This is a genomic window from Streptomyces sp. YJ-C3 (assembly GCF_053891275.1).
The window spans coordinates 6,470,286-6,527,099 of record NZ_CM132685.1; the positions used below are offsets into that span (position 1 = coordinate 6,470,286).

Annotated in this window: 51 protein-coding genes, 3 rRNA genes and 1 pseudogene (2 of these 55 running past the window's edge); 20 read left to right on the forward strand and 35 right to left on the reverse strand. The window is 69.9% G+C overall.

Translation table 11 applies throughout. From position 1 onward, the window contains the following. The 3 genes from ACVHNB_RS28995 to ACVHNB_RS29005 all read right to left on the reverse strand — a co-directional run. Positions 1-90, reverse strand: partial view of a FecCD family ABC transporter permease gene (locus ACVHNB_RS28995; RefSeq protein ID WP_428955587.1) — the 5' portion only. It extends 939 nt beyond the left edge of the window; 90 of the gene's 1,029 nt are visible here — the first part of the coding sequence; its start codon is at positions 88-90; its stop codon lies beyond the left edge, outside the window. Beyond that, positions 87-1,133, reverse strand: a complete 1,047-nt coding sequence (locus tag ACVHNB_RS29000; RefSeq protein ID WP_456226245.1) for a FecCD family ABC transporter permease — start codon at positions 1,131-1,133, stop codon at positions 87-89. The genes ACVHNB_RS28995 and ACVHNB_RS29000 overlap by 4 nt, the downstream gene beginning before the upstream one ends. 272 nt (positions 1,134-1,405) lie before the next feature. Then, positions 1,406-2,458 carry an HAD hydrolase-like protein gene (locus tag ACVHNB_RS29005; protein ID WP_428955585.1) on the reverse strand — a complete coding sequence of 351 codons (1,053 nt, stop codon included), beginning with the start codon at positions 2,456-2,458 and terminating at the stop codon, positions 1,406-1,408. A 71-nt stretch (positions 2,459-2,529) separates the two neighbouring features. Here ACVHNB_RS29005 and ACVHNB_RS29010 point away from each other — a divergent pair, with 71 nt between their 5' ends. Continuing rightward, the gene (locus ACVHNB_RS29010) at positions 2,530-3,804 is read left to right on the forward strand and encodes a DUF1015 family protein (protein ID WP_456226246.1); all 1,275 of its coding nucleotides are present in this window, start codon (positions 2,530-2,532) and stop codon (positions 3,802-3,804) included. A 48-nt stretch (positions 3,805-3,852) separates the two neighbouring features. Here ACVHNB_RS29010 and ACVHNB_RS29015 read toward each other — a convergent pair whose 3' ends face one another. The 6 genes from ACVHNB_RS29015 to ACVHNB_RS29040 form a co-directional block, all read right to left on the reverse strand. Next, complete coding sequence (locus ACVHNB_RS29015) at positions 3,853-4,620, reverse strand: tetratricopeptide repeat protein (RefSeq protein ID WP_428957709.1); 768 nt, start codon at positions 4,618-4,620, stop codon at positions 3,853-3,855. Beyond that, the gene (locus ACVHNB_RS29020) at positions 4,512-5,753 is read right to left on the reverse strand and encodes a hypothetical protein (RefSeq protein WP_456228960.1); all 1,242 of its coding nucleotides are present in this window, start codon (positions 5,751-5,753) and stop codon (positions 4,512-4,514) included. The genes ACVHNB_RS29015 and ACVHNB_RS29020 overlap by 109 nt, the downstream gene beginning before the upstream one ends. A 195-nt stretch (positions 5,754-5,948) precedes the next feature. Next, positions 5,949-6,065: ribosomal RNA gene (gene rrf / locus ACVHNB_RS29025) — 5S ribosomal RNA — on the reverse strand. Positions 6,066-6,201: 136 nt separating this feature from the next. Beyond that, a 23S ribosomal RNA gene (locus ACVHNB_RS29030) occupies positions 6,202-9,322 on the reverse strand. A 308-nt stretch (positions 9,323-9,630) separates the two neighbouring features. Then, positions 9,631-11,156: ribosomal RNA gene (locus tag ACVHNB_RS29035) — 16S ribosomal RNA — on the reverse strand. Together the 16S, 23S and 5S rRNA genes form the textbook arrangement of a ribosomal RNA operon. Positions 11,157-11,700: 544 nt before the next feature. Further along, a complete protein-coding gene (locus tag ACVHNB_RS29040) occupies positions 11,701-12,342 on the reverse strand; it encodes a DNA-3-methyladenine glycosylase (protein ID WP_456226247.1) in 642 nt (213 codons plus the stop codon). Positions 12,343-12,476: 134 nt separating this feature from the next. Here ACVHNB_RS29040 and ACVHNB_RS29045 point away from each other — a divergent pair, with 134 nt between their 5' ends. The 3 genes from ACVHNB_RS29045 (at position 12,477) to ACVHNB_RS29055 (ending at position 14,505) form a co-directional block, all read left to right on the forward strand. Next, the gene (locus tag ACVHNB_RS29045) at positions 12,477-13,259 is read left to right on the forward strand and encodes a sporulation protein (protein ID WP_428955582.1); all 783 of its coding nucleotides are present in this window, start codon (positions 12,477-12,479) and stop codon (positions 13,257-13,259) included. Between the two features lie 47 nt (positions 13,260-13,306). After that, a complete protein-coding gene (locus ACVHNB_RS29050; RefSeq protein WP_428955581.1) occupies positions 13,307-13,849 on the forward strand; it encodes a YbhB/YbcL family Raf kinase inhibitor-like protein in 543 nt (180 codons plus the stop codon). 143 nt (positions 13,850-13,992) lie between these two features. Continuing rightward, complete coding sequence (locus ACVHNB_RS29055; RefSeq protein ID WP_428955580.1) at positions 13,993-14,505, forward strand: HNH endonuclease; 513 nt, start codon at positions 13,993-13,995, stop codon at positions 14,503-14,505. A 75-nt stretch (positions 14,506-14,580) separates the two neighbouring features. On the opposite strand, the gene ACVHNB_RS29060 is transcribed toward ACVHNB_RS29055, so the two are convergent. From ACVHNB_RS29060 to ACVHNB_RS29070, 3 genes and pseudogenes are all read right to left on the reverse strand, one after another. Then, on the reverse strand, positions 14,581-15,519 hold the full coding sequence (locus ACVHNB_RS29060; protein ID WP_428955579.1) for an SPFH domain-containing protein: 939 nt from the start codon (positions 15,517-15,519) through the stop codon (positions 14,581-14,583). Between the two features lie 126 nt (positions 15,520-15,645). Beyond that, a complete protein-coding gene (locus ACVHNB_RS29065; protein WP_428955578.1) occupies positions 15,646-16,077 on the reverse strand; it encodes an NfeD family protein in 432 nt (143 codons plus the stop codon). A gap of 337 nt (positions 16,078-16,414) precedes the next feature. Further along, a pseudogene (locus ACVHNB_RS29070) lies at positions 16,415-16,963 on the reverse strand (ABC transporter ATP-binding protein); the annotation flags it as partial. Positions 16,964-17,112: 149 nt separating this feature from the next. Between ACVHNB_RS29070 and ACVHNB_RS29075 the strand changes: the two are divergent. Beyond that, complete coding sequence (locus ACVHNB_RS29075) at positions 17,113-17,895, forward strand: hypothetical protein (protein WP_428955576.1); 783 nt, start codon at positions 17,113-17,115, stop codon at positions 17,893-17,895. A 105-nt stretch (positions 17,896-18,000) separates the two neighbouring features. On the opposite strand, the gene ACVHNB_RS29080 is transcribed toward ACVHNB_RS29075, so the two are convergent. From ACVHNB_RS29080 to ACVHNB_RS29095, 4 genes are all read right to left on the reverse strand, one after another. Beyond that, on the reverse strand, positions 18,001-18,240 hold the full coding sequence (locus tag ACVHNB_RS29080; RefSeq protein ID WP_428955575.1) for a chaplin: 240 nt from the start codon (positions 18,238-18,240) through the stop codon (positions 18,001-18,003). Positions 18,241-18,438: 198 nt separating this feature from the next. Continuing rightward, positions 18,439-18,684, reverse strand: a complete 246-nt coding sequence (gene chpE, locus ACVHNB_RS29085; protein ID WP_428955574.1) for a chaplin ChpE — start codon at positions 18,682-18,684, stop codon at positions 18,439-18,441. A gap of 170 nt (positions 18,685-18,854) precedes the next feature. Then, on the reverse strand, positions 18,855-19,496 hold the full coding sequence (locus ACVHNB_RS29090; protein ID WP_428955573.1) for a response regulator: 642 nt from the start codon (positions 19,494-19,496) through the stop codon (positions 18,855-18,857). Next, positions 19,489-20,634, reverse strand: coding sequence for a GAF domain-containing sensor histidine kinase (locus ACVHNB_RS29095; RefSeq protein WP_428955572.1), 1,146 nt, complete (start codon positions 20,632-20,634; stop codon positions 19,489-19,491). The genes ACVHNB_RS29090 and ACVHNB_RS29095 overlap by 8 nt, the downstream gene beginning before the upstream one ends. Positions 20,635-20,845: 211 nt before the next feature. Here ACVHNB_RS29095 and ACVHNB_RS29100 point away from each other — a divergent pair, with 211 nt between their 5' ends. The 3 genes from ACVHNB_RS29100 (at position 20,846) to ACVHNB_RS29110 (ending at position 23,679) form a co-directional block, all read left to right on the forward strand. Next, on the forward strand, positions 20,846-21,544 hold the full coding sequence (locus ACVHNB_RS29100; RefSeq protein WP_428955571.1) for an SDR family NAD(P)-dependent oxidoreductase: 699 nt from the start codon (positions 20,846-20,848) through the stop codon (positions 21,542-21,544). Then, positions 21,541-22,623: an S-adenosylmethionine:tRNA ribosyltransferase-isomerase gene (locus ACVHNB_RS29105; protein WP_456226248.1), complete on the forward strand. Its 1,083-nt coding sequence runs from the start codon at positions 21,541-21,543 to the stop codon at positions 22,621-22,623. The genes ACVHNB_RS29100 and ACVHNB_RS29105 overlap by 4 nt, the downstream gene beginning before the upstream one ends. 318 nt (positions 22,624-22,941) lie before the next feature. Beyond that, positions 22,942-23,679, forward strand: coding sequence for a transglycosylase SLT domain-containing protein (locus ACVHNB_RS29110; protein WP_456226249.1), 738 nt, complete (start codon positions 22,942-22,944; stop codon positions 23,677-23,679). A gap of 115 nt (positions 23,680-23,794) precedes the next feature. Here ACVHNB_RS29110 and ACVHNB_RS29115 read toward each other — a convergent pair whose 3' ends face one another. Next, on the reverse strand, positions 23,795-26,350 hold the full coding sequence (locus ACVHNB_RS29115) for an FHA domain-containing protein (protein WP_456226250.1): 2,556 nt from the start codon (positions 26,348-26,350) through the stop codon (positions 23,795-23,797). Between the two features lie 269 nt (positions 26,351-26,619). Here ACVHNB_RS29115 and ACVHNB_RS29120 point away from each other — a divergent pair, with 269 nt between their 5' ends. After that, positions 26,620-28,371, forward strand: coding sequence for a streptophobe family protein (locus ACVHNB_RS29120; protein ID WP_456226251.1), 1,752 nt, complete (start codon positions 26,620-26,622; stop codon positions 28,369-28,371). Between the two features lie 86 nt (positions 28,372-28,457). Next, entirely contained in the window at positions 28,458-29,711 is a 1,254-nt protein-coding gene (gene serB, locus ACVHNB_RS29125) for a phosphoserine phosphatase SerB (RefSeq protein WP_428955566.1), read from the forward strand. A gap of 68 nt (positions 29,712-29,779) precedes the next feature. On the opposite strand, the gene ACVHNB_RS29130 is transcribed toward serB, so the two are convergent. The 4 genes from ACVHNB_RS29130 to ACVHNB_RS29145 form a co-directional block, all read right to left on the reverse strand. After that, positions 29,780-30,298, reverse strand: a complete 519-nt coding sequence (locus tag ACVHNB_RS29130; protein ID WP_428955565.1) for a SixA phosphatase family protein — start codon at positions 30,296-30,298, stop codon at positions 29,780-29,782. Between the two features lie 97 nt (positions 30,299-30,395). Continuing rightward, positions 30,396-30,602, reverse strand: a complete 207-nt coding sequence (locus tag ACVHNB_RS29135; RefSeq protein ID WP_428955564.1) for a hypothetical protein — start codon at positions 30,600-30,602, stop codon at positions 30,396-30,398. Positions 30,603-30,774: 172 nt separating this feature from the next. Next, a complete protein-coding gene (locus ACVHNB_RS29140) occupies positions 30,775-30,894 on the reverse strand; it encodes an SGM_5486 family transporter-associated protein (protein WP_428955563.1) in 120 nt (39 codons plus the stop codon). A 29-nt stretch (positions 30,895-30,923) separates the two neighbouring features. Then, complete coding sequence (locus tag ACVHNB_RS29145; RefSeq protein WP_456226252.1) at positions 30,924-32,222, reverse strand: CynX/NimT family MFS transporter; 1,299 nt, start codon at positions 32,220-32,222, stop codon at positions 30,924-30,926. A gap of 118 nt (positions 32,223-32,340) precedes the next feature. On the opposite strand from ACVHNB_RS29145, the gene ACVHNB_RS29150 reads away from it, so the two are divergent. Continuing rightward, entirely contained in the window at positions 32,341-33,033 is a 693-nt protein-coding gene (locus ACVHNB_RS29150; RefSeq protein ID WP_428955561.1) for a FadR/GntR family transcriptional regulator, read from the forward strand. Here ACVHNB_RS29150 and ACVHNB_RS29155 read toward each other — a convergent pair. From ACVHNB_RS29155 to fabG, 3 genes are all read right to left on the reverse strand, one after another. Further along, positions 33,011-33,373, reverse strand: a complete 363-nt coding sequence (locus ACVHNB_RS29155) for a hypothetical protein (protein ID WP_428955560.1) — start codon at positions 33,371-33,373, stop codon at positions 33,011-33,013. The two genes, ACVHNB_RS29150 and ACVHNB_RS29155, sit on opposite strands and share 23 nt — an antisense overlap. Positions 33,374-33,450: 77 nt before the next feature. Continuing rightward, positions 33,451-34,227, reverse strand: a complete 777-nt coding sequence (fabI, locus tag ACVHNB_RS29160; protein WP_428955559.1) for an enoyl-ACP reductase FabI — start codon at positions 34,225-34,227, stop codon at positions 33,451-33,453. A 5-nt stretch (positions 34,228-34,232) separates the two neighbouring features. Then, positions 34,233-34,949 carry a 3-oxoacyl-[acyl-carrier-protein] reductase gene (gene fabG, locus ACVHNB_RS29165; protein ID WP_428955558.1) on the reverse strand — a complete coding sequence of 239 codons (717 nt, stop codon included), beginning with the start codon at positions 34,947-34,949 and terminating at the stop codon, positions 34,233-34,235. Positions 34,950-35,137: 188 nt separating this feature from the next. Between fabG and ACVHNB_RS29170 the strand changes: the two genes are divergently transcribed. From ACVHNB_RS29170 to tyrS, 3 genes are read left to right on the forward strand one after another with little or no spacing between them, the layout of a single operon-like run. After that, positions 35,138-36,661 carry a TldD/PmbA family protein gene (locus tag ACVHNB_RS29170; RefSeq protein WP_428955557.1) on the forward strand — a complete coding sequence of 508 codons (1,524 nt, stop codon included), beginning with the start codon at positions 35,138-35,140 and terminating at the stop codon, positions 36,659-36,661. Beyond that, complete coding sequence (locus ACVHNB_RS29175; RefSeq protein WP_428955556.1) at positions 36,658-38,052, forward strand: metallopeptidase TldD-related protein; 1,395 nt, start codon at positions 36,658-36,660, stop codon at positions 38,050-38,052. The genes ACVHNB_RS29170 and ACVHNB_RS29175 overlap by 4 nt, the downstream gene beginning before the upstream one ends. 52 nt (positions 38,053-38,104) lie before the next feature. Further along, a complete protein-coding gene (gene tyrS / locus ACVHNB_RS29180) occupies positions 38,105-39,376 on the forward strand; it encodes a tyrosine--tRNA ligase (protein ID WP_428955555.1) in 1,272 nt (423 codons plus the stop codon). Positions 39,377-39,434: 58 nt separating this feature from the next. Here the strand turns inward: tyrS and ACVHNB_RS29185 are convergent, their stop codons facing one another. Next, positions 39,435-39,710, reverse strand: coding sequence for a GlsB/YeaQ/YmgE family stress response membrane protein (locus ACVHNB_RS29185; RefSeq protein ID WP_428955554.1), 276 nt, complete (start codon positions 39,708-39,710; stop codon positions 39,435-39,437). 225 nt (positions 39,711-39,935) lie between these two features. Between ACVHNB_RS29185 and ACVHNB_RS29190 the strand changes: the two genes are divergently transcribed. Beyond that, positions 39,936-40,286, forward strand: coding sequence for a DUF3099 domain-containing protein (locus tag ACVHNB_RS29190; protein ID WP_428955553.1), 351 nt, complete (start codon positions 39,936-39,938; stop codon positions 40,284-40,286). Positions 40,287-40,516: 230 nt separating this feature from the next. Next, entirely contained in the window at positions 40,517-40,765 is a 249-nt protein-coding gene (locus ACVHNB_RS29195) for a hypothetical protein (RefSeq protein WP_428955552.1), read from the forward strand. Positions 40,766-40,789: 24 nt separating this feature from the next. On the opposite strand, the gene moaA is transcribed toward ACVHNB_RS29195, so the two are convergent. From moaA to ACVHNB_RS29210, 3 genes are all read right to left on the reverse strand, one after another. Next, the gene (gene moaA / locus ACVHNB_RS29200) at positions 40,790-41,788 is read right to left on the reverse strand and encodes a GTP 3',8-cyclase MoaA (protein ID WP_428955551.1); all 999 of its coding nucleotides are present in this window, start codon (positions 41,786-41,788) and stop codon (positions 40,790-40,792) included. A gap of 157 nt (positions 41,789-41,945) precedes the next feature. After that, positions 41,946-43,571 carry a solute symporter family protein gene (locus tag ACVHNB_RS29205; RefSeq protein ID WP_456226253.1) on the reverse strand — a complete coding sequence of 542 codons (1,626 nt, stop codon included), beginning with the start codon at positions 43,569-43,571 and terminating at the stop codon, positions 41,946-41,948. Further along, a complete protein-coding gene (locus ACVHNB_RS29210) occupies positions 43,568-43,936 on the reverse strand; it encodes a DUF485 domain-containing protein (protein WP_428955549.1) in 369 nt (122 codons plus the stop codon). Before ACVHNB_RS29210 ends, ACVHNB_RS29205 begins: the two co-directional genes overlap by 4 nt. Before the next feature lie 365 nt (positions 43,937-44,301). Here ACVHNB_RS29210 and ACVHNB_RS29215 point away from each other — a divergent pair, with 365 nt between their 5' ends. The 4 genes from ACVHNB_RS29215 to ACVHNB_RS29230 all read left to right on the forward strand — a co-directional run bounded on the left by ACVHNB_RS29215 (position 44,302) and on the right by ACVHNB_RS29230 (position 50,075). Beyond that, positions 44,302-45,831 (forward strand): S8 family peptidase, encoded by a 1,530-nt coding sequence (locus ACVHNB_RS29215; RefSeq protein WP_428955548.1) that lies wholly within the window; start codon positions 44,302-44,304, stop codon positions 45,829-45,831. A 91-nt stretch (positions 45,832-45,922) separates the two neighbouring features. Further along, the gene (locus ACVHNB_RS29220) at positions 45,923-47,476 is read left to right on the forward strand and encodes a S8 family serine peptidase (RefSeq protein WP_456226254.1); all 1,554 of its coding nucleotides are present in this window, start codon (positions 45,923-45,925) and stop codon (positions 47,474-47,476) included. 89 nt (positions 47,477-47,565) lie between these two features. Then, positions 47,566-48,975, forward strand: coding sequence for a CoA transferase (locus tag ACVHNB_RS29225; RefSeq protein ID WP_456226255.1), 1,410 nt, complete (start codon positions 47,566-47,568; stop codon positions 48,973-48,975). A 107-nt stretch (positions 48,976-49,082) separates the two neighbouring features. After that, on the forward strand, positions 49,083-50,075 hold the full coding sequence (locus ACVHNB_RS29230; protein ID WP_456226256.1) for a CopD family protein: 993 nt from the start codon (positions 49,083-49,085) through the stop codon (positions 50,073-50,075). A 15-nt stretch (positions 50,076-50,090) separates the two neighbouring features. Here ACVHNB_RS29230 and ACVHNB_RS29235 read toward each other — a convergent pair whose 3' ends face one another. The 7 genes from ACVHNB_RS29235 to ACVHNB_RS29265 form a co-directional block, all read right to left on the reverse strand. Next, positions 50,091-51,134 (reverse strand): zinc-dependent alcohol dehydrogenase family protein, encoded by a 1,044-nt coding sequence (locus tag ACVHNB_RS29235; protein ID WP_456226257.1) that lies wholly within the window; start codon positions 51,132-51,134, stop codon positions 50,091-50,093. A 40-nt stretch (positions 51,135-51,174) separates the two neighbouring features. Further along, complete coding sequence (locus ACVHNB_RS29240; RefSeq protein ID WP_428955543.1) at positions 51,175-51,849, reverse strand: lysoplasmalogenase; 675 nt, start codon at positions 51,847-51,849, stop codon at positions 51,175-51,177. Next, complete coding sequence (locus ACVHNB_RS29245; protein WP_428955542.1) at positions 51,846-52,730, reverse strand: sterol desaturase family protein; 885 nt, start codon at positions 52,728-52,730, stop codon at positions 51,846-51,848. Before ACVHNB_RS29245 ends, ACVHNB_RS29240 begins: the two co-directional genes overlap by 4 nt. A gap of 82 nt (positions 52,731-52,812) precedes the next feature. Then, on the reverse strand, positions 52,813-53,538 hold the full coding sequence (locus ACVHNB_RS29250) for a VIT1/CCC1 transporter family protein (RefSeq protein ID WP_428955541.1): 726 nt from the start codon (positions 53,536-53,538) through the stop codon (positions 52,813-52,815). A gap of 24 nt (positions 53,539-53,562) precedes the next feature. Then, complete coding sequence (locus ACVHNB_RS29255) at positions 53,563-54,798, reverse strand: amidohydrolase family protein (protein WP_428955540.1); 1,236 nt, start codon at positions 54,796-54,798, stop codon at positions 53,563-53,565. Next, entirely contained in the window at positions 54,795-56,084 is a 1,290-nt protein-coding gene (locus ACVHNB_RS29260) for an amidohydrolase family protein (RefSeq protein ID WP_428955539.1), read from the reverse strand. The genes ACVHNB_RS29255 and ACVHNB_RS29260 overlap by 4 nt, the downstream gene beginning before the upstream one ends. Positions 56,085-56,105: 21 nt before the next feature. Next, positions 56,106-56,814: the 3' portion of an SDR family NAD(P)-dependent oxidoreductase gene (locus ACVHNB_RS29265; RefSeq protein WP_428955538.1), read on the reverse strand. The gene runs 176 nt beyond the window's last position; the window shows 709 of its 885 coding nt (coding positions 177-885); the start codon falls outside the window, past its right edge; its stop codon occupies positions 56,106-56,108.

Consider the following 56,814-nt stretch of genomic DNA (forward strand, 5'->3'; position numbering starts at 1 on the left):
GAGCGCGGCCACGACCAGGATCCCGACGACGACGGTCGCGCGGACGTCGAGCCGGACGGAGAGCCCGCCCGGGGTGCGTATCGCCTTCACAGCTGGGCCAACTTTCGGCGTCGTACGAGAACGATGAAGACCGGGGCGCCGATGATGGCGGTGACGATGCCGACCTGGAGTTCGGCCGGGCGGGCCACGATCCGGCCGACGACATCGGCGCCGAGGAGCAGGACGGGCGACAGGACCGCCGCGTACGGCAGGATCCAGCGCATGTCGGGGCCGGTGAACGAGCGCACGATGTGCGGCACCATCAGGCCGACGAAGACGATGGGGCCGCAGGCCGCGGTGGCGGCGCCGCACAGCAGGGTCGCGGCGGCCATGCTCAGGGCGCGGGTGCGGCCGAGGTGGGCGCCGAGGGCGCGGGCCGTGTCGTCGCCCATGCCCATCGCGTTGAGCGGCCGGGCCAGGCCGAGGGCGAGCACGGCGCCGACGGCGATGAACGGCAGCACCTGCTGGATCGTGTCCATCTTGGCGCTGGCCAGCGAGCCGACCTGCCAGAACCGCATGCGGTTGAGCGCGACGTCGTCGGTGATCATCACCGCGTAGACGTAGCCGGACAGGGCCGCGGTGATCGCGGTACCGGCGAGGGCGAGCCGCACGGGGGTCGCGCTGCGCGTGCCGCCGAGCACGTACACGAGCGCACCGACCGCGGCCGCGCCGAAGAAGGCGAACCACACATAGTCGCTGAGCGAGGTCACCCCGAAGACACTGATGGCGGTGACGACGGCGGCGGAGGCGCCCATGTTGATGCCGAGGATGCCGGGGTCGGCCAGCGGGTTGCGGGTCAGCGCCTGGAGGACGGCGCCGGCGAGGCCGAGCGCGAGTCCGGCGAGCAGACCGAGCAGCGTCCGTGAGACGCGCTCGCCCACGACGATGTCCGCGTACGCACCGGTGTCATGGAACAGCCCGTGCCAGACCTGGTCCAGGGAGAGCGGCTTGGCTCCGACCGCGATGCTCGCCACGAGGACGACGAGCAGCACGAGAGCCGCGGCGAGGAGTCCGGCCGTGCGTATCGCCGCACGGCGGCCGGGGGGCGCGGGAGCGGTGTCCGCGCTCGTTTCTGGGGGACTGTCGACCAACACTCGGTTAGGTTAGCCTACCCTCCGATTCGGTCACATCCGCGCTGCGCTGAGAGAAGCGTCTCCCCCGTCTCCCGTGCCGCCCGCCGCTCCGCCCGCGGACTTCTGGCGACCGGCGGAGCGATCGGTCCCGGTGCACTGCTCACCGCGTGTGGCGACGGCAAACCTCCGGCACGGTCAAGTCGATCCACCGCCACTTGGTGGCGGCCCCCGGGATCGACCGCAATCGCGTCAAGTTCCCGGGGACACCGGCGCGGGCCCCCGCCGCGCCGTCGCTACAGCTCCAGCCGCGCCAGCGCCTTCGCCGCGTCCAGCGCACACGTCCCGTCGCCGGCCGCCGTCCACGCGGCAGCGCACAGCGCGCGCAGCCCGTCGAGCGCGTCCCCGTCCCCCTCCAGTTCCAGGCGCTCGTCACCGGCCACGGCGGTCCACCCGCCGCACCGGAACCCGTCCCGCTCCTCGGTCACCTCCGGCTGCCCGGTCAGCACCCCGCGCAGATCCCGGTCCACATACGTGGGCCGGTGCTGCGGCGGCGCGGCGAGCAGCTGCGCCCCGTCCGTGACGCCGGTCAGCACGAGCAGCGAGTCCACTCCCCCGTTGAACGCGCCCTCGATGTCGGTGTCCAGCCGGTCCCCCACGACCAGCGGCGTCTTCGCCCCGGTGCGCAGAATGGTCTCCCGGTGCATGGGCGGCAACGGCTTCCCCGCGATCTGCGGCTCCGCCCCCGTCGCGATGCGCACGACCTCCACCGCCGCCCCGTTCCCGGGAGCGATGCCCCGGGCACTCGGAATGGTCAGGTCAGTGTTGGAGGCGAACCACGGCACACCCCGGGCGATCGCGTAACAGGCCTCGGCGAACCGCCCCCATGCCATGTCGGGCCCGCCGTACCCCTGAGCGACCGCGACGGGATCGTCGTCCGCGGAATCGACGGGCACCAGCCCCCGCTCCCGCAGCGCGACCCGCAGCCCTTCCCCGCCGATCACCAACACCCGTGCCCCTTCGGGCACTTGGTCGCTGATGAGCCGAGCGACGGCCTGCGCCGACGTGATGACGTCGCCCGCCTCGGTCGGGATCCCGAGCTCGGTCAGATGCCCGGCGACGGCGTCCGGGGTCCGCAGCGCGTTGTTGGTGACGTACGCCAGCCCCATCCCCCCGTCCCGCGCGACGGCCAGCGACTCGACGGCGTGCGCGATGGCCCGCCCACCCGCGTAGACGACGCCGTCCAGGTCCAGCAGCGCGGTGTCGTACGCCTCGCTCAACGCCCGCGCACTGCCGTCGGGCCGCACCCGCGGCCCGTCGCCGACCGCACCACTCGCACTCTGGCTCATTCCGTATCGCCCTTCCTCGATCGCACTCCCCCGATCATCCCCCACGCCACCGACACTCGTACGATGCACGGATGAACCCTGCAGGTGACGGCTTGGATCTGCGCCCCTTCCACGGGGTGCGCTACGTCCCCGGGCGCATCGGCAGCCTCGCCGCCGTCACGTCGCCCCCGTACGACGTCGTCGTCCGCCCGGACGGCCTGCTGCACCTGGAGAGCGCGGATCCGCACAACATCGTCCGGCTGATCCTCCCGCAGGCCACGTCCCCGCAGTCGCGCAACGACCAGGCGGCCGACACGCTGCACCGCTGGCTCACCGAGGGCATCCTCGCCCACGACCCCGAACCGGCTCTCTACGTGTACGAACAGCGCAGCGGCGACCTGCTGCAGCGCGGCCTCATCGGCGCCCTGCGCCTCTCGGAGGCCTCCGCAGGCGTGGTGCTGCCCCACGAGGACGTCATGCCGCACGTGGTCGAGGACCGCGCCGGCCTGATGCGCACCACGGCGGCGAACTTCGAACCGCTCCTGCTCACCTACCGCGGCAACGGCGACGCGACGGGCGCCAACGCCGTCATCGAGGAGACGGTCCGCCGCGCTCCGCTCCTGTCGACGACCACGGAGGACGGCTACAGCCACCGTCTGTGGTCCCTCACGGATCCGGCGGAGGTGCGCAAGGTCCACGACGACCTGGCCCACCACCAGGCGCTGATCGCCGACGGCCATCACCGCTGGGCGACCTATCTGCGGCTGCGCGCCGAGCATCCGTCGCCCACCCCGTGGGACCACGGCCTGGTCCTCCTCGTCGACACGGCCCGCTACCCGTTGCGCGTCCGCGCCATCCACCGCCTCCTCAACCGTCTCCCGATCGACCAGGCGTTGGCGGCCGCCGCCCCCTTCTTCCGTGTACGGGAAGTCGCGGGTCCCGTGACGCGGGCGCTGGAGTCCCTCGCGGACGCCGCGAACGACGGCAACGCCTTCCTCCTGACCGGCGCCGCCGACACGTACCACCTGGTCGACCGTCCGGACCCGGCCCTGCTGGAACGTACGATCCCGACGGGCCGCCCGGAGGCCTGGCGCACCCTGGACGCGACGGTCCTGCACTCCACGCTCCTCGGCCATGTCTGGGGCATCCCCGAGGACTCGCCCGCCGACATCGCGTACATCCATGACACGGAGGCGACGGTCGAGAAGGCACGGCGTGACGGCGGCACGGCGGTCCTCATGCACCCGGTCCGCGAGGAAGTGGTGCGTGAGCTGGCCCAGCAGGGTGTGACGATGCCCCGCAAGTCGACGTCGTTCGGCCCGAAGCCCGCCACGGGCCTGGTCCTGCGGACGCTGACGAACGACTGACGGGCGGGTCCCGAAGGAACCCGCCCGTCACCTCACGCGAGGTCCGGCCTACTTCTCGCCCGCCTCTTCGCCTTCTTCGTCGTCATCGGCTGCGTCGACGGCCGGCGCCGCGACCTCGTCGGCGGCGTCGTCATCGTCGTCGAAGGCATCGACGAACTCGACGCCGTCCAGCTCGGCCAGCCGGTCCGACGCGTCGGTGCTGCCGTCCTTGTCGGACTCCACGGCCTTGGCGAACCACTCGCGGGCCTCGTCCTCGCGCCCGGCGGCCAGCAGCGCGTCGGCGTACGCGTACCGCAGGCGCGCGGTCCACGGCTGTACGGAGCTGGAGGCCAGCTCGGGGCTCTGCAGCGTCACGATGGCGGCGTCCAGCTGCCCCATGTCGCGCCGGGCGCCGGCGGCGACGAGCCGCATCTCGACCTGTCCGGCCTTGTCGAGCTTCTGCACCTCGGGCGCCCCGGCCATGTCGAGGGCCTTCTCGGGCCGCTCGAGCCCGCGCTCGCAGTCGGCCATCACGGGCCACAGCTCGACGTTGCCGGTCATGCGCCGCGCGGCCCGGAACTCGGCCAGGGCCTCGCTGTACTTCTGGTTCGCGTACGCGGCGAATCCGGCGGCCTCCCGCACGGCGGCGACGCGGGACGCGAGCCGCAGCGCGACCTTCGAGTACCCGTAGGCACCCTCGGGGTCCTCATCGATCAGCCGGGCCACCATCACCAGGTTCTTGGCGACGTCCTCCGCAAGCCCCTTCGGCAGGGACTGGAGCTCCTGCTGCACGTCCTTGTCGAGCTCGAAGCCGGAGACGTCCTCGGGGATCGGCAGCCGCTTGATCGGCTCGCGATCCCGCTCGTCCCGGAACCGGCCGCCACCACGGCGGTCGTCCCGCCGGTCATCACGCCGATCGTCCCGCCCGCGGTATCCGCCACCCGGTCGCCCGCCCCGGTCGTCGCGCCCACGGAAGCCGCCGCCACGGTTGTCATCGCGCCGGTCGTCGCGGCCACGGAAACCGCCGCCACCACGGTTGTCGTCACGCCGGAAGCCGCCACCGCGGTTGTCATCACGGCGGTCGTCACGGCCACGGAAGCCACCGCCACGGTTGTCATCGCGCCGGTCGTCACGACGGAACGGGGGACGGTCACCATCACGACGCGGCCCACGATCCCGGTCACGGTCGCCGCCACCGTACGGACGGTCATCGCGCCGGTCGTCACGGCGGAAGCCGCCACCGCGGTTGTCGTCCCGACGGTCATCGCGACGGAAGCCGCCGCCACGGTTGTCATCGCGCCGGTCGTCGCGGCCACGGAAACCGCCGCCACCACGGTTGTCGTCACGCCGGAAGCCGCCACCGCGGTTGTCATCACGGCGGTCGTCACGACGGAACGGGGGACGGTCACCATCACGACGCGGCCCACGATCCCGGTCACGGTCGCCGCCACCGTACGGACGGTCATCGCGCCGGTCGTCACGACGGAAGCCGCCACCGCGGTTGTCGTCCCGACGGTCATCGCGCCCGCGGAAACCGCCGCCACCACGGTTGTCGTCACGCCGGTCGTCACGGCCACGGAAGCCGCCACCGCGGTTGTCATCGCGCCGGTCGTCACGACGGAACGGGGGACGGTCACCATCACGACGCGGCCCACGATCCCGATCGCGGTCGCCGCCACCGTACGGACGATCGTCCCGGCGGAAGCCACCGCCGCGGTTGTCGTCACGGCGGTCATCGCGCCCGCGGAAACCGCCGCCGCCACGATTGTCATCACGGCGGTCGTCACGGCCACGGAAGCCGCCACCGCGGTTGTCGTCCCGACGGTCGTCCCGACGGAAGCCGCCGCCACGGTTGTCATCACGGCGGTCGTCACGACGGAACGGGGGACGGTCACCATCACGACGCGGCCCACGATCCCGATCGCGGTCACCCCGCGGAGCGCCACCGCTGCGGTAGCCGCCCCGGTCACCACTGTCCCGGCGGCGCTGCTCGCGCTCCGGTCGCTCGTCGGGAGAGTTGGGGGACATCGGTGACTCCTGTCTTCGGTACCGCAGTCATTCTCGCGCAGCCGGGGTGCCGGCGCGCTCCGAGAAGAGCTCTGGAAATACAAAAAGGACCTTTGGTCCCAGCATGTGTGCCGGGACCAAAGGTCCTCTCAATAATAGTTCGGCGGCGTCCTACTCTCCCACAGGGTCCCCCCTGCAGTACCATCGGCGCTGTAAGGCTTAGCTTCCGGGTTCGGAATGTAACCGAGCGTTTCCCTCACGCTATGACCACCGAAACCCTTTCAGACATCCCTCATGAAGGGACGTAAGAACAGGGCGGCGAACTAGCACACTCTTCAATTGATTAGTGAAACTGTTCAGCCAGCACAAACTGTTCGTTGTCTGGGAACAACACAGTGGACGCGAGCAACTGAGGACAAGCCCTCGGCCTATTAGTACCAGTCACCTCCACACCTTACGGTGCTTCCAGATCTGGCCTATCAACCCAGTCGTCTACTGGGAGCCTTAACCCCTCAAAGGGGGTGGGAGTCCTCATCTTGAAGCAGGCTTCCCGCTTAGATGCTTTCAGCGGTTATCCTTTCCGAACGTAGCCAACCAGCCATGCCCTTGGCAGGACAACTGGCACACCAGAGGTTCGTCCGTCCCGGTCCTCTCGTACTAGGGACAGCCCTTCTCAAGACTCCTACGCGCACAGCGGATAGGGACCGAACTGTCTCACGACGTTCTAAACCCAGCTCGCGTACCGCTTTAATGGGCGAACAGCCCAACCCTTGGGACCGACTCCAGCCCCAGGATGCGACGAGCCGACATCGAGGTGCCAAACCATCCCGTCGATATGGACTCTTGGGGAAGATCAGCCTGTTATCCCCGGGGTACCTTTTATCCGTTGAGCGACGGCGCTTCCACAAGCCACCGCCGGATCACTAGTCCCGACTTTCGTCCCTGCTCGACCCGTCGGTCTCACAGTCAAGCTCCCTTGTGCACTTACACTCAACACCTGATTACCAACCAGGCTGAGGGAACCTTTGGGCGCCTCCGTTACCCTTTGGGAGGCAACCGCCCCAGTTAAACTACCCATCAGACACTGTCCCTGATCCGGATCACGGACCCAGGTTAGACATCCAGCACGACCAGAGTGGTATTTCAACGACGACTCCCCCTGAACTGGCGTCCAGAGTTCACAGTCTCCCACCTATCCTACACAAGCCGAACCGAACACCAATATCAAACTGTAGTAAAGGTCCCGGGGTCTTTCCGTCCTGCTGCGCGAAACGAGCATCTTTACTCGTAGTGCAATTTCACCGGGCCTATGGTTGAGACAGTCGAGAAGTCGTTACGCCATTCGTGCAGGTCGGAACTTACCCGACAAGGAATTTCGCTACCTTAGGATGGTTATAGTTACCACCGCCGTTTACTGGCGCTTAAGTTCTCAGCTTCGCCAAGACGAATCTTGACTAACCGGTCCCCTTAACGTTCCAGCACCGGGCAGGCGTCAGTCCGTATACATCGCCTTACGGCTTCGCACGGACCTGTGTTTTTAGTAAACAGTCGCTTCTCGCTGGTCTCTGCGGCCACCCCCAGCTCAGAGTGCAAGACTCATCACCAGGAATGGCCCCCCTTCTCCCGAAGTTACGGGGGCATTTTGCCGAGTTCCTTAACCATAGTTCACCCGAACGCCTCGGTATTCTCTACCTGACCACCTGAGTCGGTTTAGGGTACGGGCCGCCATGAAACTCGCTAGAGGCTTTTCTCGACAGCATAGGATCATCCACTTCACCACAATCGGCTCGGCATCAGGTCTCAGCCACAAGTACGACGGATTTACCTATCGCACGGCCTACACCCTTACCCCGGGACAACCACCGCCCGGGCTGGACTACCTTCCTGCGTCACCCCATCACTCACCTACTACCAACTTGGGCCGGCGGCTCCACCACTTTCCATTCCCCGAAGGGTCCGGAACGGCTTCACGGCCTTAGCATCACTGGATTCGATGTTTGACGCTTCACAGCGGGTACCGGAATATCAACCGGTTATCCATCGACTACGCCTGTCGGCCTCGCCTTAGGTCCCGACTTACCCTGGGCAGATCAGCTTGACCCAGGAACCCTTAGTCAATCGGCGCACACGTTTCTCACGTGTGTATCGCTACTCATGCCTGCATTCTCACTCGTGAACCGTCCACCACTAGCTTCCGCTGCAGCTTCACCCGGCACACGACGCTCCCCTACCCATCACAGCAGGCGTTGGCCCTCTTGCTGCAATGACACGACTTCGGCGGTACGCTTGAGCCCCGCTACATTGTCGGCGCGGAATCACTAGACCAGTGAGCTATTACGCACTCTTTCAAGGGTGGCTGCTTCTAAGCCAACCTCCTGGTTGTCTCTGCGACTCCACATCCTTTCCCACTTAGCGTACGCTTAGGGGCCTTAGTCGATGCTCTGGGCTGTTTCCCTCTCGACCATGGAGCTTATCCCCCACAGTCTCACTGCCGCGCTCTCACTTACCGGCATTCGGAGTTTGGCTAAGGTCAGTAACCCGGTAGGGCCCATCGCCTATCCAGTGCTCTACCTCCGGCAAGAAACACACGACGCTGCACCTAAATGCATTTCGGGGAGAACCAGCTATCACGGAGTTTGATTGGCCTTTCACCCCTAACCACAGGTCATCCCCCAGGTTTTCAACCCTGGTGGGTTCGGTCCTCCACGAAGTCTTACCTCCGCTTCAACCTGCCCATGGCTAGATCACTCCGCTTCGGGTCTTGAGCGCGCTACTGAATCGCCCTATTCGGACTCGCTTTCGCTACGGCTTCCCCACACGGGTTAACCTCGCAACACACCGCAAACTCGCAGGCTCATTCTTCAAAAGGCACGCAGTCACGAGATATGTGCAAGCACATATCCGACGCTCCCACGGCTTGTAGGCACACGGTTTCAGGTACTATTTCACTCCGCTCCCGCGGTACTTTTCACCATTCCCTCACGGTACTATCCGCTATCGGTCACCAGGGAATATTTAGGCTTAACGGGTGGTCCCGCCAGATTCACACGGGATTTCTCGGGCCCCGTGCTACTTGGGTGTCTCTTAAACGAGCCGCTGACGTTTCGACTACGGGGGTCTTACCCTCTACGCCGGACCTTTCGCATGTCCTTCGCCTACATCAACGGTTTCTGACTCGTCCCACGGCCGGCAGACCGTAGAAAAGAGATCCCACAACCCCCACGACGCAACCCCTGCCGGGTCTCACACGTCGTAGGTTTGGCCTCATCCAGTTTCGCTCGCCACTACTCCCGGAATCACGGTTGTTTTCTCTTCCTGCGGGTACTGAGATGTTTCACTTCCCCGCGTTCCCTCCACACTGCCTATGTGTTCAGCAGCGGGTGACAGCCCATGACGACTGCCGGGTTTCCCCATTCGGAAACCCCCGGATCAAAGCCTGGTTGACGACTCCCCGGGGACTATCGTGGCCTCCCACGTCCTTCATCGGTTCCTGGTGCCAAGGCATCCACCGTGCGCCCTTAAAAACTTGGCCACAGATGCTCGCGTCCACTGTGCAGTTCTCAAACAACGACCAACCACCCGTCACAACCCACCGAAGCAGATTTTTACCGGGGCCGGCATTGAGGTCGGGAACAAGTCCGTACCCTCAGATACCCAACAGCGTGCCCGACACCCTCGCCCCTCCATCTCGCTTTCCACGCCGAAGCAGTACTCGCGACCAGAGCAGGTCAAGTGTGCCGAATAATCAACGTTCCACCCATGAGCAACCACCGTCGAACGTTTGCCGACGTAGTGGCCTCTGACCTCGTCCCGAAGGACTCGGTAAGAAGTGCTCCTTAGAAAGGAGGTGATCCAGCCGCACCTTCCGGTACGGCTACCTTGTTACGACTTCGTCCCAATCGCCAGTCCCACCTTCGACAGCTCCCTCCCACAAGGGGTTGGGCCACCGGCTTCGGGTGTTACCGACTTTCGTGACGTGACGGGCGGTGTGTACAAGGCCCGGGAACGTATTCACCGCAGCAATGCTGATCTGCGATTACTAGCAACTCCAACTTCATGGGGTCGAGTTGCAGACCCCAATCCGAACTGAGACAGGCTTTTTGAGATTCGCTCCACCTCGCGGTATCGCAGCTCATTGTACCTGCCATTGTAGCACGTGTGCAGCCCAAGACATAAGGGGCATGATGACTTGACGTCGTCCCCACCTTCCTCCGAGTTGACCCCGGCGGTCTCCTGTGAGTCCCCATCACCCCGAAGGGCATGCTGGCAACACAGAACAAGGGTTGCGCTCGTTGCGGGACTTAACCCAACATCTCACGACACGAGCTGACGACAGCCATGCACCACCTGTACACCGACCACAAGGGGGGCACTATCTCTAATGCTTTCCGGTGTATGTCAAGCCTTGGTAAGGTTCTTCGCGTTGCGTCGAATTAAGCCACATGCTCCGCTGCTTGTGCGGGCCCCCGTCAATTCCTTTGAGTTTTAGCCTTGCGGCCGTACTCCCCAGGCGGGGCACTTAATGCGTTAGCTGCGGCACGGACAACGTGGAATGTTGCCCACACCTAGTGCCCACCGTTTACGGCGTGGACTACCAGGGTATCTAATCCTGTTCGCTCCCCACGCTTTCGCTCCTCAGCGTCAGTATCGGCCCAGAGATCCGCCTTCGCCACCGGTGTTCCTCCTGATATCTGCGCATTTCACCGCTACACCAGGAATTCCGATCTCCCCTACCGAACTCTAGCCTGCCCGTATCGACTGCAGACCCGGGGTTAAGCCCCGGGCTTTCACAACCGACGCGACAAGCCGCCTACGAGCTCTTTACGCCCAATAATTCCGGACAACGCTTGCGCCCTACGTATTACCGCGGCTGCTGGCACGTAGTTAGCCGGCGCTTCTTCTGCAGGTACCGTCACTTTCGCTTCTTCCCTGCTGAAAGAGGTTTACAACCCGAAGGCCGTCATCCCTCACGCGGCGTCGCTGCATCAGGCTTTCGCCCATTGTGCAATATTCCCCACTGCTGCCTCCCGTAGGAGTCTGGGCCGTGTCTCAGTCCCAGTGTGGCCGGTCGCCCTCTCAGGCCGGCTACCCGTCGTCGCCTTGGTGAGCCACTACCTCACCAACAAGCTGATAGGCCGCGGGCTCATCCTGCACCGCCGGAGCTTTCAACCCCCTCAGATGCCTGAAGGAGTGTCATCCGGTATTAGACCCCGTTTCCAGGGCTTGTCCCAGAGTGCAGGGCAGATTGCCCACGTGTTACTCACCCGTTCGCCACTAATCCACCCCGAAGGGCTTCATCGTTCGACTTGCATGTGTTAAGCACGCCGCCAGCGTTCGTCCTGAGCCAGGATCAAACTCTCCGTGAATGTTTCCCCGTAATCGGGGTGACACCACGAGAGCGGAACAAGGAGAGGAATAATCCCCTTGTTCACAGCGTCCTCGCTGTGCGCCTACCGGTCAGTGACCGGCAGGACTTTTTCAAAGGAACCTCAACTCACCGAAGTGAGTCGGGGTATCAACATATCTGGCGTTGATTTTTGGCACGCTGTTGAGTTCTCAAGGAACGGACGCTTCCTTTGTACTCACCCTCTCGGGCTTTCCTCCGGGCGCTTCCCTTCGGTATTTCGTGTTTCCAACCTTACCAGATCCGTTTTCCGTTCCGTTTCCGGTTCGGAATTCATTTCCGGTGGCCGTTGGAGGGCCTTTGCCTTTCGGCGTGTCCACTACGTTAGCCGATTCCCTTGGCAACTCATAATCGAGTTCCGCGAGTTCGAATTTCGACATGCGGGCACGTCGAAAAGATCCCGCTCAGGGAGGTTGTAGACAGTGGTTTGGCCGCTTCCGGTTGTTGGCTGAAGGCCGGACCCGGTTCAACGGCTCGGGCTACATTACGGATCCCGCAGCACCGCGTCAAGTTCGGCGCCGGCGCGGGGTGTGGGCCCGATAGGGGCTCACCGTCGGGTCGTTGGCGATCCAGAAGCGCCACGGGTGGACCGCGCCGTCGCCGGAGACTCCGGTTCGTGGGCCGTTGAGCACCTCGTCGGCGGAGGCCGGGGTGCCGTACAGGATCGTCAGTGGGGAGTCCGCGGGGGCGCAGGCGTCCGTGCCGTCGAGGGCGCGGTCCACTCCCAGGGCTGTGGCCAGGCGCGCAGGGCCCTTGGCCAGTTCCCAGTCGGTGCGGGCCGAGAGTCGACGCTTGCGGGCGAGTTCGGCGCCTTCGATGATCTCGCCGGCCCGCAGGAGGACTCCGCTTGCCGTGCCCGAGGGACCGCACACCAGGTTCATGCAGTGCCACATGCCGTACGTGAAGTAGACGTACACGTGTCCTGGCGGACCGAACATCACGCTGTTGCGAGCCGTGCGTCCTCTATAGGCGTGGGAGCCGGGGTCGTTCGCCCCGTCGTACGCCTCGACCTCCGTGAGGCGGAGCTCGATCGGGCCGTCGGCGGTCCGGCGCACCACGGTGCGCCCCAGAAGGTCGGGGGCGACCTCCAGAACGGGTCGGTCGAAGAACTCCCGCGTGAGGGGCGTACGGTCAGGGGCCGCGATCATGCCGTCCGAGGGTAGTGGAGCGGGGCGGCGGGGCAGGCGCGGAACCGGGCGCGGCTGTCCCGCGTTTGTAGTCAGCAGGACCAGCGGGTCCGGTCATCGCGAGATCACGGTTCACCGACGGAGGAGATCGAGTCATGGGCTTCAAGCGACTGTTGGCAAGTCTTGGTGCGGGCGGGGCGTCCGTCGAGACGGTGCTCACCGAGGCCAATGTCGTGCCCGGTGGTGTCGTCCAGGGTGAGGTGCGGATCCAGGGCGGGTCCGTCGACCAGGAGATCGAGGGCCTGTCCGTCGGGCTCCAGGCGCGGGTCGAGGTCGAGGGCGCCGACCAGGAGACCAAGCAGGACATCGAGTTCACCAAGGTGCGGCTCGGTGGTGCCTTCGAGCTGAAGGCGAACGCGGTGCACGCGGTGCCGTTCGGGCTCGAGATCCCGTGGGAGACGCCGGTCACGACGATCGACGGTCAGCAGCTGCGGGGCATGAACATCGGCGTCACGACCGAGTTGGAAATCGCCCGGGCCGTCGACTCCGGGGACCTGGACCCCATCAACGTGCACCCGCTGCCGTCGCAGCAGGCGATCCTCGACGCGTTCATCGGGCTCGGGTTCCGCTTCAAGAGTGCGGACATGGAGCGCGGGCACATCCGGGGTACGCGGCAGAAGCTGCCGTTCTACCAGGAGATCGAGTTCTTCCCGCCGCAGCAGTACCGGGGGCTCAACCAGGTCGAGTTGAGCTTTGTGGCCGACGACCGGGAGATGGACGTCGTCCTGGAGATGGACAAGAAGCCGGGGCTCTTCAGCGAGGGCAGCGACACGTTCCGCTCGTTCGTCGTCGGGCACCACGACTTCCAGGGGACCGATTGGTCGGCGTATCTGCACCAGTGGCTGTCGGAGGTCGGCAGCCGCAAGAACTGGTTCTAGGGTTTCAGGGTCAGACTCTGTAGCCCCGTGATCCAGGAGGTGTCGTCGTGACCGAGCAGCCCAAGAGGGCGCCGCTACCGCATGACTTTCATCCGCAGGTGCCGTCGTTCACCGTCGTGAGCGAGGACTTCGAGCCGGGTGGGGTGCTCGACGACGCTCAGGTCCTCGCGGCCGGGAACACTTCGCCGCATCTGCGGTGGGAGGGTTTCCCGGCGGGGACCAAGAGCTTCGCCGTGTCGTGCTTCGACCCGGACGCGCCGACGGGCAGTGGGTTCTGGCACTGGTCCGTGTTCGACATCCCGGTCTCGGTGACCGAGCTGGCGACGGGTGCGGGCAGCGGCACGTTCGAGGGGCTCCCCGAGGGTGCCGTGCAGGTGCGCAACGACTACGGGTCCAAGGAGTTCGGTGGCGCCGCGCCGCCGCCCGGGGACCCCGCGCACCGTTATGTCTTCACCGTGTACGCGGTCGATCAGGAGAAGCTCGGCCCCGATTCCGACGCGTCGCCGGCCGTCGTCGGGTTCAACCTGCGGTTCCACACGCTCGCGCGGGCGCAGGTCCTCGCCGAGTACGCGGCTCCCGCGGAGAGTTAGCGTTCACAGAAAGTTTGCCCGCCTCTGGTCTTGGAAGTGATCAGGGGCGGGCATTTTTATTGCGTTGTCCATCTCGGCGTGCACGGCCAGAGTTGACGCACGGACGCCGAGGGGTGATCCGCTGCGTACGGGAGGTGGGCAGGGTGCGGGACACATTGGTGCTGAACGCGAGCTTCGAGCCGCTCTCGACGGTGACGCTGAACCGAGCCGTCGTGCTGGTGCTTACGGACAAGGCCGTCGTCGAGCAGGCCCACCCCGATCTGCGCATGCGCGGTGTCGCGGTCGACATACCGGTGCCACGGGTGATCAGGCTCTGCAGGTACGTCCGGGTGCCGTTCCGAAGACGTGCGCCGTGGTCGAGGCGGGGTGTGCTCGTGAGGGACCAGCACCGGTGCGCGTACTGCGGGCGGCGGGCGACGACCGTGGACCACGTGGTGCCGCGGTCGCAGGGTGGCGCGGACTCCTGGCTGAACACGGTGGCGTCCTGCGCCGAGGACAATCACCGCAAGGCGAACCGGACACCGGAGCAGGCGGCGATGCCGCTGCTCAGGCAGCCGTTCGAGCCGACGCCCGCCGACGCGATGCTGCTGTCGCTGGGGGCGGACGGTCGTGAGGCGCTGCCGGTGTGGCTGGGACAGCAGAAGGCGGCGGCGTAGGCCGACCGACACGGATGTGACAGAGCGGGCCCGCCGACCTCGAGGTCGGCGGGCCCGCTCCGCTGTCTGCCGGGCTCACTCGATGGGAGGCTGCTCCCTGCGCTCCTTCGGCGTCGCCGACGGGGTCGGGGCACCCGCCATCGGGCCGAAGTTCCCGATGGCACCGGAGAGGCCCTTGAGCGCGTCGCCGATCTCGCTGGGGACGATCCAGAGCTTGTTGGCGTCGCCCTCGGCGATCTTCGGGAGCATCTGGAGGTACTGGTACGACAGCAGCTTCTGGTCCGGGTCGCCGGCGTGGATGGACTCGAAGACCGTACGGATCGCCTGGGCCTCGCCCTCCGCGCGGAGGGCTGCCGCCTTGGCCTCACCCTCGGCCCGTAGGATCGCGGACTGCTTCTCGCCCTCGGCCGTGAGGATCTGGGACTGGCGGATGCCTTCGGCGGTGAGGATCGCGGCGCGCTTGTCACGGTCGGCGCGCATCTGCTTCTCCATCGAGTCCTGGATGGAGGTGGGCGGCTCGATCGCCTTGAGCTCGACCCGGTTGACGCGGATGCCCCACTTGCCGGTGGCCTCGTCGAGGACTCCGCGCAGGGCCGCGTTGATCTCCTCGCGGGAGGTCAGGGTCCGCTCGAGGTCCATGCCACCGATGATGTTGCGCAGGGTGGTCACCGTGAGCTGCTCGATGGCCTGGATGTAGCTGGCCACTTCGTAGGTGGCCGCCCTGGCGTCGGTGACCTGGTAGTAGATGACGGTGTCGATGTTGACGACCAGGTTGTCCTGGGTGATCACCGGCTGCGGCGGGAACGGCACGACCTGCTCGCGCAGGTCGATGCGGTTGCGGATCGAGTCGATGAAGGGGACGACGATGTTCAGGCCCGCGTTCAGCGTGCGCGTGTAGCGGCCGAAGCGCTCCACGATGGCGGCGCTGGCCTGTGGGATGACCTGGATGGTCTTGATCAGGGCGATGAAGACCAACACCACCAGAATGATCAGGACGATGATGATCGCTGACATCGCGTCTCCTGTGCCCTTCGTGCCGTTGTCCTTCCGGCGCCGTCCCGCCGGAAGATCATGGGATCTTGCTCGTCGAGTCTGTCAGAACAGCCCATGTGGTGTGGGGGGTTCGGATCACCTGCGGGCTCATATGACGATCGCGGTGGCTCCCTCGATGTCGACGACGTCGACCTGGCGGCCCGGTTCGTACTCCGCGTCGCCGTCGAGCGTGCGGGCGGACCAGATCTCGCCGCCTAGCTTGATCCGGCCGCCGCTGCCGTCGACGCGCTCGACCACGACGGCCTGTTTGCCCTTCAGGGCGTCGATGCCCGTGGCCAGTGCCGGTTTCTGCGCGCGTTGTCGTGCGGCGATGGGGCGTACGACGGCGATCAGCGCGCACGAGACGACGGCGAAGACCAGGACCTGAAGGATCACTCCGCCACCGAGTCCGGCCGTCACGGCGCCGGCGACGGCGCCCACGGACAGCATGCCCAACTCGGGCATGGCGGTGATGACAAGAGGAATTCCGAGCGCGGCCGCCCCGATCAGCCACCACACCCATGCGTCGATGTCTGCCACACGGTCATGGTAGATCCGCGGGCGGTCGTGCGGACAGGGGACGATCGGCCCGCACGACCGGACGAACGCGTCAGCTCAGCGGGAGGCCCGTGGCCGTCCAGCGGTCGTTCTTCTGCTCGACGACCAGCGGGAGGCCGAAGCAGCGGGAGAGGTTGCGGGAGGTGAGCTCCAGCTCCAGGGGGCCCGCGGCGAGGACCTTGCCCTGGCGGATCATCAGGACGTGCGTGAAGCCCGGGGCGATCTCCTCGACGTGGTGCGTCACCATGATCATCGAGGGGGCGATCGGGTCGCGGGCGAGACGGCCGAGGCGGCGGACGAGGTCCTCGCGGCCGCCGAGGTCGAGGCCCGCGGCGGGCTCGTCCAGGAGCAGCAGCTCGGGGTCGGTCATCAGGGCGCGGGCGATCAGGGTGCGCTTGCGCTCGCCCTCGGAGAGCGTGCCGAACTTACGGTCCAGGTACTCGCTCATGCCGAGGCGGTCGAGGAAGGCCCGGGCGCGCTGCTCGTCGATGTCCTCGTACTCCTCCTGCCAGCCGGCCGTCATGCCGTACGCGGCGGTGAGCACGGTCTGCAGGACGGTCTGGCGCTTGGGCAGCTTCTCGGCGAGGCCGTTGCCGGCGACGCCGATGCGCGGGCGCAGCTCGAAGACGTCCGTGCCCGGCCTGCCGAGGGTCTCGCCGAGGATCGTGGCGGTGCCGCTGCTCGGGAAGAGATAGCTCGAGGCAATGTTCAGGAGGGTGGTCTTGCCCGCGCCGTTGGGTCCGAGGATGACCCAGCGCTCCCCCTCCTTCACCGACCAGGAGACCTGGTCCACCAGAGCCCGGCCCTCGCGGACCACGGATACGTCCTCCAGCTCCAGCACATCGCTCATGAGCGCGTTGTCTCCCATTGCAGTCTCGGCCGTCTCGCGTGCGTCCGTAGAGGTTCGGCTTGTTTGTCGCTGAACGCAGCCCCCAGGGAAAACCTACGCCACTGGTCCGGTGGTCCATTCCATCGGTCGGGGTTTTGGCACCGTCGGGTGCTTCTAAGGTGGGGCCCATGCTCTCGGAACCACGCTCTGGACGGCTCGCGGCCTGGGGAAATGCCCTTCTTGCCGGTTTTGTTGCACCTGATGACGCGGTGCTGGCGATTGTCGGGGACGACGCGCTGCACCGGGTCGAGGGGATCCCCGGGGAGACGGGCCCGGTCGGGCTGACGCTGGCGCTCGGGCGGCTGCGGGCGCTCGGGGTGGGCGGGCTGCGGGTCGCGCTGCCCGCGCCGGGGCATCCGCTGGGGTTGAGCGGACCGCCGGAGTTCAACGCGCGGGCCGTGGAGGCCGAGGAGGCGGTCGTGTGTTCCGGGGCGGCGCTCGGGCTGGTTCCCGAGGTGTACGAGGCCGGGCCCGACGGTGACGTCCACGTCGAGGTGCTGTGGCACTGCCTGCCGGTGCGGGAGGCGCCGCCCGCGGACGTGCCGTCGCTGGGTGAGGCGGAGCGGGAGCTGGCGGAGGCGCTGCGGGAGGCGACGGAGGTGCTGACGCGGCTGGACGTGGCCGGGTCGGGGCCGGTGGCCGAGGCCGCCGTCGACGCGTACCGGGCCCGCGCCGAGCGGGGGCGGGAGGCGCTGGCGCCCGGGTATCCGCCGCGGGCCGTGCGCGTGCTGGAGCTGGCGCAGCGGGTGGGGCTGCTGGTGGACGTGGCGTACGAGAGCGGGCACGGCGGGGCCGTGAGCGCGTCGGAGATGGGAGCCCGGGCGGTGGCGCTCAGACCGGTGGAGCGGACGGCCCGGCGGGCCCAGGTCGCCGCCTACAACGCGTTCGTGGAGGAACGGGAGCGGGGGTGACCCCGGTCCGCTCCGGCATATGAGGAGCGGCTCCCGGGAGGTGCATGACGAGGCCCCCACGGACGGTGTCCGTGGGGGCCTCGCACTGCCTGTGCGGCGGGAACGTCAGAGGTTCGACGCGGTGTTGCCGAAGGCCGGGTTCAGCACGCCGATCACGTTGGCGGAGTTGCCCGAGAGGTTGACCGGGATGTGGATCGGCAGCTGCGCCTGGTTGCCGGAGGCGACACCCGGGGACTGCGCGGCCGCGCCCTCGGCCTCGGAGTCGGCGAAGGCGGCACCGGAGGAGGCGCCCGCGGCGATACCGGCGACGGCGACGGCCAGGGCGGCCTTCTTTGCGATGTTCATGTGAAGTGTTCCTCCAGATAGGGCGTTTCCGACCCCAGCCGCGGGGTCGCACGCTGAGAACGCTTGGGCCAGGTGGACGACACGGGGTGACCCGGCGATACGCCCGTTTGGATCAATGGGCCGAAGGGGCTGCACAAACGGACCGGCCCCTCGGGGAGTACCCGAGGGGCCGGTGGTCCTGGGGACCCTGAGCTTGTGTCAGCCGTTGAAGCCGGCGTTGCCGAAGGCCGGGTTCAGCACGCCGATCACGTTCACGCTGTTGCCCACCGCGTTCACGGGGATGTGGATCGGGGCCTGGACCAGGTTGCCCGAGCCGACGCCGGGCGAGTGCACGGCCTTGCCGTCCGCGTGCGCACCGTCAGTGGCAGAGGCGAGACCGGAACCGGCGGCGATGAGCCCGCCGGCGACGAGGGTGACAGCCGCGGCCTTCTTCAGGTTCTTCACTTCGTGATCCTCCTAGCGATCGCCACGGCCAGCCGCCGCAGCACGCACTGGAGAACGCGGCCCCGTCCGGCGGGATACGCCGGACGGGGGACGAATACACGACAGTATGAATCTACGAACGGAGTGGAACCTTCCGTGTTGTCGTGCAGTAGTGCGCCGGAGCACTCGGGTCAGCCCGCGGCGCCGTGCCGTACGGCCCACAGGGCGGCCTGGGTGCGGTCCGCCAGGTCGAGCTTCATCAGGATGTTCGACACATGGGTCTTCACCGTCTTCTCGGAGAGGACGAGAGCACGGGCGATCTCCCGGTTCGACCGGCCGTCCGCGATCAGACCGAGGACCTCGCGCTCCCGCTCGGTGAGCGAACCGCCCCTGCCCTGGCCGCTGTTGGCCTCTTCCTGGGAGAGCAGGGCGCCGGCCACCTCGGGCTGGAGCAGGATGTGGCCCGCGTGGACGGAGCGGATGGCGCCGGCCAGCGCGTCGGGGTCCACGTCCTTGTAGACGTATCCGGCGGCTCCGGCGCGCAGGGCCGGGACCACCGTGCGCTGCTCGGTGAAGCTGGTCACGATCAACACCCGTGCGGGGTTGTCCAGTTCACGGAGTCTGCGCAGCGCGTCGACGCCGTCCATGCCCGGCATCTTGACGTCCATGAGGACGACATCGGGCTGCAGTTCCTCGGCGCGGGCGACTCCTTCGGCGCCGTCCGCCGCCTCGCCGACGACTTCGATGTCGTCCTGGACCTCCAGGAACGTGCGCAGACCCCGGCGGACCACTTGGTGGTCGTCGACCAGAAGCACCTTGATTGCGTCAGCCACCGGGGACCTCCATGTCGATCGTGGTGCCCTTGCCGGGCTCCGATTCCACTGTGAGCCGGCCGCCGACGCCGCCGGCCCGGTCGCGCATGGAGACCAGGCCCAGATGGCGCCCGGCACGGCGGATCGCCTTCGGGTCGAAGCCGGTGCCGTCGTCGGTGACGCGGAGCGCGGCGCCCGCACCCCGCTTGTCGACCGTCACCTGGACGTGCTCCGCGCCGGAGTGGCGCAGCGCGTTGTGCAGTGCTTCCTGGGCGACGCGCAGCATCGCCTCCTCCTGTGCGGCGGGCAGGGCTCTGAGGCCGCCGGTGGCGAAGGTGACGTGGGCGGAGTGGGCGCGGTCCAGGACCTGGATCTGGGTGCGGAGCGTGGCGACGAGGCCGTCCTCGTCGAGGGCGGCGGGGCGCAGCTCCACGACGGCGGCGCGCAGTTCGTCCGCGGCCTCCGCGGCGAGCTCCACGACGTGCTGCAGCTCGCCCTTGGCGCGGGCGGGGTCGCGGTCCATGAGCTTGGCGGCGGCCTGGGCGGTCAGACGCAGCGAGAACAGCTTCTGGCTGACGGCGTCGTGCAGTTCGTGGGCGAGCCGGGAGCGCTCCTCGGCGATGGTGAGCTCGCGGCTGCGCTCGTACAGCCGCGCGTTCGTCAGGGCGATCGCCGCGTGCTGGGCGAGGATCCCGAGCAGTTCCTCGTCGTCCTCCGTGAAGCCGCAGCCTCCGGCCGGCCCGGGGCACCGCTTGTTGGCGAGGAAGAGCGCGCCGATGACTTCGTCGCCGTCCTTGATGGGCAGGCCCAGGAAGTCGGACATGTCCGGGTGGGCCGACGGCCAGCCCTCGAAGCGGGGATCCTTGCGGACGTCGGTGAGGCGCTCCGTCCGGGCCTCGCGCAGCATCGCGGCGAGGATGCCGTGCTGGCGCGGGAGCGGGCCGATGGCCTTCCACTGCTCCTCGGTGACGCCGTCGACGACGAACTGGGCGAAGCCGCCGTGGTCGTCGGGCACCCCGAGCGCCGCGTACTCGGCGTCGAGCAGCTCGCGGGCCGAGGCGACGATCGTCTTGAGGACGTCGCGCACCTCGAGATGCCTGCTCATGGCCAGCAGCGCGGCGCTCACCGCGGCCAGGCCTGTCCGTGGACCGTGACTCATGGCCTCACGGTACCGGCGGGGTGTGACAGGGCGTATCCGACCTGTGGCGGCTGCCGCCTAGGGCCGTGGGCCTAGGCCGGAAGGCCCTGGGGCCGTGGGCGTACGCCGAAGGGCCCGAGGGGGTTGCGGCCCGCGCACGAGGTGCTCGGGGCCCTCGCGTTCCTACGTTGAGGGCAGTACGCGGGAACGGCTGATCAAGGGGACGGTTGCCATGGCAGTAGCGATCATCACGGGGGCGTCGCGGGGGTTCGGGCGGGCGCTGGCCACGGCGCTGGCCGAGCGGGGCTGGGATCTCGTACTGGATGCGCGGGCCGCGGAGCCGCTGGAGGACGTCGCGGCCGCGCTGCGCAAGCACGGCGGGGCGGTGACGGCGCTTCCGGGGGATGTGGCCGAGGGCGGGCACCGGGTCGAGCTGATCTCGGCCGCCTGGGAGCTCGGCGGGCTCGATCTGCTGGTGAACAACGCGGGGGTGCTGGGCGCCGCTCCCCTGGTTCCGCTGGAGCAGCAGGCGCTGAACGACTTCCGGGCGGCGCTGGAGATCAATGTGGTGGCGCCGCTGGGCCTGCTCCAAGAGGCGCTTCCGCTGCTGCGCGCGGCGCCGGCCGGGGCGGTGATCAACATGAGTTCGGACGCTGCGTCGGAGGCGTACCGCACCTGGGGCGGCTACGGGGCGACGAAGGCGGCGCTCGACCAGCTGTCGGCGGTGCTCGCGGTCGAGGAGCCGGGGCTGCGGGTGTGGGCGGTGGATCCGGGCGGGATGCGGACGGACATGCTGGCGGCGGCCGAGCCGGACGAGGACCTGAGCGGGGTGCCGCGCCCCGAGGACGTGGTCCCCGCCTTCCTGCGCCTGCTGGAGCGGCGGCCCGCGTCCGGGCGTTACGCGGCTCCTTCTCTGCTGGAGGCGCGATGACGCTCGCGCTGCGGGTCCCGCAGGAGCTGTCGGCCCGGGTGCCGGCCGAGCAGCGGGGCCCGGGCCGGGACAGATCGTCCGTGCGTCTGCTGGTGTCGCACGGCACGGAGGTCGCGCACCGTCGGTTCGCCGAGCTGCCGGATGTGCTGCGGGCCGGGGACCTGCTCGTGGTGAACACCTCTCCCACGCTGGCTGCCGCGGTCGACGGGACGACCGGGGACGCGCGCGTGGTCGTGCATGTCTCGACGCGGGGCGACGACGGGCGCTGGGCCGTCGAGATGCGGGATCCGGACGGCCGGGGTACCACGCGCCCGCGCCCGGGCGGGCCCGCGGGTTCAGTGGTGTCGCTGCCCGGCTGCGTGCTCCTCGTGCACGAGGAGCCGGTCGAGGCCGGGAGCGAGCGGCTGTGGTGGGTGCGGGCGACCGGGGACGTGCCGGCGCTGCTGCGGCGGCACGGGCGGCCGATCCGTTACGCGTACACGGAGCGGGACCAGCCGCTGTCCGCCTACCAGACCGTGTTCGCGCTGCCGTACGCGGACGGGGCGGGCAGCGCCGAGATGCCGAGTGCGGCGCGGCCGTTCACGGAGGCGATGGTGGCGGGGCTGGTGAGCCGGGGTGTGCAGTTCGCGCCGATCACGCTGCACACCGGGGTGGCGTCCGCCGAGGCGCACGAGCCGCCGTACGCGGAGTGGTACGAGGTGCCGGAGCCGTCGGCCCGGCTCATCAATGCGGCGCGGGCGGGCGGGGGCCGGGTCGTCGCCGTCGGGACGACGGCCGTGCGGGCCGTCGAGTCGGCGGCCGGCGACGACGGGGTGGTGCGGGCGGCGCGCGGCCGGACCGAACTCGTCGTGACGCCGGAGCGCGGAGTGCGGGTGGTGGACGGCCTGCTGACCGGGCTGCACGAGCCGGCGGCCTCCCATCTTCTGATGCTGGAGGCGATCGCGGGGCGGGCCGCCGTGAGCCGCACGTACGAGGAGGCGCTGCGGGGGCTCTACCTGTGGCACGAGTTCGGGGACGTGCACCTCATCCTTCCGGAGGAGGGGCCTCACGCTGCGCGTTGCAGTGGCAACTACAGGTGAGATCAGCAGTGACCCGATGTGACGCCGCGCATAGGGCGCAGGTCACGTACGAAGGTCCCTAGTGGAGAGATAAGGGACTTAAGTCCCGAGGCTGTGCGGGGGCTGGGAGTCGAGAGCCGACTCCTGGCCCCCTTTTCCGTGCGCCCGATCCACTACCCGACTTCGTACGTCACACCTTTGCCACGGAATTTTGCTGCCGCTAAGAATGGCCCCCGTTGCTCGGCGCCGACGGGTTCTACCCGCGGCGTTCGTGTCCCAAACACGGCCCGTCCGAATCGGTCGGCGAGCGACTTCCCGCTTCGAGAGGTCCCCGTCTCCATGTCCAAGCACAGCATCCCCGGCCATAGTCAGCTGACCCGCACCCACAAGTTCTCGATGGCCGGTGTCGCCGCCCTCGGTGCCGCCGCCCTCGCGGTGACGCTGGTGCCGGGTCACGACACGCAGGCGCAGGCCGAGCAGGTCTCCGCCGCTCCGGTCGCGTTCACCACGAACGCGGGTGCGCAGCAGATCAAGGACGTGCAGGCGAGCGTCACCGACCAGCAGGCCAGCGCGTCGGAGAAGGCCAAGGCCGTCGCCGCGAAGCTGAAGGCCCAGCAGGCGGCCGAGGCGAAGAAGAAGGCGGACGCGCAGGCCAAGGCCAAGGCCGAGGCGCAGGCCCAGGCGGACGCCAAGGCGAAGAAGGAGCGCGAGGCCAAGGAGGCCGCCTCCCGCGCCGCCGCCCGCAAGCCGGTCTACGCGAACAACCTGGACGGCTGGATCAAGCAGTCCCTGGACATCATGAAGTCCAAGGGCATCCCGGGCACCTACAACGGGCTCTACAGCAACATCATGCGTGAGTCCACGGGCAACCCGAACGCCATGAACGGCTGGGACGTCAACGCCCAGAACGGCACGCCGTCGATCGGCCTGCTGCAGGTCATCCAGCCGACGTTCAACGCGTACCACGTCGAGGGCACGTCGACGAACATCTACGACCCGGTCGCCAACATCACGGCCGCCGCGAACTACGCGGCCGACAAGTACGGCTCGATCGACAACGTGAACAGCGCGTACTGAGACTCATTGACGGGACCTCTGAGTCCGGAGCACGCTGACCCCCACGACGGAGAAGGGCGGCACCCCCGCGGGTGCCGCCCTTCTCCGTCGTTCGTGTCCCTCGTCCGTGACAGGACTACTTGCGCATGACCTCGGGCTCGTGGCGGCGCAGCAGGCGGGCGACCGCGAAGCCGCAGATCACGCCGAGCGCGACCAGGACCGTGAGGTTGATGCCCCACTGGCTGACCGAGTGCTCCCAGAGCGGGTCGAGGTCGTTCGGCTTCTTCGGGTCCCACGGCGGCATCAGGTGCGCCAGGTCCAGCGTGGCGCCGGCCGCGCCGATCGCCCAGCGGGACGGCATCAGCCAGGCGAACTGCTCCAGGCCGATCGAGCCGTAGATCTGGAAGAGGACGCCGGTGAAGACGACCTGGACGATCGCGAACATGACCAGCAGCGGCATCGTCTTCTCGGAGGTCTTCACCAACGAGGAGATCACGAGGCCGAACATCATCGATGTGAAGCCCAGCGCGATGATCGAGACGCACAGCTCGATCGCCGGCGGCATCAGAAGACCTTCCTCGGGAAGGTCGCGCGGCGCGAAGGCGATGGCGCAGATGATGACGCCCTGGACGGCCGTGATCACGCCGAGGACGATGACCTTGGACATCAGGTACGCGGAGCGGGACAGGCCGGTCGCCCGTTCCCGTTCGTAGATGACGCGTTCCTTGATCAGCTCACGGACCGAGTTGGCCGCGGCCGAGAAGCACATGCCGACGGCGACGATCAGCATGATCGTGCCCGCGTCGCCGTTGAACTTGGACGGCGGTTTGGGCGGTGCCAGGCCGAAGTCGGCGGGGATGACCACGGAGACGACGCCCAGGACCGCGGGCAGGATCACCATCAGCCCCATGAAGCCCTTGTCGGACGCGATCACCGACACATAGCGGCGGATCAGCGTGATGAGCTGGGCGCCCCAGGGCTGCGGCTTGGGCGGTTTGATCGCGGCGGGCGGCGGCATCTGCACCGACTGCGCGGCCACGGCGTCGATGTCGGCCGCGTACATCTGGTAGTGCTGCGAGCCCTTCCAGCGGCCCGCCCAGTCGTAGTCGCGGTAGTTCTCGAACGCCGAGAAGACGTCGGCCCAGGTCTCGTAGCCGAAGAAGTTGAGGGCTTCCTCCGGCGGGCCGAAGTACGCGACGGAGCCGCCCGGCGCCATCACGAGCAGCTTGTCGCAGATCGCCAGCTCGGCCACGGAGTGGGTGACGACGAGGACCGTGCGGCCGTCGTCGGCGAGGCCGCGCAGCAGCTGCATGACGTCGCGGTCCATGCCCGGGTCGAGGCCGGAGGTGGGCTCGTCCAGGAAGATGAGCGACGGCTTGGTCAGCAGCTCCAGGGCCACGGAGACGCGCTTGCGCTGGCCACCGGAGAGGGAGGTGACCTTCTTCTCCTTGTGGATGTCCAGCTTGAGCTCGCGCAGCACCTCGTCGATGCGCTGCTGGCGCTCCTGCTCGCTGGTGTCCGCGGGGAAGCGGAGCTTGGCCGCGTACTTCAGGGCCTTCTTGACGGTCAGCTCCTTGTGCAGGATGTCGTCCTGCGGGACCAGACCGATGCGCTGGCGCAGCTCGGCGAACTGCTTGTACAGGTTCCGGTTGTCGTAGAGGACGTCACCCTGGTCGGCGGGGCGGTAGCCCGTGAGCGCCTTGAGGAGCGTCGACTTGCCGGAGCCCGAGGGGCCGATGACGGCGATCAGCGACTTCTCCGGGACGCCGAAGGAGACGTCCTTGAGGATCTGCTTGCCGCCGTCGACGGTGACCGTCAGGTGGCGCGCGGAGAAGGAGACCTCACCGGTGTCGACGAACTCTTCGAGCCGGTCGCCGACGAGGCGGAACGTGGAGTGGCCGACGCCGACGATGTCGTTCGGGCCGAGCAGGGCGCTGCCGCCCTTGGGGATCGGCTGGCCGTTGACGTACGTGCCGTTGTGCGAGCCGAGGTCACGGATCTCGAAGCGGCCGTCGGGCGTCGCGTGGAACTCGGCGTGCAGGCGCGAGACCTGGAGGTCGGAGACGACCAGCTCGTTCTCCAGCGCACGGCCGATGCGCATGACGCGGCCGAGCGAGAACTGGTGGAACGTCGTCGGGCTGCGGTCCCCGTAGACCGGCGGAGCCCCCGCGACGCCGCCGGGTCCCTGCTGGTTCGGCACCTTCTGGGGCTGCGGCTGCTGGTGCTGCTGCTGCCACGCCTGTTGCTGCTGAGGCATCTGCGACTGCTGCGACTGCTGCGGCGCCTGCTGCTGCCAGCTCGGCGCACCGCTCTGCGGCTGCTGCTGCGGCGGTGGCTGCTGCGCCAGGCCGGCGGCCTGCTGCTGCGCCTGCTGCGGCGTCGCCACGGCGGCGGCCTGGGCGCTGCCCTGCACGTTCACGCGCGGGCCGTCGGTCGAGTTGCCCAGGTGCACGGACGAGCCGGGGCCGATCTCCATCTGATGGATCCGCTGGCCCTGGACGAACGTGCCGTTGGTCGAGCCGTGGTCCTCGATGACCCAACTGCGGCCGCCCCAGCTGATCGTGGCGTGACGCCAGGACACCCTGGCGTCGTCGAGCACGACGTCTCCCCCCGGATCGCGTCCGAGGGTGTACGACCGGGACGGATCGAGCGTCCAGGTCCTGCCATTCAATTCCAGTACGAGTTCAGGCACTCCATGCCCCACTGAGTTGTCCCCCGAGTATTGCCCCCGTCATGGGGAGTCTAGGGATGTCGAACATCGTGAGGAACTATTTCAGGAACGCCCCCGTGACCGAAAGTCGGGCCTTGCGGCTGAGGTTGTGAAGACTTCCGGTCGGCGCCCCCGCCCGCGCCGTTGACGGGGCAGATACAGCCCCGGAGAGTAGTAAGCGCCCACAACTCCCAACGGATCATGAGCAAATGGGATATCCGGGGCGTTGCGGTACGGATCAGGGGGGCCTGATGAAGACCGGCCACGACACGACTCGGCGCGGCGGCGTGCCCGTCGGCGATGTGCTGCTCTCGGCCATCGCCGCGGTGAGCTGGGCATTCATCGGGATGGCGGGTGTCGCGGCGCTCGGTCTGCATCTGCTGGAGGCGGATTCGGCGGGTTCGCTCGGACCGATGACGGCCGCCGTCGTGGCGATCGGGGTCGGCGGGCGCGTGACGCCGTCCGGCGACGTGTCCGCCTTCGGCCTGGACGGCGCGCAGGCGCACACCGCCATCGATGTCGCGCCGCTGGGCGTGGGCCTGGTGGGCGCGGTGCTGATGAGCTGGTTCTTCCTACGGTCCTTGCGTGCGGCGGGAGTTGAGATCTCTCCGGGCGAGCTGGTGGCACGTGCGGGGGCCGTGGTGGTGCTCTTCGTGGCGATGCTGGGCGGGCTCGTCTGGGCGGGTCACGACATCATCACGATTGACGGTTCGAAGCTGGGGCTGAACGACATTCCGGGCGCAGGCGGGCTGCCGGACGACATCGGGGACAAGCTTCCCGGCGGCATCGGGGGGCTGCTCCCCGACCGGCTCGGGGACCTCGTGAACGCGAAGGCGTCGGTCGGGTTCACGGTGCAGACGGGCGCCACGCTGCTCGGCGGCGCGGCCTTCGTGACCGGGGTGCTGCTGATCGCGCTGCTCGCGTCGCGGCGCGCTCCCCTGCCGCGCGCCCTCGCTCCGGTGCACCGGGTGGTGCGGCCCGCGGCGTCGGCGCTGGTGACAGTCCTGCTGGTGACGGTCGTCGCGGGCCTGGCCGCGGCGGCGTACGCCATGATCGGCGACGACCACCCGAAGCGCATCGCGGGCGCGGCACTGCTCGGCGCGCCCAACGGGGCATGGCTGGCGGTGCCCCTGGGCCTGTTCGTGCCCTGGGACGGGCAGGCGACGGGAGAGCTCGCGAAGCTGCTGCCCGATCCGCTGGACGATCTGCTCAGGGTCTCGTCGGACCAGCCCGTGACGCTGGCCCGGCTGGCCGAACTCGACGGCAGGGTATGGCTGTTGGCCGTCGCGACGGCCCTGATGATGCTGTTCGCCGGGGTGCTCACGGCGGTGCGGACGCCGCCGGTCCAGGGGCAGGGAGCGGTGGGTTTCGCGGGGCGCTGCGCGCTGCGGCTCGGCGTCGTGACGGCGCTCGCGCTGCCGCTCCTGGTCCGGCTGACGGACGTCTCGGCGGACGCGTCCCTGTCGGTGCTGGGCTTCGACGCGTTCGGCGCGGGCATCGAACTGCACGGGCACCTCGGCATGGCCCTGCTGCTGGGCGCGGCGTGGGGCGCCGCGGCCGGGGCGCTCGGTGCGCTCCTCGCCCGCGCGACCGGGGCCGCCGGTGGGCGGGTGTCCCCGCTGGCCGCCGGGGCGTACGTGCCGGAGCCGCCTTCTTCCGCGCCGGCCGGCCCGTACCGCCCGAGCCGCCCGTACCGTCCCTCCAACGCGGACACGAACCCGTACCTGAAGGCGTACGACGCCAGGCAGTACGAGGAGACCGTGCACGGCCAGGATGCGTACGACCGGGATGTTCAGGACGGCGCTGCGTACGGCCGGGATCCGTACCGCGACCCGTCGCACGACGGCATGCCCGGTGCCCCCACGATCGCGGGACCGCTGCGGCCCGAGCCGCCCCGTCCTCGCGGCAAGGAGGGCGGGCCGCCGCCTCCACCGCCACCGCCGCCGGCTCCGGGGCGGGACAAGGAGAGGCGACGCCGGAGGGACGACCGGGGCGGGCGCTGACGCGGGGGGCCCGACGGCGGCCTCCCTGTCCGGTACGCGGACCGCGGCCGCGTGCCCGTGCAGGAGCCCGATACCGTAAGGGCATCATGAGCGCTCCGCAGCCCCAGCACCCCGCTGATGCCCCGAACGTCGACGGACACGTGTCCGTGCCGGCCGACGTCCCGACCCTTCTGGTCAAGATCTTCGGCAAGGACCGGCCCGGTATCACCGCCGGGCTCTTCGACACCCTCGCCGCCTACTCCGTCGACGTCGTCGACATCGAGCAGGTCGTCACGCGCGGCCGTATCGTGCTCTGCGCCCTGGTGACCGAGCCGCCGGCCGGTCTGGAGGGGGACCTGCGGGCCACCGTCCACAGCTGGGCGGAGTCCATGAGGATGCAGGCCGAGATCATCTCGGGCATCGGTGACAACCGGCCGCGCGGCCTGGGCCGTTCCCTGGTGACCGTGCTCGGGCACCCGCTGACCGCCGAGTCGACCGCCTCGATCGCCGCCACCATCACCGGGACCGGCGGCAACATCGACCGCATCTTCCGGCTCGCCAAGTACCCCGTCACCGCGGTCGAGTTCGCGGTGTCCGGCACCGGGACGGAGACGCTGCGCACCGCGCTCGCCACCGAGGCCGCGAAGCTGGGCGTGGACATGGCCGTCGTCGCGGCCGGTCTGCACCGGCGCGCACAGCGGCTCGTCGTGATGGACGTCGACTCGACGCTCATCCAGGACGAGGTGATCGAGCTGTTCGCGGCGCACGCGGGCTGCGAGGACAAGGTCGCCGAGGTGACGGCGGCGGCGATGCGCGGCGAGCTGGACTTCGAGCAGTCGCTGCACGCGCGCGTGGCGCTGCTCGCGGGGCTCGACGCGTCGGTCGTGGACAAGGTCAGGAGCGAGGTACGGCTCACGCCGGGTGCCCGCACCCTGATCCGTACGCTCAAGCGGCTCGGCTACCAAGTGGGCGTCGTCTCCGGCGGGTTCACGCAGGTGACGGACGATCTGCAGGAGCGGCTCGGGCTCGACTTCGCGCAGGCCAACACGCTGGAGATCGTCGACGGGAAGCTGACCGGCAGGGTCACCGGCGAGATCGTGGACCGTGCGGGCAAGGCGCGGCTCCTGCGGCGGTTCGCCGGGGAGGCGGGGGTCCCGCTCGCGCAGACCGTGGCGATCGGCGACGGCGCGAACGACCTCGACATGCTGAACGCGGCCGGGCTGGGCGTCGCCTTCAACGCCAAGCCGGTGGTCCGCGAGGCCGCGCACACCGCGGTGAACGTGCCGTTCCTCGACACGGTGCTGTATCTGCTGGGCATCACGCGCGAAGAGGTCGAGGCGGCGGACGCCCAGGAGGTCTGAGCCACACAGCGGGGCCCGGCACCGGCCTTCGGTACCGGGCCTTTGCTGTGTGCGGATCCGGCCGCTCGTCAGTCGTTCGGCGACCAGTAGTCGGTCAGGGTGGCGGTGCCCGGCTCCAGGGACTTCCAGGAACCGGTGAAGGACAGGACCGCGAACGCGGCGGTCGGGAAGCCGCCCCGGTTCATCCGCCGGAGCGCGTCCGCCTCGCCGTCACCGGCCAGGACCTCGGCGAGTCCGTGCACTCCGGGGTTGTGGCCGATCAGGACGGCGTCCCGGACGTCGTCCGGCGTCTCGTTGAGCACGGCGATCAGCTCGCCGGGGGACGCCTCGTAGATCCGCTCCTCGTAGACGGTCCGGGGCCGCTCCGGCAGTTCGGAGACAGCCAGCTTCCACGTCTCGCGGGTGCGCGCGGCGGTCGAGCAGAGGGCCAGGTCGAGGGCGATGCCGGAGTCGGCCAGCTTGCGGCCGGCGATCGGGGCGTCCTTGCGCCCTCGCTCGGCGAGCGGCCGCTCGTGATCGGACACCTGAGGCCAGTCCGCCTTGGCATGCCGGAAAAGGACAATCCTGCGGGGTTCTGCGACGCTCATGGGTCCCAGCTTCGCACGAAATCTGCCATGGGGCGCTGGGAGTTGACGGGCTCGCCCGGCACGGGTGAACGCGGGCCGAAAGCTGCCGGGAGAGGGGCTAGCGGAGCACCAGTTCCTTGGCGCGCTCCAGGAGGTGGCCGATGGTCGGGTCGGCGGTGGCGGCCTGGGCGTCGACCGGGTTGAGGATCAGCAGCAGGAGCGCCACGAAGGCGACGGCCGGCAGCGCGATCGCCCACCAGGGCAGCCGGATGTCGACGCCGCCCGTGGCTGCCGGGTGGGTCCGGGGGTGCGTGGGGGCCGACATGGCTTCCTCCGTGGTCCGTCGTCCTCGTCGGTGCGCCGACGGTCTCGGCGACACTTCGAAGGTACGGATCCGGCGGCCCCCGGCCCATCCGGTGATCCACCCACTCGACCCTGACACTGGCCCCCTAGGGGACGGTGGAGTTAACCCCACCCCCGGGTCCGGGGCGCGGGTGTCAGGGGGAGGCGATGGTCGCGATGATGGCCACGATCACGGTGACGGCCATCATCGCGCCGAACACGAGGAGGAGCTTCTTCTGACTGTTCTGGGGGTTCGGCTCGAGCACAGGCGACATGCCGCAAGTGTCGCACCCGTCCCCGGTCGTCAGGACGCCGGGGCGGCGGCGGCCGCCTGTTCCGCCTCGTCCTCGATCGTGCGCTTGCGGCCCGCGAAGACGCCGACCACGATCTGCGGCACCATCAGCGCGGCCATCAGGGCGATGGGCACGCCCCAGCCGTCGGTGGCCTGGTAGAGGACGCCGACGAGCAGCGGCCCCGGGATCGAGATCAGGTAGCCGGTGGACTGGGCGAACGCGGAGAGCTGGGCGACACCGGCGCCGGTGCGAGCCCGCATGCCGACCATCGTGAGGGCGAGCGGGAAGGCGCAGTTGGAGATGCCGAGCAGGACCGCCCAGGCCCAGGCGCCGGAGGCCGGCGCGAAGTACAGGCCCGCGTAGCCGGCGAGTCCGCACACTCCGAGGGCGATCACGATCGGGCCCTGGCTGGGCAGCCGCGCCGCGACGCGCGGGATGACGAAGCCCAGCGGCACGCCCATCACCATGGTGACGGCCAGCAGCACGCCGGCGGTCGACGCGGAGACCCCGGAGTCGCGGAAGATCTGCGCCATCCACCCCATCGTGATGTACGCGGCCGTGGCCTGGAGCCCGAAGAAGACGGCGAGCGCCCAGGCGGTGCGGCTGCGGGCGATGCGCAGTCCGTCGCCCTCGGACGAGGCCCGGGCCGGTTCGGCGGAGGCGGCGCTCCGGTCGCGGACGAGCGGGAGCCAGGGCAGCACGGCGGCGGCGCCGAGCGCGGCCCACACGGCGAGGCCGGTCTGCCAACTGCCGCCCAGGGCCTCGGTCATGGGCACGGTCGCGGCGGCCGCGAGGGAGGTGCCGGCCGCGAGGGCCATCGAGTACAGGCCGGTCATGGAGCCGACGCGGTCGGGGAACCAGCGCTTGACGATGACCGGCATCAGCACGTTGCTGACGGCGATGCCCATCAGGGCGAGGGCGCTGGCCACCAGGAAGCCGACGGTGCCGCCCGCGTAGGGGCGGATGATCAGGCCGGCGGCGATCGCGGCCATGCCGGCGCAGACGACGGTGCTCGCGCCGAAGCGCTTGGCGAGCCGCGGGGCCATCACGCCGAAGACCGCGAAGCACAGCGGGGGCACGGAGGTGAGCAGTCCGGCGACGCTGCCGCTCATGCCGAGCCCGTCGCGGACCTCTTCGAGGAGGGCGCCGAGGCTGGTGATCGCGGGCCGCAGGTTCAGGGCGGCGAGGACGATGCCGACGATCACCAGGCGTACGGCCCACGCGCCGGGGGCGGCGCTCTTCCCGGTGGGTGTCGGGGGCTCCGCGGTCGGTGGTGCCATCGTCGGGGTCGGGGTTTCCTCACTAGCCATGAGACCCATCTTAGAATCATGGGATGATTGGCTGTCCAATCCGTTTGCGTCACACTATTGCCGACCGCCCCGCACACCCCGCGTCACGTCACGTACGAGCAAGGACGAAGGACCGTCGATGCCACTGACCTCCCCCCGCCGCTCGGCCCTGTCCGAGCAGGTCATCTCCGCCCTGCGTGCCCAGATCTCCTCGGGCGAGTGGCCGGTGGGGTCCCGGATCCCCACGGAGCCGGAGCTCGTCGAGCAGCTGGGCGTCGCCCGGAACACGGTGCGGGAGGCGGTGCGCGCCCTCGCGCACAACGGGCTGCTCGACATCCGGCAGGGCTCGGGCACGTACGTCGTGGCGACGAGCGAGCTCGCCGGGGTGATGCAGCGCCGGTTCGCCGAGGCCGATCCGCGGCACATCGCCGAGCTGCGCTCCACGCTGGAGTCGAGCGCGGCGAAGCTGGCCGCCGAGCGGCGCACCGAGCGCGATCTGAAGCAGCTGGACGCCCTCCTCGTACGCCGTGAGGAGGCGTGGGAGTCGGGTGACGCGGAGGCGTTCGTGACGGCGGACGCGACGTTCCACATGGCCGTGGTGGCGGCGTCGCACAACGACGTGATGACGGCGATGTACGCGGATCTGGGCGAGGTCCTGCGGGACTGGCTGCGGGACGACGTGCGCGGCGGGCTCACCGCCGAGAACCACATGGACCACACGCGGCTGGTCGACGCGATCCGGGAGGGGGACACGGAGGCGGCCGCGACCGAGGCGGCGGGCTATCCGTTCCTGTGCCGTCCGAGCCGGTTCACGGCGCCTTCCGGTGACTGACCCAGGCGATCCGCACGTCCTTCCAGCACCGCCCGTCGAGGCGCACGGTCTGGGCCGGGCCGACCTCGGCCGGCGCCGAGTCCGTGTCGATGTCCCACCACGGGTCGCACTCGATGTGCAGGGCGACCCGGTCGACCTCGGGGTACTGGTTGTGACAGGTGGCGCTCACCCGCGTCCCGTCGACGCGGACCCGGCATCCGGCTCCGAAGGGTCCGGGCTTCTTGGCGGCCACGCGCGCGTGGCCGGATTTCTCGGGGGTGTCGGACGCCGCGTCGTACGGCAGCGCGACCAGCAGGACCAACGCGGTGAGGGCGGGGGCTATGCGGTGGGTCAGGCGCACAAAGGGACCTCCTCGCACCCAGCGTGCGTGAAGGTCCCTTCGCCTCGCCCGGCCGGTGGGCCGAACGAGCTACGTATCTAGGCGCCGATCGCGTGCAGGCCGCCGTCGACGTGGATGATCTCGCCGGTGGTCTTCGGGAACCAGTCCGACAGCAGGGCGACGATGCCCCGGCCCGCCGGCTCGGGGTCGGCGAGGTTCCACTCCAGCGGGGAGCGGCTGTCCCACACCGCGGCGAGCTCGGTGAAGCCGGGGATCGACTTCGCGGCCATGGAACCGAGCGGGCCCGCCGAGATCAGGTTGCAGCGGACGTTCTGCTTGCCGAGGTCACGCGCGATGTAGCGGCTGGTGGCCTCCAGGGCGGCCTTGGTCGGGCCCATCCAGTCGTACTGCGGCCAGGCGAACTTGGCGTCGAAGGTGAGGCCGACGACGGACCCGCCGTCGCTCATCAGCGGCAGCAGCGCCATCGTCAGCGACTTCAGCGAGAAGGCCGAGACGTGCATGGCGGTGGCCACGGACTCGAACGGGGTGTTCAGGAAGTTGCCGCCGAGCGCGTCCTGCGGCGCGAAGCCGATGGAGTGCACGACGCCGTCGAGCCGGTCGCCCAGCTGCTCACGGACCTGGCCCTCCAGGCGGGCGAGGTGCTCGTCGTTCGAGACGTCGAGCTCCAGGACCTTGACCTTGTCGGGCTGGGGCAGCTTCTTGGCGATGCGCTCGGTGAGCGTCGGCCGCGGCCACGCGGTGAGGATGATCTCCGCGCCCTGCTCCTGGGCCAGCTTCGCGGTGTGGAAGGCGATGGAGGACTCCATCAGCACACCGGTGATGAGGATCTTCTTGCCCTCGAGGATTCCAGCCATGGTGTTCAGTGACCCATTCCCAGTCCGCCGTCAACCGGAATGACGGCACCAGTGATGTACGAAGCGTCGTCGGAGGCGAGGAACGTCACCGCCGAGGCGATCTCCTCGACCTGCGCGTACCGGCCGAGCGGCACCTGCGACATGATGTTCGCGCGCTGCTCGTCCGTGAGCGCCTGGGTCATGTCGGTGTCGACGAAACCGGGCGCGACGACGTTGAAGGTGATGTTGCGCGACCCGAGCTCACGGGCCAGGGAGCGCGCGAAGCCGACGAGGCCCGCCTTCGAGGCGGCGTAGTTCGCCTGTCCCGCCGAGCCGAGCAGGCCGACGACGGAGGAGATCAGCACGACGCGGCCCTTCTTGGCGCGCAGCATGCCGCGGTTGGCGCGCTTCACGACCCGGAAGGTGCCGGTGAGGTTGGTGTCGAGGACGGACGTGAAGTCCTCCTCGGACATGCGCAGCAGGAGCTGGTCCTTGGTGACGCCGGCGTTGGCGATCAGGACCTCGACGTTGCCGTGCTTCTCCTCGATCTCCTTGTAGGCCTGCTCCACCTGCTCGGCGTCCGTGATGTCGCACTTGACGGCCAGGAAGCCCAGCTTTTCGAACTCTGCCGGGTCACCCGAGCGGTACGTGATCGCGACCTTGTCGCCGGCCTCTGCGAACGCGCGGGCGATGGCGAGGCCGATGCCCCGGTTTCCTCCGGTGACGAGAACCGAGCGGCTCAACGGATCACCCTTTCGATAGCAGTGGTGGTACTTCGAAAACCTATCGGTACGACCCTGGGTACGGAGAATCGACCACCGACAGTGGCGTACTCGACTCGCTGTCGGGTCCCTACAGAAAACTCTGGCCGCGCACCCCCGCCGCGCGACATGATCGGGGCGACGACGTGACGGACGACAGGGAGACATTCGTGCCTCATACGATCGATGAAGCCTTCACGGCGCTCCCGCTGAGGGCCCTCGCCGACGCGGCCCTCGCCCGCGCGCGGGCGCTGGGCGCCGAGCACGCGGACTTCCGCCTGGAGCGGGTGCGCGGCGGGGCGGTGCGGCTGCGGGACGCCCGGCCGGCCGGGTCGTCGGACACCACGGACCTCGGGTACGCGGTGCGCGTGGTGCACGGGGGCACGTGGGGGTTCGCGTCCGGCGTCGACCTGACCATGGACGCCGCGGCGAAGGTGGCGTCCCAGGCCGTGGCGATGGCGAAGCTGAGCGCACAGGTCATCGAGGCGGCCGGCTCGGACGAGCGCGTTCAGCTGGCGGACGAGCCGGTGCACGCGGACCGGACGTGGATCTCCTCCTACGAGATCGACCCCTTCTCCGTGCCCGAGGAGGAGCGCTTCGCGCTGCTGGCCGACTGGAGCGCGCGGCTGCTCGCGGCCGACGGGGTCAGCCACGTGGACGCCTCGCTGCTCTGCGTCCACGAGAACAAGTTCTACGCGGACACCGCGGGCACGGTCACGACGCAGCAGCGGGTGCGGCTGCATCCACAGCTGACGGCGGTGGCCGTGGACGACTCGAGCGGCGAGTTCGACTCGATGCGCACCATCGCGCCGCCGGTCGGCCGGGGCTGGGAGTACCTGACCGGAACCGGCTGGGACTGGGAGGGCGAGCTCGCGCGGATCCCCGAGCTGCTCGCGGAGAAGATGCGGGCGCCGAGTGTGCGGGCGGGCTCGTACGACCTGGTCGTGGACCCGTCCAATCTGTGGCTGACGATCCACGAGTCGATCGGGCACGCGACCGAGCTGGACCGCGCGCTCGGCTACGAGGCGGCGTACGCGGGCACGTCCTTCGCCACGTTCGACCAGCTGGGCAAGCTCAAGTACGGCTCCGAGATCATGAACGTCACGGGCGACCGCACCGCCGAGCACGGGCTCGCGACCATCGGCTACGACGACGAGGGCGTGGCCGGGCAGTCCTGGGACCTGGTGAAGGACGGGACACTGGTGGGGTATCAACTCGACCGCCGGATCGCGAAGTTGACGGGTTTCGAGCGGTCCAACGGGTGCGCCTACGCCGACTCCCCCGGGCACGTCCCCGTACAGCGGATGGCGAACGTGTCGCTGCAGCCGGATCCGGGCGGGCTCTCGACGGAGGATCTGATCGCCGGGGTCGACCGCGGGATCTACGTCGTCGGGGACCGGTCCTGGTCGATCGACATGCAGAGGTACAACTTCCAGTTCACCGGGCAGCGCTTCTTCAAGATCGAGAACGGGCGGCTCGCCGGGCAGCTGCGCGATGTCGCCTACCAGGCGACCACGACCGACTTCTGGGGTTCGATGGCGGCGGTCGGCGGTCCCCAGACCTACGTCCTCGGCGGCGCCTTCAACTGCGGCAAGGCCCAGCCGGGCCAGGTCGCGGCCGTCTCCCACGGCTGCCCCTCGGCCCTCTTCAAGGGCGTCAACATTCTCAACACGACGCAGGAGGCGGGTCGATGAGCCCTCGTCAGAACAAGCCGCACGAGATCGTCGAGCGCGCTCTCGAACTGTCCCGGGCCGACGGCTGCGTCGTCATCGCCGACGAGTCGTCCAGCGCCAACCTGCGCTGGGCGGGCAACGCGCTCACCACGAACGGCGTGACCCGCGGCCGCACCCTGACCGTCGTCGCGACCGTCGACGGGAAGGAGGGCACCGCGTCCGGCGTCGTGTCCCGGTCGGCCGTGACCGCCGACGACCTGGAGCCGCTGGTGCGGGCCGCGGAGGAGGCCGCCGCGAAGGCCGGGCCCGCCGAGGACGCGCAGCCGCTCGTCGACGGCGTACCGCACTCCCCCGACTTCACGGACGCGCCCGCCGAGACCTCCTCGACCGTCTTCGCGGACTTCGCGCCCGCGCTCGGCGAGGCCTTCGCCCGGGCCCGGGCCGGCGGACGCGAGCTGTACGGCTTCGCGAACCACGAGCTGACGTCGAGCTACCTCGGTACGTCGACGGGCCTGCGGCTGCGCCACGACCAGCCCAACGGGACGCTGGAGCTGAACGCGAAGTCGCCGGACCGCAAGCGTTCGGCATGGGCGGGGCGCTCCACCCGGGACTTCAAGGACGTCGACCCGGCGGCGCTCGACGCGGACCTGGCGACGCGGCTCGGCTGGGCCGAGCGGCGCATCGATCTGCCGGCCGGGCGCTACGAGACGCTGCTGCCGCCGACGGCCGTGGCGGACCTGCTGATCTACCAGCTGTGGTCGGCGGGGGCGCGGGACGCGGCCGAGGGCCGGACCGTGTTCTCGAAGCCGGGCGGCGGGACCCGGGTGGGCGAGCGGCTGAGCGAGCTGCCGCTGTCGCTGCGCAGCGACCCGCACGAGCCGGGCCTGGAGTCGTCGCCGTTCGTGCTCGCGCACTCCTCCGGGGACGACGCGTCCGTCTTCGACAACGGGCTGCCGATCGGTGCGACCGAGTGGATCGCGGGCGGCGAGCTGAAGCACCTGACGACCACCCGGCACAGCGCGGGGCTCACCGGCCTGCCGGTCGCGCCGGCCGGCGACAACCTGATCCTCGACGGGGGCTCCGGGAAGTCGCTGGACGAGATGGTCGCCGCCACCGGGCGCGGACTGCTGCTGACCTGCCTCTGGTACATCCGCGAGGTCGACCCGGCGACGCTGCTGCTGACCGGGCTGACCCGGGACGGCGTGTACCTCGTGGAGAACGGCGAGGTCGTCGGCGAGGTGAACAACTTCCGGTTCAACGAGTCGCCGGTCGACCTGCTGAAGCGGGCCACCGAGGCCGGGCGGACGGAGAAGACGCTGCCCAGGGAGTGGGGCGACTGGTTCACCAGGGCCGCCATGCCGGCCCTGCGGGTGCCGGACTTCAACATGAGCTCGGTCAGCCAGGGCGTGTGACGCCCATAGACTGGCAGGGACCCATCAGCACTGTTCAAGGAGACACGGCACCGTGACCGACATCGTCGACGAGCTGAAGTGGCGCGGCCTGTGGGCCCAGTCCACTGACGAGGACGCCCTGCGCAAGGCGCTCGCGGACGGTCCGGTCACGTTCTATTGCGGCTTCGACCCGACCGCCGCCTCCCTGCACGTCGGCCACCTGGTCCAGGTCCTGACGATGCGCCGCCTCCAGCAGGCGGGCCTGCGCCCGCTGGCGCTGGTCGGCGGCGCGACGGGCCAGATCGGTGACCCGCGCCCGACGGCGGAGCGCACGCTGAACGATCCGGAGACGATCGCGAACTGGGTGACCCGGCTGCGCTCGCAGATCGAGCCCTTCCTCGACTTCGAGGGCGAGAACGCGGCGGTCATGGTGAACAACCTGGACTGGACCGCCGGGATGTCCGCGATCGAGTTCCTGCGCGACATCGGCAAGCATTTCCGCGTGAACAAGATGCTGACCAAGGACTCGGTCGCGCGGCGCCTGGAGTCGCAGGAGGGCATCAGCTACACGGAGTTCAGCTACCAGCTGCTGCAGGGCATGGACTTCCTGGAGCTGTACCGGCGCTACGGCTGCACGCTCCAGCAGGGCGGCTCCGACCAGTGGGGCAACCTCACGGCCGGGCTCGACCTGATCCACCGCCTGGAGCCGGAGGCGTCGGCGCACTGCATCGCGACGCCGCTGATGGTGAAGGCGGACGGCACCAAGTTCGGCAAGACCGAGGGCGGCGCCGTCTGGCTGGACCCGGAGATGACGTCGCCGTACGCGTTCTACCAGTTCTGGCTGAACGTGGACGACCGGGACATCTCGACGTACATGCGGATCCTGTCCTTCCAGTCCCGTGCGGAACTGGAAGCGCTGGAGGCGCAGACCGCGGAGCGGCCGCAGGCCCGCGCCGCGCAGCGCGCGCTGGCCGAGGAGCTGACGACGCTGGTGCACGGCGCCGACCAGACGGCCGCCGTGATCTCGGCGTCGAAGGCGCTGTTCGGGCAGGGCGACGGGAACCTGGCGGACCTGGACGAGGCGACGCTGGCCGCGGCGCTGTCCGAGCTGCCGAAGGTCCAGGTCGCCGAGCTCGGTCCGGTCATCGACCTGTTCGCCGAGGTCGGTCTGGTCGCCAGCAAGTCCGCGGCGCGTCGGACCGTGAAGGAGGGCGGCGCGTACGTGAACAACGTCAAGGTCGCCGCCGAGGACTTCGTCCCGGGCGCCGACGAGCTGCTGCACGGGCGGTGGCTGGTGCTGCGGCGCGGCAAGAAGAACCTGGCCGCGGTCGAGGTCACGGCCTGACCCGGACGCCCCGAAGGGGGCCACGTCCCGTCCGGGACGTGGCCCCCTTCGTCCGTTCCTAGGCTTTCTTCTTGTTGCCGCGCAGGGCCACCCAGGCCATGTCGCCCACGCCGACCACCACCAGGGCACCGATCAGCTGGAGCAGATGGCGGGTCCAGTCGATGCCCCTGGTGTCGTTGACGCCGAGGCCGGTGGCCGCCCAGTTGCCCAGCACGCTGCCGAGGATTCCGAAGACCGTCGTCAGCCACAGCGGGATCTGCTGCTTGCCCGGCAGGATCGCCTTCGCGATCAGTCCGAGCACGAATCCCACGATGATCGCCCACAACCAACTCATGCCGTCGCCTCCTCATGCGGCGTGAGGGTGCGCGCCTGCGCACCGTGCGTTCAGTCTCGGTCCGTACGCCATACGGCGCATGTCGGGCAGCTCCATACGTGGTGGGGCGCAGGCCACACGCCCGGCCGGGACCCGCCCCGGTCTCGTAGCCGACGCACCCCGGGCGTAACGTGGAGGCAGTCCGGTCCGGGGAGAGTCCGGCGAATGGTCGGGTGGTGGAATGTGATGCGGAAGCGCAGCAGCAACGGCGGAGCACAGGTTTTCCGGATCACAGGGGCCCGGCAGGGGCTCGCCGAGGATGTGCGCGCACGGCAGCGCAAGTACGTCATCTCGATGTCGGTCCGCACCCTTTCGGTGATCCTCACGGCGGTGCTGTGGAACGTCGAGCGGCACGTCGCCATCGTGACACTGGTGCTCGGCGCCCTGCTCCCCTATGTCGCCGTGGTCATCGCCAACGCGGGCCGGGAGAACGCGCCGGGGCTGCCGTCGACGTTCGTACCTGCGCCGTCGCGCCCGATGATCGCGCCCACCCCGGCGACCGGTCCGGCGGAACCGGCACCGGAGGACCGCGCCTGAGCGGCGCCTGCGCGGACGCCCGGAGCAGGCCCGGGCAACCGGTCCACAAAGCTCAAGAAAAGCTCAGATCAATCATGTAGTTGAGGTGCCGGGTAGCGGGTCCCGCGTGACATACTGCGTACGCGCTCCGCATCCCCCGTCGGAGCGACGGACCGACGCCGGGCAGCTCCCCCCGTGGCTGCTCGGCGTCGCCATTTCCAGGGCTTTTTCCAGGCGTCTAAGGTTGACGCGTGAACCTCGCGAACCTCTCCGGATCCCCGTCGCAGTCCCCCACGACACCCCAGTGCTCGGCCAAGGGCTGCCGTGCCGACGCGGTGTGGGTGCTCGCGTGGAACAACCCGAAGCTGCACACGCCGGAGCGCCGCAAGACGTGGCTCGCGTGCGAGGAACACCGTGAGCATCTGACCCAGTTCCTCGGCGTGCGCGGGTTCCTGAAGGATGTCGTGACGCTGGCGGAGTGGGACGCCCGCGAGGCGTGAGCCACGCGGGTCCGATGTCGGGGGTCAGCCGCCGATCGCCGACATGGGGCGGTCGGGCTGCAGGAACGACGGGTCGTCCAGGCCCGAGCCGGCCTTCTTGCCCCACATGGCGAGCTTCCAGATACGGGCGATGTTCTCGTCGGTGCTCTCGGGGCCCTCGGCCCTGAGCGCCGCGCGCAGGTCCGTCTCCTCCGTGGCGAACAGGCAGGTGCGGACCTGTCCGTCGGCGGTGAGCCGGGTGCGGTCGCAGGCCGAGCAGAACGGGCGGGTGACCGAGGCGATGACGCCGACCCGGTGCGGGCCGCCGTCGACGACCCAGCGCTCGGCCGGGGCGGAGCCCCGCTCCTCGGAGCCCTCGGCGGTGAGCTCGAAGCGCGTACGCAGGGAGGCCAGGATGTCGCCCGCGGTGATCATGCCGTCGCGCTTCCAGCCGTGCTGGGCGTCGAGCGGCATCTGCTCGATGAAGCGCAGCTCGTAGTCGTGCTCGACCGCCCAGGCCAGGAGGTCGGGGGCCTCGTCCTCGTTCAGCCCCGGCATCAGGACCGAGTTGATCTTCACCGGGGTGAGGCCCGCCTCGTGGGCGGCGGCGAGGCCCTCGATGACGTCCTTGTGGCGGTCGCGGCGGGTCAGGGTCTTGAAGACGTCGGCCCGAAGGGTGTCGAGAGAGACATTCACCCGGTCCAGGCCGGCTTCCTTCAGGGCCTTCGCGGTGCGCTTGAGCCCGATCCCGTTCGTCGTCAGGGACATCTTGGGGCGGGGGTCGAGCGCGGCGACCCGCTCGACGATGCCCACCAGGCCGGGGCGCAGCAGGGGCTCGCCACCGGTGAAGCGGATCTCGGTGATGCCGAGGTGCGTGACGGCGATGCGGATGAGGCGGACGATCTCGTCGTCCGTGAGCAGGTCGGGCTTGGCCAGCCACTGGAGGCCCTCTTCGGGCATGCAGTACGTGCACCGCAGATTGCACCGGTCGGTCAGTGAAACCCGCAGGTCGGTGGCGACCCGGCCGTAGGTGTCGATGAGCACGTGGGCCCCCTCCCTCATACGTGTTCTGCCTTCTACCGACCGAGCCTACGTGACGGGTCCGACAGAGGCAGGCCGGTGATCCCACGAGTGTGCCGCGCCCCCGTCGTAGAGAGCTACGAGCGCTCTGCGACGGGGGCTCGGGGCGGAGGAACCGCGGTCAGTGGGCTCCGGTGCCGGTGAGCGAGCGCACTTCCAGCTCCGCGTACTTGCCCTTGTCGGCCTTCTCCCTGGCGACGTACGTGCCGATGATGCCGAGCAGGAAGCCGACCGGGATCGAGATGATGCCGGGGTTCTCCAGCGGGAACCAGTGGAAGTCGACGCCCTTGAACATGGAGGTCTTCGGGTTGCCGGAGACGACCGGGGAGAACAGGACGAGGAAGACGGCGGTGAAGAGGCCGCCGTAGATCGACCACAGGGCGCCGTTGGTGTTGAACCGCTTCCAGAAGAGGCTGTAGAGGATCGTCGGCAGGTTCGCGGACGCGGCGACGGCGAACGCGAGGGCGACCAGGCCCGCCACGTTCAGGTCGCGGGCGAGCGCGCCGAGCCCGATCGAGACGATGCCGATGAAGACGGTGGCCCAGCGGGCGGCCTTCATCTCGTCCTTCTCGGACGCCTTGCCCTTCTTGATGACGTTCGCGTAGATGTCGTGCGCGAACGAGGAGGACGAGGCGAGGGTGAGGCCCGCGACGACCGCGAGGATCGTGGCGAACGCGACGGCCGAGATGGACGCCAGCAGGATCGCGCCCCAGTTGGAGTCGACGCCGCCGAGATGGAGGGCGAGCAGCGGGGCCGCCGTGTTGCCCGCCGGGTTCGAGGCGATGATCTCGGCCGGCTTGATGAGGGCCGCGGCGCCGAAGCCGAGCGCGATCGTCATCAGGTAGAAGGCGCCGATGATGCCGATGGCCCAGTTGACCGACTTACGGGCGGCCTTGGCGGTCGGCACCGTGTAGAAGCGGATCAGGACGTGCGGCAGGCCCGCGGTGCCGAGCACCAGGGCGATGCCGAGCGAGATGAAGTCGATCTTCGAGGTGGCCGTGGCCCCGTACTTGAGGCCCGGCTCCAGGAACGGGGCGCCCTTGCCGCTGTTCTCGGCGGCGGTGCCGAGCAGGTCGGACACGTTGAAGTCGAACTTCAGCAGCACCAGGAAGGTCAGCAGGATGGCGCCGGCGATCAGCAGGACCGCCTTGACCATCTGCACCCAGGTGGTGCCCTTCATGCCCCCGATGGTGACGTAGACGATCATCAGGACGCCGACGAGGGCGACGATGAGGATCTTGCCCGCGTCGGAGGTGATGCCGAGCAGCAGCGAGACGAGGACGCCGGCGCCGGCCATCTGCGCGAGCAGGTAGAAGATCGAGACGACGATCGTGGAGGTGCCGGCCGCGGTGCGGACCGGGCGCTGGCGCATGCGGTAGGCGAGGACGTCGCCCATCGTGTAGCGGCCGGAGTTGCGCAGCGGTTCGGCGACCAGGAGGAGCGCCACGAGCCAGGCGACCAGGAAGCCGATCGAGTAGAGGAAGCCGTCGTAGCCGAAGAGGGCGATGGCGCCCGCGATGCCGAGGAACGACGCGGCGGACATGTAGTCGCCGGAGACCGCGAGGCCGTTCTGGAAGGCGGTGAACTGGCGGCCGCCCGCGTAGAAGTCGGAGGCGCTCTTGGTCTGGCGGCCGGCCCAGACGGTGATGACGAGGGTCGCGAGCACGAAGACCGCGAACAGGCTGATGATCAGCGGCCGGTGCTCGCTGGCCTCCTGGGCCGCGAGCACGTTCAGTGCGGGGCTCATGCGCCGCCCTCCATACGGGACTTGATGGCCTCGGCCTTGGGGTCGAGCTTCGCGGCGGCGTGCCGCGAGTACCACCAGGCGATGAGGAACGTGGTCAGGAACTGGGCGAGGCCGAGGATGAAGGCGACATTGACGTTGCCGAAGACCTTGGTGCCCATGAAGTCGCCCGCGTAGTTGGAGAGCAGGACGTAGAGCAGGTACCAGGCGATGAACGCGATGGTGAGCGGGAAGGCGAACGAGCGGTGCGCGCGGCGCAGTTCGCCGAACTCCTCGCTCTGCTGCACCTCGATGAACTCCTCGGTCGAGGGCAGTGCGGGACCGGCGTCCGTGCTGCCCTTCTGGGGTGGTGGTGCGTCGGTGGCCACGGAGTCTCCTCGCGATGCGGGTGCGGTCGGGGACGGGGGTGGGGGGCCGGCGGGGGTGCCGGGTGGTGCGGACATACGGGTTCTCGACTCTCACAGTGACGTGGATCACGTGAGCCGGGTCGCGATGGTAGAGCTCCCCGACCTGATCCAACAGGGGGCCGGATCGTGCACGTGCCCCCTTGCACAACGTCACGGGGACACGGGCGCCGTGGTTCAACTCCCCTGATTTCTTTCGGAACTCGTTGATGACCTGCGGCGACTAGAGATACGTTCGCAGCGCACCACGCGTCATGTACCTGCCCGAGCACCACTCGTGTTCGGGCTTTTCCGTATTCGCCCTTCACGACGGATGATGTGGAGATCCCATGGCTCATCTGCCTGCCAGACGCCGCCTGGCCCTCGCCCTGCCGATCGGCATCGCACTGACGGCCTCCTTCGGCTTCCTGCCGTCCGCGGCCGCCGTGCCCGCCGACTCCCCGGCGGTGACGGCCGGTTCGACGGATTCGGCGGCGCTCGCGTACGTGGTGAACACGCGCAGCACCGACGGCCGCACCCTCGCCTCCGTGCAGAAGGCGATATCCGCGGCCGGCGGCACCACGGTCGAGACGTACGGGAAGATCGGCGTCATCGTCGTGCATGCGTCGAACCCCGACTTCGGCAAGCAGATACGGGCCGCGCGCGGCGTGGCCTCGGCGGGCGCGACCCGCACCGCCCCGCTCAGCCTCGCCGGCACCACCGACGAGGGCGCCGTGCAGAAGCTCTCGAAGGCCGACGCGAAGTCCCTTGCGGCGAAGGCCGGTTCGGGCCAGGAGCCGCTCGAGGCGGACCAGTGGGACCTGCGGGCGATCGGCGCCGACAAGGCCGCCACGGTCAACCCGGGCAGCAAGCGCGTCACCGTCGGCGTGATCGACACCGGCGTCGACGACACCCACCCCGACCTCGCCGCGAACTTCTCGGCGTCGCAGTCGGCGAGCTGTGTCGGCGGCAAGGCGGACACCTCGCCGGGGGCCTGGCGGCCCGCGAACCCGGACCACTACCACGGCACGCACGTCGCCGGTGAGATCGCCGCCGCGCGCAACGGGGTCGGCGTCGCGGGGGTCGCGCCCGGCGTGAAGGTCGCGGGCATCAAGGTGGCCGACCCGGTCAGCGAGCTGTTCTACCCGGAGAGCGTCGTGTGCGCCTTCGTGTTCGCCGCCGACCACGGCATCGAGGTCACCAACAACAGCTATTACGTGGACCCGTGGATGTACAACTGCATGGACGACCCGGACCAGCGGGCCATCGTCGACGCGGTGAACCGGGCCCAGCTGTACGCCCAGAAGAAGGGCACCCTGAGCTTCGCCTCCGCGGGCAACTCCAACCACGACCTCGACTCCGACGCGATCCTGGACGACTCCAGCCCGGACGACTCGACCGCGGTGGAGCGCACCATCGACCCGCACACCTGCCTCGACGTGCCGACCCAGCTGCCGGGTGTCGTCACGGTCAGCTCGACCGGTGTGACCAAGTCCAAGGCGTACTACTCCAGTTACGGCAACAACGTCATCGACATCGCGGCGCCGGGCGGCGACAAGTACCAGATCCCCTCGGACACCCCGTCGAAGAACGGCCGCATCCTGTCCACGCTGCCGAACGGCGAGTACGGCTGGCTCCAGGGCACCTCGATGGCGTCGCCGCACGCCGCCGGCGTCGCCGCGCTCCTCAAGTCGACGCACCCGTGGGCGTCCCCGGCGCAGCTGCAGGCGCTGATGAAGGCGCAGGCGAACGAGGAGGTCTGCCCGGCCTCCTACGACGGTGACGGGGACGGCGTCGTCGACGCCACCTGCGAGGGCGGCAAGCAGCGCAACGGCTTCTACGGCTACGGCATCGTCGACGCCCTCAAGGCCGTCAAGTAGCCCTCCGCCGACGTCGAGCAGTCACCGCGCGGGCCGTCCGACGGCCCGCGCGGCTCCGGCCTCACGCATCCTCGAACGAACGGGAGATCCCATGACGGCGCCTCATCCGCGTCCCCGGAGCGCGCGGCGCTCCCTGTCCGTGCCGCTCGGCATCGCCGCCGCCACGGCCCTGGCCTTCCTGCCGAACGCGGCCGCCTCCGCGGCGCCCGCCGTGGAGACCGCCGGCGGCGCCTCCGTCGCCGCGACGGACGGCCCCGATCTCAGCTATGTCGTCAACGTCCGCCCCGGAAAGGGTGGTTCGGCCGACGTACGGAAGGCCATCGGCAAGGCCGGCGGCACCGTCGTCATCGCGTACGACAAGATCGGCGTCATCGTCGTCCACTCGAAGAACCCGGACTTCGCGAAGACGATCCGCACCGCGCGCGGCGTCCAGTCGGCCGGCGCCACGCGCACCGCGCCGTTGGCCGCGCAGTCCAGCGACGACCTCGACACCGAGCAGGTGCTGACCGCCGCCGAGGTCAAGAAGGCCTCCGCGGCGGCGACTTCGGCGCAGGACCCGCTGGAGCCACTGCAGTGGGACCTGCCCGCCATCAAGGCGGACCGGGCCCACGAGAAGTCGCTGGGCAGCTCCAAGGTGACCGTCGGCGTGCTCGACTCGGGCGTGGACGACACCCACCCCGACATCGCGCCGAACTTCGACAAGAACGCGTCGGCCAGCTGCCTGGGCGGCGTGCCCGTGCGGAAGGACAGCGCGTGGCGCCCGGTGGCCGGCGAGTCCGACCACGGCATGCACGTGGCGGGCACCATCGCCGCCGCGAAGAACGGGGTCGGTGTCACCGGCGTCGCCCCCGGTGTGAAGGTGGCGAGCCTGAAGGTGGCCGAGCCGGCCACCGGCATGTACTACACGGAGGCCGTGGTCTGCGGCTTCATGTGGGCGGCCGACCACGGTGTGGACGTCACCAACTCCAGCTATTACACGGACCCCTGGCTGTTCAACTGCAAGACGGACGCCGACCAGAAGGCGCTCGTCACGGCGGTCACGCGGGCCACCCAGTACGCGGAGCACAAGGGCGCCGTGAACGTCGCGGCGGCCGGCAACGCGGCGACGGACCTCGCGCAGGACGAGATAGTCGACGACTCGTCGCCCGACGACACCACGCCGGTGCCGCGGACCATCAGGACCAAGGACTGCTTCGACATCCCGTCGCAGCTGCCCGGCGTGGTCACGGTCTCGGCGACGGGCGCCAAGGGCATCAAGGCGTCGTACTCGAACTGGGGCAGGAACGTCATCGACATCGCCGCGCCGGGCGGTGACAGCACCGCCTACCAGACGCCCGCTCCCCCGGCGACCAGCGGACTGATCCTGTCGACGCTGCCGGGCGGCAAGTACGGCTACAAGGCCGGTACATCGATGGCGTCGCCGCACGTCGCGGGGGTCGCCGCGCTCATCAGGTCGACGCACCCGCACGCCTCGGCGGCGCAGGTGAAGGCGCTTCTCTACAAGGAGGCCGACGCGACGCCGTGCACCGACCCGTACGACATCGACGGCGACGGCACGGTCGACGCGGTGTGCGAGGGAGGCAAGAACAAGAACAGCTTCTACGGAGCGGGGACGGCGGACGCGCTGGACGCCGTGACCAAGTAGGCGGCTGACGGACGTTCACCGGGGGCGAGTGGCGCAGGCCACTCGCCCCTTCCGCGTGCGGTGGCCCGGACCTGCGCGATAGTGCCTGCATGACACACACACCGGGTACGGCGACCGCCTGGCAGGCGCTCGGCGGCGATCCCGTCCTGCTGTCCCGTATCTCCGCCCTCACGCGCGCGGGTGCGCTGCCCGCGCGTCTGCCCGTGATCGAACTGGCCCGCGCCTGCGTCGGCGCGTGCGCCCTCGCGGCAGCGGAACTGGGCGCCACGCGCGCGAGGCGCCCGGTCCGCGACGTACAGGTGCGGGTCGACGACGGGGCGGTCGCGACTGCCTTCACGAGCGAGCGGCACCTGCTCGTCGACGGACGCGAGCCCGTCGCCTTCGCGCCGCTGTCGCGGTTCTGGCGCACCGCGGACGGCTGGCTGCGCACCCACGCGAACTACCCGCACCACCGGGCGCGGTTGCGCGCGGCGCTCGGTGTCGGCGCGGACGCGACGGCGCAGGACGTGGCGGAGCTGCTCGCCGGACGGTCGGCGCACGAGGTCGAGGAGACGGTGTATGCGGCCGGGGGCCTGGCCGTCGCGCTGCGCACGCCCGAGGAGTGGGCGGCGCATCCGCAGGGCGCCGCGGTGGCCCGGCACCCGCTCCTGACCCGGGAACGGCCGGACGCGGCCGCCCCGCGCTCCTGGTCCACGGATTCCGGGCTGCCCGCGGCCGGTGTCCGCGTCCTCGACCTGACCCGGGTCATCGCGGGCCCCGTCGCCACCCGCACGCTGGCGCTGCTCGGCGCGGACGTGCTGCGGGTGGACGCCCCGCAGTTGCCGGAGGACCCGGACGCGCACGCCGACACCGGTTTCGGCAAGCGCTCGACGCGGCTCGACCTGACGGCGGGCGCGGACCGGCGGACCTTCGAGGAACTGCTGGCCGGCGCCGACGTGGTGGTCACGGGCTACCGGCCGGGCGCGCTCGACCGGTTCGGGCTGAGCCCGCGGGCGCTGGTCGAGCGGCGTCCGGGGCTCGTGGTGGCGTCCCTGTCGGCGTGGGGCGCGTACGGGCCGTGGGGCGGGCGGCGCGGATTCGACAGCCTCGTCCAGGTCGCGACCGGGATCGCGGCGGTCGAGGGCGCGGTGGACGAGCCGGGTGCCCTGCCCGCGCAGGCCCTCGACCACGGCACCGGCTATCTGCTGGCGGCGGGGGTGCTGCGCGCCCTCACGGAGCAGACGCGGGAGGGCTCGTCCCGGGTGCTGCGGTACGCGCTCGCCCAGACGGCGCACTGGCTGGTCGACGGGCTGGGCCGGGCGGACGACGGGCAGCGGGGAGAGCCGTACGACGCGCGGGATCCGGCCGCCTGGCTCAGCACGGCCGACGGTCCGACGGGCCGGCTGCGGTACGCGCTGCCGCCGCTGTCGTTCGCCGGGGGCCCGGCCGACTGGGCGCGTCCGCCCGGGCGTTGGGGCGCGGACGCGGCCGCGTGGACGGACCGGGCCGCGCCGGTCTGATCCGGCAACGTCCGGATCGCTCTGCTCCAGTTGTTCCTCTGGACTTGCCCTGCTCTGTCCCGGCTGGTGAAGATCCAACAGTGAGTTCGATACCACCCTCCACCGAGATGTCCGCACCCGCGGGGGCGGACGTGTCCGTTCGCAGACCCGGCGCCGGGTCTGCCGTCGCCGTGCTCGTGCTCGTCGCCGCCGCCGCGCTGATCCCGCTGTTCGGGCCGCGGGCGGCGCTCGACGGCACGGGTGAGGCGGCGGCGCCCGGCGTCGGGGGGATCGCGCTGCTGCGCACGGTGCTGTTCGCTGCGTTGAGCGTGCAGGCCGGCGAGGTGTTCGCCGGGCTCCTCGCGCGCAGGGCGGCGCCCGCGCAGGAGGCGCCGCGCGCCTGGTCGGCGTACGCGGCCTGGTCGGGGTTCGCGGCCGCGCTCGGGCTGGCCGCCGTGGTGGCCTCCGGGAACCTGATCCCGCACAGCCTCGCCGCCCTGGACATCGGCGGCCTGTACGGGACGCGGGACGGCACGCTCGCCCTGGTGGAGGTCAACGCCTTCCTGGTGGCCGCCTTGTGCGCCCGCTCGCGCCGCCCGGCGACCGCGCTGCTGCCGCTGGCCGCCGTGGTCGTCGGGGAGGCGCTGCGCGCCCATCCGCCCGTCGAGGACACCCCGCTCGTCGGGTCGGGGCTCACCCTCGTCCATCTGACGTGCGCCGCGCTGTGGGCGGGCGGCCTGCTGTACGTGCTGCGCACGCTGCGTGCCTGGCGTTCGACCGCCCCGGAAGCGGGCACGGCGCTGCTCGGCCGCTACGCGCGCGTGGCCGCGCTGCTGCTCGCGGCGATCTCCGCGACGGGGGTGTGCAGCACGCTGCGCCGGATGCCGCCGGGCACCGTCCTCGACCAGCTGACGACGACGGCCTACGGGCGCACCCTGCTGGCGAAGGTGCTGCTCGTGGCCGTCGTCGCGGTGCTCGCCCTGGTGGCGCGGCTGCGCCTGCGCGGGGCGCGGGACCGCACGAGTGCGTACGTTCCCGCGCGCGCGGAGGTCGTGGTGCTGGCGGTCGTCGTGGCGGTGTCGGCGGTGCTCACGGCGCTGCCGCTGCCGATCCGCTGGTGAGCCGCCGGTCCGGGCTCAGTTGGTGACGAGGACCTTCAGGGCGGTGCGCTCGTCCATCGCCTTGTAGCCGTCCGGGACGCCTTCGACGTCGACGGTCATGTCGAAGACGGGCGAGGGGTCGATGGTGCCGTCGAGGACGTCGGGCAGCAGTTCCGGGATGTAGCTGCGGACGGGGGCGACGCCGCCGCGCAGCGCGATGTTCCGGTCGAACATGACGCTCAGGTCGAGGCCGGTGCCGCTGCCGTGCGGGACGCCGACGAAACCGATGGCGCCGCCGTCGCGGGTGATGTTCACGGCGGTGTTCATGGACTGCTCGGTGCCGACGGCCTCGATCACGGCGTGCGCGCCCTGGCCGCCGGTGAGTTCACGGATCGCCGCGACGGCCGCGTCGCCGCGCTCGGCGACGACGTCGGTCGCGCCGAAGCGCCGGGCGATGTCCGTACGCACCTCGTGGCGCCCGAGCGCGATGATCCGCTCGGCGCCGAGCCGCTTGGCCGCGAGGACGCCGCACAGGCCCACCGCGCCGTCCCCGACGACGGCGACGGTCGCGCCCTTGCGCACACCCGCGCCGAGCGCCGCGTGGTGGCCGGTGCCCATCACGTCGGAGAGCGTGAGGAGGGCGGAGAGCAGGTGGTCGTCGGAGGCCGCGTCGGCGGGCAGCTGCACGAGGGTGCCGTCGGCGTACGGGACGCGTACGGCCTCGCCCTGTCCGCCGTCGTGGCCGACCGCGCCCCAGAAGCCGCCGTGCTCGCAGGACGTGGTCAGGCCCTCGCGGCAGTAGTCGCACACGCCGTCCGACCACATGAAGGGCGCGACGACCAGGTCGCCGCGCCTGAGCGTGGACACCTCGGAGCCCGTCTCCTCGACGATGCCGAGGAACTCGTGCCCGATGCGCTGGCCCGGCTGCCGGGCGGCCTCGCCCCGGTAGGCCCACAGGTCGCTGCCGCAGATGCAGGCGCGCAGCACGCGGACGACGGCGTCCGTGGGCAGTGCGACGACGGGCTCGGGGACGTCCTCCACCCGCATGTCGTACGGGGCGTGGATGGTGGTGGCGCGCATGGGGGTGGTCCTTTGTGCAGATCAGTGCAGTAGGTGCAGGTCAGTGATGGGTGCGCCGGGTCTCGGCGCGCCCTTCACGGTACGCCGCATCCGGCACGGCCCGCTCCCCGAGCACGCCCCGGGCCAGCAGGTACTGGGCCGCCACGTACGTCAGCATGATCCAGAAGTCGGCCGGCGGCAGGCGCGGCCAGTCGGCGATGCCCATCGCGATGAGCGCGTCGGAGAGCAGGAAGAGGGCGCCGCCGACGCCCGCGACCGTTCCGAGCCGCGAGGCGCCGTACGCCATGGCGGTCAGCAGCACGCTGTACGCGGCGACGGGCCCTCGCATGCCCGCGGGCAGGTCCGGCCACAGCGACCCGATCATGGCGACGAGCACGACGGCGTACCCGGCGCCGAGCAGGCGGCCACGCGCGCGTGGCCGGCCGTGCCGCCGGAAGAGCACGAGGTAGCAGACGTGCCCGGCGGCGAAGCAGCCCATGCCGGCGAGGAACGCGGCGTCCTGGTCGAACAGCAGCAGGACGTCGCCGCCCCACCCGCACAGCAGGGCGGCCCACAGCAGCCGGGGTCCGCCACTGGCGACGACGTACGCGACGAGGACGAGCATGAGCAGCGGCTTGACGGCGGTGTGCACCGCGTCCGCTCCGGCGAGGAGCGCGCCGAGATCGACGGCGCACACGGCGAGGAAACCGGCGCGCAGAGCCCGGGACAGGGTCACGCGGCGCCCTCGGTGACCTTCTGCGGGGCGTTCGGCGTGCTCAGGGGCTCCGGCTGCCAGCCGGGACCGCGGAAGACCCGCCCGGCGCGCTCGCGCCAACTGGTCGCCGCCTTCAGGTCCTTGGCGATCGCCGCGTACTCGTGGGTGGCGACGCGCAGCGGGTTGTAGGTGCTGATGTTCTTGGTGAGCCCGAACACCGGCCGCTCGGCCTCGCCCACCCACGACTTGAAGAGGCGGTCCCACACGATGAGGATGCCGCCGAAGTTCCGGTCCAGGTAGCCGCCCTGGGAGGCGTGGTGGACGCGGTGGTGGGAGGGCGTGTTGAAGACGTACTCGATCGGGCGGGGCAGCTTGTCGATGCGCTCGGTGTGGATCCAGAACTGGTAGACGAGGTTGGCCGACGAGCAGAACGCGAGGGCCGCCGGGTGCACGCCGCAGGCGATGAGCGGCAGGTAGAACGGCCACGAGGTGACGCTCGTCCAGGGCTGGCGCAGCGCGGTCGACAGGTTGAACTTGCGGCTGGAGTGGTGCACCACGTGGCACGCCCACAGGATGCGGATGACGTGGTGCCCGCGGTGCGACCAGTAGTAGAAGAAGTCCTGCGCGAGGAGCATCAGCGGGATCGTCCACCAGAGCACGGGCACGCGCAGCGGCGTCAGTTCGTAGACCGCGGTGTAGAGCGCGACGATCGGGATCTTCCAGAGGAAGTCGAAGACGAGACTTCCCAGGCCCATGGTGATGCTGGTCGCCGCGTCCTTGGTCTCGTACCCGGCGGCGTCCTCGTCGGGATGGATCCGTACGCTCACGATCTCGACGATCGTGAGCAGCACGAAGGCGGGTATCGACCAGAGCACGACATCGGGCAGGTTCGGCGACGACATGGGGGCACCGTAAGGTCCCGGGGCAGGTGACGGCTAGGGGTTGTTACCGACAAGTATTACCGCGGGTACCCCGGCGCGGACGTCACACGCCCGCCGCTCCGAGCAGGGAACCCGCCGCATACGTGACCGCCATCGCCAGCGCTCCCCCGGCCACGTTGCGCACCACCGCGGGGCGGACGGCGGCGTTGCCCGAGCGGGCGCTGCTCCATCCCGTGAGCGCGAGGGCGACGAGGACGCAGACCACGGTGACCGGGAGCCGCCACCCGGTGGGCGGCAGCACGATGGCGAGCAGCGGGAGCAGGGCGCCCGCGGTGAACGCGAGGAAGCTGGCCCAGGCCGCGTGCCAGGGGTTGGTGAGGTCGTCGGGGTCGATGCCGAGTTCGACGCTGACGTGGGCGCGCAGCGCGTCCCGCTCGGTGAGCTGTTCGGCGGCCTCGCGCGCCACCTCCCGGCTGAGCCCGCGCTCCTCCAACAGGTCGGTGAGCTCCTCCAGTTCGGCCTCCGGCTGTTCCCTCAGCTCGCGCTTCTCCAGGTCGATGGCGGCCTTCTCGGAGTCGCGCTGTGTGGACACGGAGACGTACTCGCCCGCGGCCATGGACATCGACCCGGCGAGCAGCCCGGCGAGTCCGGCGGTGAGCAGCGTGGAGCGGTCGTCGGTGGCCCCGGCGACGCCGACGACGAGGCCCGCGGTGGAGACCACGCCGTCGTTGGCGCCGAGGACGGCGGCGCGCAGCCAGTTGAGCCGCGAGCCGAGCGCGCCGCCGTGGGCTTCGTCATGGGTCCGTTCGGTCTGCGCTGGTTCGGTCACGGGGCGAGCATGACAGCCGCCCCCTCACCAGACCCGCACCGACCCTCCCGTCGCGAACACCGGGCTCGTCGCGTCGACCGGCGGCTCCTTGAGGGGCTCGTCGATCTCGGCGACCGTGGGGCCGACGCGGGCCGCGATCGGGTCGAGGAGGGCGAGGTCGAAGCCGTAGACGCGGGCCGCGTTGCCGCCGACCATCGCGGCGACCTCGTCGCGGGGCAGGCCCGCGTAGGCGATGCGCAGGCCCTCGCGCGTGTACGGGTACGTGCCCTCGTCGTGCGGGTAGTCGCTGCCCCACATGATCTTGTCGAGGCCGATGCGGTCCCGCAGGGGCACTTCATGGGGGCGCATGAAACTCGCGCCCACGTAGCAGTTCTCCCGCCATACGGTGGAGGGGCCCTTGCCCATCGAATCGGCGAGCCCCGCACCGAACTTGGACTCCGCCGTGTTCGCCCTCGTGGCGGCTTTCACCAGGCGTCCGTGGTAGTAGTCCAGCATGTCGAGCACCCCGGGGATCCACCCGGAGCCCTGCTCGGTGAGGACGAGCTTGAGGTCGGGGTGTTTGCGGAAGGCGCCGCCGAAGACCAGGTGCCACAGGGCGCGGTGCGAGAACCAGGTCGTCTCGACCATGAAGACGGCGCGCGCGGCCGGTTCGTCGCCGAGCGGCGGGGACGCCGAGCCCGCGTGGTGGTTGACCGGGACGCCGAGTTCGGCGCAGGCCCGCCAGATCGGGTCGTACGTCGCCGAGTACAGCTCGGGAAGGCCCGAGCCGGGTGGCGTACCGGGCAGCAGCAGGCCGCCCTTGAGGCCCGCGTCGGCGGCCCAGCGGATCTCCTTCACGGCCTCGTCGACGTCGTTGAGGAGGATCTGGAAGACGCCCGCTCTGCGGCCGGGGGCGGCGGCGCAGAAGTCCGCGAGCCACCTGTTGTGGGCGCGCAGGCCGGCCCAGCGCTGCTCGAACTCCTCGCGGGTGGGCGCGGGCGCCATCAGGGACGCGGACGGGAAGAACGGCGGGATCGTGTTCGGGAAGACGACCTCGGCGACGATGCCGTCGCGCTCCAGCTCCGCGACGCGCCGGCCGGAGTTCCAGTTGCGGTCGGCGGTGTCGGCGAGCAGGTCCTCGTAGGGGTTCACGTAGGTGGCCGCCCACGCGTCGAAGGTCTCGTGGTGCCGTGCCGCCAAGTAGGGCTTGTAGTCGAGGAGATCGGCGCCCGCGTGGCAGTCCGCCGAGATGACCGTGTACCGGTCCGTGGGTGCGGTCACGGGGTCACCCCCAGGGCCGGGAAGTCATGGTCGGTCAGCCAGTGCCGGCCGACGTCGCGCGAGCGCGCCCAGGACGCCTCGACGGCGCTCTGGTCGGCGTCCTGGCCGAGGTCGGCCGGGGTCGGTCCGATGCGGGCCGCGAGCGGGGCCAGCTTCTCGGTGTCGAAGCCGAACACCTCGGCGGCGGCCAGGCCCAGCATCCGGCGGGTCTCGGTGACGGGGATGTCGTGGAAGGTCTTCTTCAGCCACGCGCGCGTGTCGGGCCAGGTCCCTTCGGGGTGCGGGAAGTCGCTGCCCCACAGGATGTTGTCGACGCCGATCTCGTAGCGCTGGGCCAGTTCACGGCGCTTGGTGTTGGTGGCGCATATGAAGACCTGCCGGTCCAGGTACTCGTGCGGCGGGCGCTTCAGCTCGGCGAACGGGGAGAGCTTCTTGCCCCCGTGTGCGCCCAGGTAGAGGCGGTCCATGAACCACAGCAGGTTGGGCAGCCACCAGCAGCCCGACTCGGCGATGCCGAACTTCAGCCCAGGGTGCCGCTCGAAGACGCCGGACCACAGCAGGAACCAGAGCGGCCGGGCGGGCCACCACGTCACCTCGCTCACGTAGATGCCGAGATGGTCGCCGTACTCGTGGCGCGGCGCCGCGCCCGAATGCGTCACGACGGGCATCGCGCACTCGGCGGCCGCCGCCCACACGGGGTCGTAACGGCTCGCGTGGTACGGGTCCTTGTCCACCCACATGGAGGGGATCATCAGGGCGCCGAGCCCCGACTCCTTGGCGCGGTGCACCTCGGCGACGACCTTGTCCGGGTCGGCCGTGATGGGCAGCAGGGCGACACCGCAGTGCCGTTCGGGGTTCTGCGCCACGAACTCGGCGAGCCAGCGGTTGTGCGCCTGCGCGCCCGCCATGCCCAGCTCGGGGTCCTGGTCGCCGGAGAGACCGAGCCCGACGCCGAAGGGCGCCGCCGTCTGGCTGTCCACGGCGTCCGCGTCGGGGAACACGACCTCGGCGGCCACCCCGTCGCCGTCGAGCTCCTTGAGGCGCTGCGCCGCGTCCCAGCCGCCGCGCAGCCCCTCCTCGTTGTCGGAGAACCACTTGGCGGCGAACGCGTCGTTGCGGATGCCGAGCCGGGTCGCCTCCTCGCGGCGGGCGTCCCGCTCGCCGAGGAAGGCGTCGAAGGCGCGGTGGAAACGGCTGTCCAGATAGGGCCGGTACTCCTCGGTGGGCAGTCCGGCGTGGCAGTCGGAGGAGATGATCAGGTAGGGGTCGTTCTGCTGAGCCGTCATCGGATGTCCCTCTGTCGTCCCTCAGTCGAGAATGAAGCTCTCCAGGTACGCCGGGTTCGCCCGGTCCAGCATCGACTGCGACCTGGCCCGGATCTGCCGGTCGCTGTGCTCGCTCTCGGGAAGCAGCCAGAACCGGTCCGCCGCGATGCCCTCCGCGACGAGGTCCGCGACCTCCTCCACGGGCGTGAACTCGACCTCGCGGCCGGCTTCCTTCATGGCGGCCTCCCACTGGTCGAGGCTGCGGTACGGGGTCTTGCGGGGGCGCTCCTTCGCGAACCGGTCGGGCCGGTTGCGGTGCGACTCCCACAGGCCCGTACGCAGCATGTGGGGCCCCGGGAACAGCACGGAGGCGCCCACGCGCGCGTGCTCCGCCCGCAGATGCGCGTACAGCGACTCGGTCATCGTCACGACGGCCGCCTTGGTGACCGCGTACACGGAGGCCGTCGGCAGCGGTGCGATCCCGCCGTCCCCGGAGGAGGTGTTGACGATGTGCCCGGGGGCACCGCTCTCGATCATGCGCGGCACGAACGCCTGGACGCCGTGGAAGACGCCCCACACGTTGACGTCGAACGCCCATTTCCAGTCGTTGGGTTCGTGCTGCCACATCCGGCCCTCGGCGCCCGAGCCGACGCCCGCGTTGTTGCACAGCACGTGGCAGGCGCCGAAGGTGGCGTACGTGTCCTCGGCCAGGGCCATGACCTGCTCGCGCTCACCGACGTCGACCACGCGC

Excerpts from the sequence above, each read along its gene's own strand:
- ACVHNB_RS29005 (WP_428955585.1), bottom strand. The coding sequence starts at position 2,458 with ATGAGCCAGAGTGCGAGTGGTGCGGTCGGCGACGGGCCGCGGGTGCGG.
- ACVHNB_RS29010 (WP_456226246.1), top strand. The coding sequence starts at position 2,530 with ATGAACCCTGCAGGTGACGGCTTGGATCTGCGCCCCTTCCACGGGGTG.
- ACVHNB_RS29040 (WP_456226247.1), bottom strand. The coding sequence starts at position 12,342 with ATGATCGCGGCCCCTGACCGTACGCCCCTCACGCGGGAGTTCTTCGAC.
- ACVHNB_RS29045 (WP_428955582.1), top strand. The coding sequence starts at position 12,477 with ATGGGCTTCAAGCGACTGTTGGCAAGTCTTGGTGCGGGCGGGGCGTCC.
- ACVHNB_RS29060 (WP_428955579.1), bottom strand. The coding sequence starts at position 15,519 with ATGTCAGCGATCATCATCGTCCTGATCATTCTGGTGGTGTTGGTCTTC.
- ACVHNB_RS29075 (WP_428955576.1), top strand. The coding sequence starts at position 17,113 with ATGCTCTCGGAACCACGCTCTGGACGGCTCGCGGCCTGGGGAAATGCC.
- ACVHNB_RS29080 (WP_428955575.1), bottom strand. The coding sequence starts at position 18,240 with ATGAACATCGCAAAGAAGGCCGCCCTGGCCGTCGCCGTCGCCGGTATC.
- ACVHNB_RS29095 (WP_428955572.1), bottom strand. The coding sequence starts at position 20,634 with ATGAGTCACGGTCCACGGACAGGCCTGGCCGCGGTGAGCGCCGCGCTG.
- ACVHNB_RS29100 (WP_428955571.1), top strand. The coding sequence starts at position 20,846 with ATGGCAGTAGCGATCATCACGGGGGCGTCGCGGGGGTTCGGGCGGGCG.
- ACVHNB_RS29105 (WP_456226248.1), top strand. The coding sequence starts at position 21,541 with ATGACGCTCGCGCTGCGGGTCCCGCAGGAGCTGTCGGCCCGGGTGCCG.
- ACVHNB_RS29110 (WP_456226249.1), top strand. The coding sequence starts at position 22,942 with ATGTCCAAGCACAGCATCCCCGGCCATAGTCAGCTGACCCGCACCCAC.
- ACVHNB_RS29120 (WP_456226251.1), top strand. The coding sequence starts at position 26,620 with ATGAAGACCGGCCACGACACGACTCGGCGCGGCGGCGTGCCCGTCGGC.
- serB (WP_428955566.1), top strand. The coding sequence starts at position 28,458 with ATGAGCGCTCCGCAGCCCCAGCACCCCGCTGATGCCCCGAACGTCGAC.
- ACVHNB_RS29130 (WP_428955565.1), bottom strand. The coding sequence starts at position 30,298 with ATGAGCGTCGCAGAACCCCGCAGGATTGTCCTTTTCCGGCATGCCAAG.
- ACVHNB_RS29135 (WP_428955564.1), bottom strand. The coding sequence starts at position 30,602 with ATGTCGGCCCCCACGCACCCCCGGACCCACCCGGCAGCCACGGGCGGC.
- ACVHNB_RS29140 (WP_428955563.1), bottom strand. The coding sequence starts at position 30,894 with ATGTCGCCTGTGCTCGAGCCGAACCCCCAGAACAGTCAGAAGAAGCTC.
- ACVHNB_RS29145 (WP_456226252.1), bottom strand. The coding sequence starts at position 32,222 with ATGGCTAGTGAGGAAACCCCGACCCCGACGATGGCACCACCGACCGCG.
- ACVHNB_RS29150 (WP_428955561.1), top strand. The coding sequence starts at position 32,341 with ATGCCACTGACCTCCCCCCGCCGCTCGGCCCTGTCCGAGCAGGTCATC.
- fabI (WP_428955559.1), bottom strand. The coding sequence starts at position 34,227 with ATGGCTGGAATCCTCGAGGGCAAGAAGATCCTCATCACCGGTGTGCTG.
- ACVHNB_RS29175 (WP_428955556.1), top strand. The coding sequence starts at position 36,658 with ATGAGCCCTCGTCAGAACAAGCCGCACGAGATCGTCGAGCGCGCTCTC.
- ACVHNB_RS29185 (WP_428955554.1), bottom strand. The coding sequence starts at position 39,710 with ATGAGTTGGTTGTGGGCGATCATCGTGGGATTCGTGCTCGGACTGATC.
- ACVHNB_RS29190 (WP_428955553.1), top strand. The coding sequence starts at position 39,936 with ATGCGGAAGCGCAGCAGCAACGGCGGAGCACAGGTTTTCCGGATCACA.
- ACVHNB_RS29205 (WP_456226253.1), bottom strand. The coding sequence starts at position 43,571 with ATGAGCCCCGCACTGAACGTGCTCGCGGCCCAGGAGGCCAGCGAGCAC.
- ACVHNB_RS29215 (WP_428955548.1), top strand. The coding sequence starts at position 44,302 with ATGGCTCATCTGCCTGCCAGACGCCGCCTGGCCCTCGCCCTGCCGATC.
- ACVHNB_RS29220 (WP_456226254.1), top strand. The coding sequence starts at position 45,923 with ATGACGGCGCCTCATCCGCGTCCCCGGAGCGCGCGGCGCTCCCTGTCC.
- ACVHNB_RS29225 (WP_456226255.1), top strand. The coding sequence starts at position 47,566 with ATGACACACACACCGGGTACGGCGACCGCCTGGCAGGCGCTCGGCGGC.
- ACVHNB_RS29230 (WP_456226256.1), top strand. The coding sequence starts at position 49,083 with ATGTCCGCACCCGCGGGGGCGGACGTGTCCGTTCGCAGACCCGGCGCC.
- ACVHNB_RS29235 (WP_456226257.1), bottom strand. The coding sequence starts at position 51,134 with ATGCGCGCCACCACCATCCACGCCCCGTACGACATGCGGGTGGAGGAC.
- ACVHNB_RS29245 (WP_428955542.1), bottom strand. The coding sequence starts at position 52,730 with ATGTCGTCGCCGAACCTGCCCGATGTCGTGCTCTGGTCGATACCCGCC.
- ACVHNB_RS29260 (WP_428955539.1), bottom strand. The coding sequence starts at position 56,084 with ATGACGGCTCAGCAGAACGACCCCTACCTGATCATCTCCTCCGACTGC.